Annotated in this window: 50 protein-coding genes and 5 pseudogenes; 16 read left to right on the top strand and 39 right to left on the bottom strand. The window is 42.9% G+C overall.

Translation table 11 applies throughout. The features are described from left to right. Nucleotides 1-208, top strand: a 208-nt coding sequence (locus KNP72_RS14580) for a YolD-like family protein (protein WP_214686808.1), incomplete at its 5' end; no start/stop codon positions are given. 200 nt (nucleotides 209-408) lie between these two features. Here KNP72_RS14580 and KNP72_RS14575 read toward each other — a convergent pair. The 3 genes from KNP72_RS14575 to copZ all read right to left on the bottom strand — a co-directional run bounded on the left by KNP72_RS14575 (nucleotide 409) and on the right by copZ (nucleotide 4196). Next, entirely contained in the window at nucleotides 409-1368 is a 960-nt protein-coding gene (locus KNP72_RS14575; RefSeq protein ID WP_114167461.1) for an IS30 family transposase, read from the bottom strand. Nucleotides 1369-1716: 348 nt separating this feature from the next. Further along, complete coding sequence (locus tag KNP72_RS14570) at nucleotides 1717-3855, bottom strand: heavy metal translocating P-type ATPase (protein ID WP_251129042.1); 2139 nt, start codon at nucleotides 3853-3855, stop codon at nucleotides 1717-1719. Between the two features lie 137 nt (nucleotides 3856-3992). Beyond that, nucleotides 3993-4196 carry a copper chaperone CopZ gene (gene copZ, locus KNP72_RS14565; RefSeq protein WP_029336157.1) on the bottom strand — a complete coding sequence of 68 codons (204 nt, stop codon included), beginning with the start codon at nucleotides 4194-4196 and terminating at the stop codon, nucleotides 3993-3995. Between the two features lie 272 nt (nucleotides 4197-4468). On the opposite strand from copZ, the gene KNP72_RS14560 reads away from it, so the two are divergent. After that, on the top strand, nucleotides 4469-4801 hold the full coding sequence (locus KNP72_RS14560) for a four-helix bundle copper-binding protein (protein ID WP_081828355.1): 333 nt from the start codon (nucleotides 4469-4471) through the stop codon (nucleotides 4799-4801). A 59-nt stretch (nucleotides 4802-4860) separates the two neighbouring features. Here KNP72_RS14560 and KNP72_RS14555 read toward each other — a convergent pair whose 3' ends face one another. The 5 genes and pseudogenes from KNP72_RS14555 to KNP72_RS14535 all read right to left on the bottom strand — a co-directional run bounded on the left by KNP72_RS14555 (nucleotide 4861) and on the right by KNP72_RS14535 (nucleotide 9540). Next, complete coding sequence (locus tag KNP72_RS14555; protein WP_029595517.1) at nucleotides 4861-5538, bottom strand: response regulator transcription factor; 678 nt, start codon at nucleotides 5536-5538, stop codon at nucleotides 4861-4863. Continuing rightward, complete coding sequence (locus KNP72_RS14550; RefSeq protein ID WP_214720038.1) at nucleotides 5516-6919, bottom strand: sensor histidine kinase; 1404 nt, start codon at nucleotides 6917-6919, stop codon at nucleotides 5516-5518. The genes KNP72_RS14555 and KNP72_RS14550 overlap by 23 nt, the downstream gene beginning before the upstream one ends. Before the next feature lie 99 nt (nucleotides 6920-7018). Then, a complete protein-coding gene (locus KNP72_RS14545; protein WP_029595519.1) occupies nucleotides 7019-7927 on the bottom strand; it encodes a F510_1955 family glycosylhydrolase in 909 nt (302 codons plus the stop codon). A 323-nt stretch (nucleotides 7928-8250) separates the two neighbouring features. Next, a pseudogene (resA, locus tag KNP72_RS14540) lies at nucleotides 8251-8795 on the bottom strand (thiol-disulfide oxidoreductase ResA). Between the two features lie 38 nt (nucleotides 8796-8833). Beyond that, a pseudogene (locus tag KNP72_RS14535) lies at nucleotides 8834-9540 on the bottom strand (cytochrome c biogenesis CcdA family protein). A gap of 230 nt (nucleotides 9541-9770) precedes the next feature. Between KNP72_RS14535 and KNP72_RS14530 the strand changes: the two are divergent. The 4 genes and pseudogenes from KNP72_RS14530 to KNP72_RS14515 all read left to right on the top strand — a co-directional run. Continuing rightward, nucleotides 9771-10196 (top strand): annotated as a pseudogene (locus KNP72_RS14530) (YdhK family protein); the annotation flags it as partial. 199 nt (nucleotides 10197-10395) lie between these two features. Further along, complete coding sequence (locus KNP72_RS14525) at nucleotides 10396-11847, top strand: UDP-N-acetylmuramoyl-L-alanyl-D-glutamate--2,6-diaminopimelate ligase (RefSeq protein WP_214686820.1); 1452 nt, start codon at nucleotides 10396-10398, stop codon at nucleotides 11845-11847. A gap of 25 nt (nucleotides 11848-11872) precedes the next feature. Further along, on the top strand, nucleotides 11873-13033 hold the full coding sequence (locus tag KNP72_RS14520) for a D-alanyl-D-alanine carboxypeptidase family protein (RefSeq protein WP_214720040.1): 1161 nt from the start codon (nucleotides 11873-11875) through the stop codon (nucleotides 13031-13033). A 143-nt stretch (nucleotides 13034-13176) separates the two neighbouring features. Beyond that, nucleotides 13177-13656, top strand: a complete 480-nt coding sequence (locus KNP72_RS14515; RefSeq protein ID WP_214686824.1) for a TVP38/TMEM64 family protein — start codon at nucleotides 13177-13179, stop codon at nucleotides 13654-13656. Between the two features lie 54 nt (nucleotides 13657-13710). Here the strand turns inward: KNP72_RS14515 and KNP72_RS14510 are convergent, their stop codons facing one another. After that, a complete protein-coding gene (locus tag KNP72_RS14510; protein ID WP_214720041.1) occupies nucleotides 13711-14466 on the bottom strand; it encodes an ISL3 family transposase in 756 nt (251 codons plus the stop codon). A gap of 5 nt (nucleotides 14467-14471) precedes the next feature. Beyond that, on the bottom strand, nucleotides 14472-14621 hold the full coding sequence (locus tag KNP72_RS14505; RefSeq protein WP_353048091.1) for a helix-turn-helix domain-containing protein: 150 nt from the start codon (nucleotides 14619-14621) through the stop codon (nucleotides 14472-14474). A 27-nt stretch (nucleotides 14622-14648) separates the two neighbouring features. Here KNP72_RS14505 and KNP72_RS14500 point away from each other — a divergent pair, with 27 nt between their 5' ends. The 3 genes from KNP72_RS14500 to KNP72_RS14490 all read left to right on the top strand — a co-directional run bounded on the left by KNP72_RS14500 (nucleotide 14649) and on the right by KNP72_RS14490 (nucleotide 16469). Continuing rightward, nucleotides 14649-14816, top strand: a complete 168-nt coding sequence (locus KNP72_RS14500) for a hypothetical protein (protein ID WP_214720043.1) — start codon at nucleotides 14649-14651, stop codon at nucleotides 14814-14816. 298 nt (nucleotides 14817-15114) lie between these two features. Beyond that, nucleotides 15115-15600, top strand: coding sequence for a hypothetical protein (locus tag KNP72_RS14495; protein WP_214720044.1), 486 nt, complete (start codon nucleotides 15115-15117; stop codon nucleotides 15598-15600). A gap of 50 nt (nucleotides 15601-15650) precedes the next feature. Then, a complete protein-coding gene (locus KNP72_RS14490; protein WP_214720045.1) occupies nucleotides 15651-16469 on the top strand; it encodes a hypothetical protein in 819 nt (272 codons plus the stop codon). Between the two features lie 261 nt (nucleotides 16470-16730). Here KNP72_RS14490 and KNP72_RS14485 read toward each other — a convergent pair whose 3' ends face one another. Genes KNP72_RS14485 through KNP72_RS14475 form a run of 3 tightly spaced genes read right to left on the bottom strand, consistent with a single transcriptional unit; the run spans nucleotide 16731 to nucleotide 17331 of the window. Further along, nucleotides 16731-16895 carry a hypothetical protein gene (locus KNP72_RS14485; RefSeq protein ID WP_235263542.1) on the bottom strand — a complete coding sequence of 55 codons (165 nt, stop codon included), beginning with the start codon at nucleotides 16893-16895 and terminating at the stop codon, nucleotides 16731-16733. Between the two features lie 17 nt (nucleotides 16896-16912). Continuing rightward, nucleotides 16913-17218 (bottom strand): PRD domain-containing protein, encoded by a 306-nt coding sequence (locus KNP72_RS14480; protein ID WP_051638972.1) that lies wholly within the window; start codon nucleotides 17216-17218, stop codon nucleotides 16913-16915. Beyond that, nucleotides 17215-17331, bottom strand: a complete 117-nt coding sequence (locus KNP72_RS14475) for a CAT RNA binding domain-containing protein (protein ID WP_081828354.1) — start codon at nucleotides 17329-17331, stop codon at nucleotides 17215-17217. The genes KNP72_RS14480 and KNP72_RS14475 overlap by 4 nt, the downstream gene beginning before the upstream one ends. A gap of 543 nt (nucleotides 17332-17874) precedes the next feature. Here KNP72_RS14475 and KNP72_RS14470 point away from each other — a divergent pair. Beyond that, the gene (locus tag KNP72_RS14470) at nucleotides 17875-18378 is read left to right on the top strand and encodes a PCYCGC motif-containing (lipo)protein (RefSeq protein ID WP_214684186.1); all 504 of its coding nucleotides are present in this window, start codon (nucleotides 17875-17877) and stop codon (nucleotides 18376-18378) included. 37 nt (nucleotides 18379-18415) lie between these two features. Here KNP72_RS14470 and KNP72_RS14465 read toward each other — a convergent pair whose 3' ends face one another. The 5 genes from KNP72_RS14465 to KNP72_RS14445 form a co-directional block, all read right to left on the bottom strand. Continuing rightward, complete coding sequence (locus tag KNP72_RS14465; protein WP_214720046.1) at nucleotides 18416-19096, bottom strand: response regulator transcription factor; 681 nt, start codon at nucleotides 19094-19096, stop codon at nucleotides 18416-18418. Between the two features lie 319 nt (nucleotides 19097-19415). Further along, nucleotides 19416-19742 carry a four-helix bundle copper-binding protein gene (locus KNP72_RS14460; protein ID WP_214720047.1) on the bottom strand — a complete coding sequence of 109 codons (327 nt, stop codon included), beginning with the start codon at nucleotides 19740-19742 and terminating at the stop codon, nucleotides 19416-19418. Between the two features lie 91 nt (nucleotides 19743-19833). Further along, nucleotides 19834-20406, bottom strand: a complete 573-nt coding sequence (locus tag KNP72_RS15925; protein ID WP_214720048.1) for a multicopper oxidase family protein — start codon at nucleotides 20404-20406, stop codon at nucleotides 19834-19836. A gap of 69 nt (nucleotides 20407-20475) precedes the next feature. After that, nucleotides 20476-21030 carry a multicopper oxidase domain-containing protein gene (locus KNP72_RS14450; protein WP_214720049.1) on the bottom strand — a complete coding sequence of 185 codons (555 nt, stop codon included), beginning with the start codon at nucleotides 21028-21030 and terminating at the stop codon, nucleotides 20476-20478. Next, the gene (locus tag KNP72_RS14445; protein ID WP_214686842.1) at nucleotides 21014-21349 is read right to left on the bottom strand and encodes a hypothetical protein; all 336 of its coding nucleotides are present in this window, start codon (nucleotides 21347-21349) and stop codon (nucleotides 21014-21016) included. The genes KNP72_RS14450 and KNP72_RS14445 overlap by 17 nt, the downstream gene beginning before the upstream one ends. Nucleotides 21350-21536: 187 nt before the next feature. On the opposite strand from KNP72_RS14445, the gene KNP72_RS14440 reads away from it, so the two are divergent. Further along, nucleotides 21537-22109 carry a YdhK family protein gene (locus tag KNP72_RS14440; protein WP_214720050.1) on the top strand — a complete coding sequence of 191 codons (573 nt, stop codon included), beginning with the start codon at nucleotides 21537-21539 and terminating at the stop codon, nucleotides 22107-22109. A 60-nt stretch (nucleotides 22110-22169) separates the two neighbouring features. On the opposite strand, the gene KNP72_RS14435 is transcribed toward KNP72_RS14440, so the two are convergent. The 5 genes from KNP72_RS14435 to KNP72_RS14415 are packed head-to-tail and all read right to left on the bottom strand — an operon-like array spanning nucleotide 22170 to nucleotide 25750. Beyond that, complete coding sequence (locus KNP72_RS14435) at nucleotides 22170-22841, bottom strand: response regulator transcription factor (protein WP_214720051.1); 672 nt, start codon at nucleotides 22839-22841, stop codon at nucleotides 22170-22172. Continuing rightward, entirely contained in the window at nucleotides 22838-24154 is a 1317-nt protein-coding gene (locus tag KNP72_RS14430) for a sensor histidine kinase (RefSeq protein ID WP_214834139.1), read from the bottom strand. Before KNP72_RS14430 ends, KNP72_RS14435 begins: the two co-directional genes overlap by 4 nt. 52 nt (nucleotides 24155-24206) lie before the next feature. Then, a complete protein-coding gene (locus KNP72_RS14425; protein WP_214720053.1) occupies nucleotides 24207-24536 on the bottom strand; it encodes a hypothetical protein in 330 nt (109 codons plus the stop codon). After that, complete coding sequence (locus KNP72_RS14420; RefSeq protein ID WP_214720054.1) at nucleotides 24520-25014, bottom strand: hypothetical protein; 495 nt, start codon at nucleotides 25012-25014, stop codon at nucleotides 24520-24522. Before KNP72_RS14420 ends, KNP72_RS14425 begins: the two co-directional genes overlap by 17 nt. A gap of 37 nt (nucleotides 25015-25051) precedes the next feature. Then, on the bottom strand, nucleotides 25052-25750 hold the full coding sequence (locus tag KNP72_RS14415; RefSeq protein WP_285222577.1) for a cytochrome c biogenesis CcdA family protein: 699 nt from the start codon (nucleotides 25748-25750) through the stop codon (nucleotides 25052-25054). A gap of 226 nt (nucleotides 25751-25976) precedes the next feature. Between KNP72_RS14415 and KNP72_RS14410 the strand changes: the two genes are divergently transcribed. After that, nucleotides 25977-26696 carry a peptidoglycan DD-metalloendopeptidase family protein gene (locus KNP72_RS14410; RefSeq protein WP_214834136.1) on the top strand — a complete coding sequence of 240 codons (720 nt, stop codon included), beginning with the start codon at nucleotides 25977-25979 and terminating at the stop codon, nucleotides 26694-26696. Between the two features lie 62 nt (nucleotides 26697-26758). On the opposite strand, the gene KNP72_RS14405 is transcribed toward KNP72_RS14410, so the two are convergent. The 3 genes from KNP72_RS14405 to KNP72_RS14395 form a co-directional block, all read right to left on the bottom strand. Next, nucleotides 26759-27640, bottom strand: coding sequence for an IS3 family transposase (locus tag KNP72_RS14405; RefSeq protein WP_353048463.1), 882 nt, complete (start codon nucleotides 27638-27640; stop codon nucleotides 26759-26761). Further along, nucleotides 27604-27792: a hypothetical protein gene (locus KNP72_RS14400; RefSeq protein WP_214834133.1), complete on the bottom strand. Its 189-nt coding sequence runs from the start codon at nucleotides 27790-27792 to the stop codon at nucleotides 27604-27606. Before KNP72_RS14400 ends, KNP72_RS14405 begins: the two co-directional genes overlap by 37 nt. Nucleotides 27793-28177: 385 nt before the next feature. Further along, nucleotides 28178-28405, bottom strand: a complete 228-nt coding sequence (locus KNP72_RS14395; protein ID WP_214686849.1) for an Lrp/AsnC ligand binding domain-containing protein — start codon at nucleotides 28403-28405, stop codon at nucleotides 28178-28180. A 60-nt stretch (nucleotides 28406-28465) separates the two neighbouring features. On the opposite strand from KNP72_RS14395, the gene KNP72_RS15920 reads away from it, so the two are divergent. Beyond that, nucleotides 28466-28693 carry a PRD domain-containing protein gene (locus KNP72_RS15920; protein WP_270810937.1) on the top strand — a complete coding sequence of 76 codons (228 nt, stop codon included), beginning with the start codon at nucleotides 28466-28468 and terminating at the stop codon, nucleotides 28691-28693. 228 nt (nucleotides 28694-28921) lie between these two features. Here KNP72_RS15920 and KNP72_RS14385 read toward each other — a convergent pair whose 3' ends face one another. From KNP72_RS14385 to KNP72_RS16055, 8 genes are all read right to left on the bottom strand, one after another. Then, complete coding sequence (locus KNP72_RS14385; protein ID WP_251129041.1) at nucleotides 28922-30295, bottom strand: MATE family efflux transporter; 1374 nt, start codon at nucleotides 30293-30295, stop codon at nucleotides 28922-28924. Nucleotides 30296-30422: 127 nt separating this feature from the next. Further along, entirely contained in the window at nucleotides 30423-31076 is a 654-nt protein-coding gene (locus KNP72_RS14380; protein ID WP_214834126.1) for a hypothetical protein, read from the bottom strand. Between the two features lie 74 nt (nucleotides 31077-31150). Continuing rightward, on the bottom strand, nucleotides 31151-31393 hold the full coding sequence (locus KNP72_RS14375) for a heavy-metal-associated domain-containing protein (RefSeq protein WP_051627724.1): 243 nt from the start codon (nucleotides 31391-31393) through the stop codon (nucleotides 31151-31153). Nucleotides 31394-31535: 142 nt separating this feature from the next. Next, entirely contained in the window at nucleotides 31536-31811 is a 276-nt protein-coding gene (locus KNP72_RS14370; RefSeq protein WP_029336165.1) for a glutaredoxin family protein, read from the bottom strand. 14 nt (nucleotides 31812-31825) lie between these two features. After that, entirely contained in the window at nucleotides 31826-34285 is a 2460-nt protein-coding gene (locus tag KNP72_RS14365) for a heavy metal translocating P-type ATPase (protein WP_214720056.1), read from the bottom strand. Nucleotides 34286-34303: 18 nt separating this feature from the next. Then, the gene (locus tag KNP72_RS14360) at nucleotides 34304-34519 is read right to left on the bottom strand and encodes a heavy-metal-associated domain-containing protein (protein ID WP_029336168.1); all 216 of its coding nucleotides are present in this window, start codon (nucleotides 34517-34519) and stop codon (nucleotides 34304-34306) included. A 45-nt stretch (nucleotides 34520-34564) separates the two neighbouring features. Continuing rightward, complete coding sequence (locus KNP72_RS14355) at nucleotides 34565-35023, bottom strand: CopY/TcrY family copper transport repressor (RefSeq protein WP_034781861.1); 459 nt, start codon at nucleotides 35021-35023, stop codon at nucleotides 34565-34567. Nucleotides 35024-35136: 113 nt separating this feature from the next. Then, nucleotides 35137-35277: a thioredoxin domain-containing protein gene (locus KNP72_RS16055; RefSeq protein ID WP_353048004.1), complete on the bottom strand. Its 141-nt coding sequence runs from the start codon at nucleotides 35275-35277 to the stop codon at nucleotides 35137-35139. A gap of 974 nt (nucleotides 35278-36251) precedes the next feature. Between KNP72_RS16055 and KNP72_RS14345 the strand changes: the two genes are divergently transcribed. Then, nucleotides 36252-36491 carry a hypothetical protein gene (locus KNP72_RS14345; protein WP_058765841.1) on the top strand — a complete coding sequence of 80 codons (240 nt, stop codon included), beginning with the start codon at nucleotides 36252-36254 and terminating at the stop codon, nucleotides 36489-36491. A 188-nt stretch (nucleotides 36492-36679) separates the two neighbouring features. Here KNP72_RS14345 and KNP72_RS14340 read toward each other — a convergent pair whose 3' ends face one another. The 5 genes and pseudogenes from KNP72_RS14340 to KNP72_RS14320 form a co-directional block, all read right to left on the bottom strand. Then, a complete protein-coding gene (locus tag KNP72_RS14340; protein WP_029336171.1) occupies nucleotides 36680-37030 on the bottom strand; it encodes a hypothetical protein in 351 nt (116 codons plus the stop codon). A 32-nt stretch (nucleotides 37031-37062) separates the two neighbouring features. After that, nucleotides 37063-37449 (bottom strand): annotated as a pseudogene (locus tag KNP72_RS14335) (DUF6036 family nucleotidyltransferase); the annotation flags it as partial. Nucleotides 37450-37508: 59 nt separating this feature from the next. Then, nucleotides 37509-39053, bottom strand: a pseudogene (locus KNP72_RS14330) (IS3 family transposase). A gap of 90 nt (nucleotides 39054-39143) precedes the next feature. Then, nucleotides 39144-40292, bottom strand: coding sequence for a YncE family protein (locus tag KNP72_RS14325; protein WP_214720058.1), 1149 nt, complete (start codon nucleotides 40290-40292; stop codon nucleotides 39144-39146). A 357-nt stretch (nucleotides 40293-40649) separates the two neighbouring features. Further along, nucleotides 40650-41039 carry a QcrA and Rieske domain-containing protein gene (locus KNP72_RS14320; protein WP_251129040.1) on the bottom strand — a complete coding sequence of 130 codons (390 nt, stop codon included), beginning with the start codon at nucleotides 41037-41039 and terminating at the stop codon, nucleotides 40650-40652. Between the two features lie 345 nt (nucleotides 41040-41384). Here KNP72_RS14320 and KNP72_RS14315 point away from each other — a divergent pair, with 345 nt between their 5' ends. Continuing rightward, complete coding sequence (locus tag KNP72_RS14315) at nucleotides 41385-43049, top strand: multicopper oxidase family protein (protein WP_214720059.1); 1665 nt, start codon at nucleotides 41385-41387, stop codon at nucleotides 43047-43049. Nucleotides 43050-43120: 71 nt separating this feature from the next. Continuing rightward, the gene (locus tag KNP72_RS16050) at nucleotides 43121-43273 is read left to right on the top strand and encodes an AbrB/MazE/SpoVT family DNA-binding domain-containing protein (protein ID WP_214720060.1); all 153 of its coding nucleotides are present in this window, start codon (nucleotides 43121-43123) and stop codon (nucleotides 43271-43273) included. Nucleotides 43274-43359: the final 86 nt, after the last annotated feature.

Genomic DNA, 43359 nt, shown 5'->3' with positions numbered 1-43359 from the left:
GGTCTATGAGAATGTGCTGAACGACGCGATCTTCAGCGGAGATTTGGTAGAGGTAAAATATGTGGAGAAGCGGGAGATGAAACGATTCAGAGGATTCGTGCACCGGACGAACTACATGGAGCGGACCGTCGAGCTGGCCAATCAAAGGGAAGGGATCATCCATGTGCCGTTCGAGGCAATCATTCACGTCGAACAATCGATAGACTAACGCCCTGGCGGTTGTTCGAAGTCTGCGTCACGAAACGTAGTGTCGTTCCTCGACTTTTTCAGAAATAAAAAGGGCGGATAAATATAGTTTTTTCGCATCTAAACTAGACTGCTATAATAAAAAAGAAGACTTTGACTTTTATAAATACCATCTTTTTATAAATAACGAAAGAATCTAAAACATATTGGAGGTTCCGTTTGTCAATTTAAGCTAGACAGATCGACTCCATTCAGGTGACTCAAAAATGCCTCCAACGGTGTGCGGTAATTCAGTGACTTTCTTGGGATGTTATTCCGCTTGTCGGCCACCGACGAAATGAATGTTTGATCCACCTGGTTGAAGTCCATTTCCTTTGCCAAGCCGTCTTTCCGCAGGAGCCCGTTGGAGTTTTCATTCAAGGCGCGCTGAGAAGGCGTGCCGGGATCCGCAAAGTAAATCGAGACGTCGTGCCGGTTGCACAACGGTTTCCAATTGGAGAATTCCTTGCCGCAATCAAACGTGATGGATTTGAACAGATTTCTCGGGACCCCTTGGAACCACTGGTTCAACGCAGTTTCAATATCGCAAGCCTTGCGTCCTGCAGGCTTCAGGGCGATGATGACTTTCGTCAGCCGTTCGACCAGCGTGATCACCGCACTTTTGTGGCGGGCACCCACAATGGTGTCGCCTTCGATATGCCCGAACTCTTTTTTGAACGACGGGTTGTCGGCTTCCCGTTCGGAAATATGGCGTTTGAACGCCTGTTTTCCCCGGCGTTCCTGGTGTCCATTGGGTTTCCGTTTTCCTTTCATCGGCAGCGTGGCGGCGTCAAAGACCTGATTTTTGAACATGCGATAGATGGTGCGCGCGGAACAATCGATGGCCGTTTCTGCCCGGCCGACAATGACATCCGGCGTCCAGCCCTGCGCCACCTTGTCTTGAACATAGGCCACTTGTTTCTTCGGCAGGACAATCTTCCGCCGGCCGCAGCGTTTCTTATTTTTCTTGTATTGCGTGTAGAAGTCGAGCGCTGTATGTCCTGATTTCAGGAAATTGATGACGTTGTAGATTGGCTGCCTGGAACGGTTCATCAACTTAGCAATGATCGCTACAGGTATATTTTGGCGGTGGTAGGATTCTATCATCACCAGTTCATCCGTGGTAAGATGGGTGTAGGTCATTCGTGATCACTCCTATGTTTTTCTTTGGTCGGAAAATACATTGTGAGTGTACCACGAATGGCTTTTTCAATTGTCTAGCTTAATTTTACAATCGGCTATTAATGAATGAATGATTAATTTTTGAAAACTTTTTTGTGTTAATTGAATTTAAGTAGAAAAGAGAAGAAGCTTTTGGGCTTCCTCTCTTCCGATAATATCTCATATGTTAACTATAAAAATATATTTAATTATCCAAAGTCTTCAAACCTCCGTTTGACTTTAACCTAATACAAAACTGTGCCCCCAAGGTTAAAGAAAATTCAACTTTTGGGAGGCAGCACTTTTCGTGTACGACAATTAAACACGGTGTTAAACAGCTCTATTTCTTAGTTTCAATGTCATCGCATTGATAGCCACGATAACCGTGGACACGGACATCAGAACTGCTCCTGCGGCAGGAGCCAACGTAATCCCAATGGAGGCTAGAACACCCGCCGCTATGGGAATGGCAATAAAGTTATAACCGGCTCCCCACACGAGGTTCTGTTTCATTTTACTGGTTGTTTTATTGGCCAATTCGATAAAGGATTCAATATCGCCTGGATCCGACTGAGTCAAAATCACATCAGCGGAATCGATGGCGACTTGAGTTCCGGCACCGACTGCTATCCCAACGTCTGCTATTGCAAGGGATGGTGCATCGTTGACGCCATCGCCGACCATGATAACCGTTTGTCCATTATTTTTCAGTGATTCCACTAAATCATATTTATCTTGCGGTGATTGATTGGCTCTGTATTCAATGCCCAGTTCCTCTGCTACTCCTTGGGCAGCCGTTTCATTGTCACCTGTAGCCATAATCGGTTTTATATTGTAATGCTTCAATGCCTGTATCAGCGTTCTGCTCGTTTCTTTCAATTCATCGCCTAATGCGACCGTACCGATCGGATTCCCGTCCTCAACTAGTATACTTAATGTTGCCCCTTTGGGAACATCCACCGCTACATCTCTTCCAAGTGCCTTTTGGCTGATCAATTCGTATTTGCGGCCATTGGCGTTTCCTTCTATACCCGCACCCGACACAACATCAATCGAATCAAAGTGGACAGGCTGAATCCCTTGTTTCTCAGCGTATTGGACGATTGACTGGGCGATTGGGTGGCTGGACCCGCCTTCAATCCCTGCCATTAACGCCGCGATTTCGGCTTCGGTATGTTGACCATCCAGTGTTTCCATGTTCAAAACTTTAAATTCGCCAGTAGTCAATGTACCCGTTTTATCCAGTATCATTACATCAGCCTTAGTTGCCAGCTCCAATGCTTCGCGGTCTTTCACCAACAGCCCGCGGCTTGCACCTAAACTGGTGCTTCGTGCAATAACCAGCGGAATGGCAAGGCCGAGAGCGTGTGGACATGCAATGACTAATGTCGTAACCGTAAAAAGAACAGCGGTTTGAATGTCAGCAATGTACAGCCAAACGACAAAAGCGAGGAAAGCTGCCGCAATGGCGATATAAAACAGCCAGCCGGCTACTTTTTGAGCCAGATTTTCAGCTCTTGAAGGTTGATCCTGCGCCTGGCTTATCAGGGTTTGTACTTGGGAAATGAACGATTGGTCGCCGGTTTCCTGTACTTCAAGATATATGATGCCTGCACCGTTCGTGGAACCGCCGATCACTTTGTCTCCGGCTCCTTTTTCAATGGGTTTAGATTCCCCCGTCAGCAAAGCTTCATTGATCCGCGAGGTGCCTCTTTTGATGATGCCATCGGCAGGGACGTTTTCTCCGGCCTGAACCCGTACAAGGTCTCCGACTTTCAGCTCATTTACGGGACGCGTCTCGATCGAATCATCTTCCAATACCACATGTGCATCTTTCGGCACCAATTCGGCGAGCGATTTTTGCGCGTCTCCTGCTTCTCCGATAGCCTTCATTTCGATCCAGTGTCCAAGGAGCATGATCAACAGCAAGGACGCGAATTCAAAGAAGAAATCCATGATGTGATCGCCGGTTACGTAGCGTGCCAGCACGGCGTAAATGCTGTACAAATAGGAAACGGATATCCCTAATGAAATAAGGGCCATCATGCCCGGTGCTTTTTCCTTAAATTCAGCGATTGCACCTTGATAGAAGGGTTTTCCGCCATAAACCAATAAGATAGTTGCTAATACAGCGACCACAATATCCGAGTATGGAAAAGTAAATTGGAAAGGAAGCCGAACGTCCATCATCGGCGACAATAATAGAATGACAATGCCCAAGGGCAGCGACTTCAGGAAAATTTCTTTGAAATTCCCATGATGGTGATGTCCATGGTCACTATGATCGTGGCCACCATGATTGTGATGGGCATGATCATCATGAATTTTGGCAGGATTGCTGTCGTCTTGAATGCCTTCTTTCACTTGGTCTTCATGGTACGAATGCCCAACATGTTTGGAATGATCCATTTTACTGTGATCTACCTGTTCGTCTTGATGGTGGTGATGGTCTTTATCATTTTTAGCCATTCAGTGCGCCTCCTCCAAACTAGTGGTTCTTATCCTATTTAACCCTATTTACATTCTTAACATTCACAAAGTTCTTGCCGAATATACCACGCGGGGGTATATTTCATTTAAAAGTAAAGTGTGCTGTGAAAGCACCCTTATACGACGTCATACCCTTGTTCTTCAATCGCTTTCTGAATTTCGTTTAATGATGTCTTGGCAGTATCATAGTCTACTGCCACTTCGCCTTTTTTAAGATCAACTGTCACAGATGAAATCCCTTCGAGTTCACCGACGCCCGTTTCAACCGAGTTTGCACAGTGGCCGCAGGACATACCTTGTACTTTTAATGTTTCAATCATTATTATTCCTCCTAAAGTAATATTTCCTTAAACTTAACATACCCCGATAGGGTATATCAAGTGTTTAGTATCATTTTACTTTATCGCTGTTTCCATGACTCTAATTTAGAAGTTCACAATGACCCCCCAAAAAAACCGCACCATTGATTTTAATATCTGATTACTTGTCTATAAAATGTGCAGTTTCTATGGAGTTTCGGTATTTCTGTTTAGTTTGGAAAGGAGAGGGAAATCAAGTAAATGAAGCAAAAATAAGAAATGGAGGTTTTAACTTGGCTCATGAACAACATCAGGAATTGATTCGGGCATTACATGATTGTGCAGCGGAATGTAACCATTGTTTTGACGCTTGTCTGCAGGAAGACGATGTGAAGATGCTAGCACAGTGCATTCGATTAGACCGGGAATGCGCGGACATTTGTGCATTTTTGGAACATGCCATTACTCACAATTCACCGTTCGTTTCCGAACTGGCAGCCGTTTGCGCAACCATTTGCGAAGCTTGCGCAGAGGAATGTGAGAAGCACGCCGATCATCATGAACATTGCAGACGCTGTGCGGAAGCTTGCCGTAGATGTGCAGAAGCTTGCCGTAACGCCGCATAACCTTACTCAAAAAGGCCCGTCGGAAATATTTTCCGACGGACCTTTTCTTTTATCAAGCATCATTCTGCTTCATGGATCCATTTGTAGCCGATTCCCCAAACCGTGAGAAAATGATCATCGACCGGAAAACCGGACTGGCGGATTTTTTCCCGAACATTTCGCACATGCGAATCGATGGTCCGCCCTTCCGTCTCTGAGTCGAATCCCCAAATTAACTGGATCAGCTGCTCCCTCGTAAACACTTTGTCGGCATTCTTCATCAGATGGCCCACCATCAGAAATTCTTTTGGCGTCAATTTGATAATATGTTTGCCGTACGTAAGTTCAAACCGGTCTTCGTCCCACACCAAACCGTCCACTTCAATGGTATTTTTCGGAGTTCTCCTGCGAAGCAGCGCCCCCATCCGGGCCAGCAACTCATCTTCATTAAACGGCTTTGTGATGTAATCATCCGCCCCGATATTCAATCCCTTAACAATATCCTCCTGTTGTTCCCGCGCCGTCAGCATAATGATTGGCACATCCGAAAATTTCCGGATTTCGCGGCACAGTTCCCAGCCATCCATTTCCGGCATCATGATATCCAGTAAGACGAGATCGAAAGGTTCCGATTCCAAATAGTCGAGGGCTTCATGAGCTCCCAGTGCTTTTTTACAGAGGTACTGATGCGGCTTCAAATATAAAGCCACTAAATCCAGCATTCGTTGTTCATCATCAACCAACAGCACTTTCTGCAAGCGAATCCCCCCTTTTCAATTCTATCAGGACGGTTGTCCCTTGTCCGTACTCACTTTGAAGCGTCATGAGACCACCGTGCGATTCGACGATTTCTTTCGCAATCGCCAGGCCAAGACCGCTTCCTCCGTACTGTCTGGATCTGGATTTATCGACCCGATACAATCGTTCAAAGACAAAAGGAAGATCTTTTTCCGGTATGCCCTCTCCTTCATCACGGATGCTTATGGTGATGGTACCTTTATCTTGGACTCCCTGTAATACCACTTGTGTTCCTTCAGGAGAATGCTTGCGGGCGTTGTCCAAGACATTCAGCAATACCTGCTGAAAACGTTCGGGATCAATGAAGGCGACAATCTCATGTTCACAATGGACAGCCAATGAAATCTGTTTCTCGTCAAAAGCTGGCCGAACCAAGGCAACGACGGATGCAAAAAGCATCTCCAGTGAAAATTCCTCTTTTTGAATGGCGAACTGGTTATGATCCATCTGAGCCAGCTCAAACAGCTGCCGGATCAATTCCGTCAAATGGGCCGTCTCTTCCCGGATGATGCCAATGTATTCCTTTTTCTCTTCCTCGGATGCATCCGGCCGGCTCGCGATATCGGCATATCCTTTGATATAGGTCAACGGCGTCCGCAACTCGTGCGAAATACTCGCCAAAAATTCATTCCGCTCATTTTTTAAATGTTCCAAGTCACTGGATAGAGCAGTGATGGCGTTCGCCAGCTCTCCCAACTCATCGTTTCGGCCAATATTCAGGCTGACCTCGTGGTGCCCTTCGCTTAACTGTTCCGTCGCTTCTTTCATCCGAATCAACGGCAACGTAATCAATCGGGATAGCAGAAAAATTGTGATGACGGTCAACCCGACAGCAATCAGGCCAACAATCAGGAATTGGTTTCGCAAATGACTGACCATCCCTTTGATATGATTGGTTTCCGCAAACATGAACACGTGGCCTCTATGTTCTCCTTCAATGGTGATTGGGCTGTCCGTCGCAATAAACTCTTTTTTGTCCCATCGCTCTTCCACGACCTTCCCTCCCTGCAGAACCTCATCAAAATCGGTGTGTTCCAACACTTCCCTCATTTCAGGTTCAATCAGATCGGAATGGGTCAATTCGTTGCCATCTGCATCCGTGATGATGACGATGAAATCGGAGGCCGATTCCATCAACGCCACATGGTTCAATGTCGCCGGTTCAAAACTGTCTTCCAATACTTCGCTGTGGGTGTTCCCTCTTGCAAGCAGGTTGGTCATGACTTCATCCACCCGTTCATTGACAAAAGTAACGTACAGGGTTAGAAACAAAACCAATTCAATGATGATAATAAACACAAAAAACAGCAAACCTATTTTCAATGCAAGCCTGTTTAACATGGCATCCCTCTTTAAGTCGATTGGTTAGCAGCAATCAAGACAAAGACTGCTGCCGAAAGCTGTTGGATTCGGTTCGTCTTTCAAACGGCTAGCTGGTTTCTACTTGGTTTTTCCCTCTTCCAGCAGCGTTTTCCAGGTCTGTAATCCGTCTTCCGACAAGTAGGCATTGCCTTCAAATGTGTAGATCGCCAGTTCCATTCCATCCATCGGGTTTTGTGCAATAAAAGCGACGGCATCTTGTGAAAGGTCCGGTGTATCCACCGGCTCGAGTTCTTCATTTTCCATAGTATACTTCACCAGAGCCGCCGCTGTCCCGTAGCTTCCGAAGTACAAATGGTCTTCGGTGAAATGCACCGCTGTGCCTGTTTCACTTCCGTCTGTAATGGCTTTAAAATTTTCTCCGCCATCCCGTGAGAAATAAATCCCTGCAGCCGTAGCTGCAGCGACGAAGTTTGAGTCAGCCGGGTGAAGAGCGAGCGAAGTCACTTCGCCTTCCAGCCCTTCAGCCTTCACAGTTTTCCATGATTCGCCTTCATCACCGCTTTTATATACGCCGGCTTCCAATAGGGAATTCTTGGCCGGATTGATTAGGAAAATGTCGTTACTGTTATATCCCACCGCCATGGCATGAAAATCCGTTTCTCCTTGAAATGCAATCTCTTCAATCGATTTACCGCTGTCGATGCTTCGCTGTATCCCTAGGGGATTGGGTAATTCTGAGTCTGCACTTGGGTGGCCCGACGTAATAAATCCTTCATTTGTTGCATTAAAGCCCATATAATCATGAAAATTATCCGCCGTTTCGAACCAGCCCTCTTCCCGGTAAATTTTCAGCCCGGTATGCGAGGCAAAATACAGTCCGTTCTCATTTCCTGCATAACCCATCCCATGAACATGGTTCAGTTCCCCTTCAAACGGCACTTCAAATGAATCCGTTGTATCATTGCTGCAGCCTGCCAGCAAAAGAAAAGCCGACAGCACTGCCGTTCCTATTCTCTTTTTTTTCATGTAGATGCCCTCCGAATATGTCATTTTTTATTTTTTATAAGTATAACATTCTTAAAGTTTAACGAAAAAGTTTCGACTTTTTGTGCAGATATCTTGATTTCAAAACAGCTAATCCATTCCCTCTACAATTGACCCAAAAGGAATAATCCTTCCAATCGGTCCGGTGGAGGATCTTTGCCTGATTTTTATTTATAAATTTTCTACACCTGACATTTCTTTTCTTTCGGTTAGTCCACTTTAAAGAAATGTTTTTTTCTCGTTTTTTCTTTGCAGCATTTTTCAAAATAACGTGGCCCGCATTATGCTTGGGAAATTCAGAGGTATCAGCACGGTTTGATCTGTTCCATATAACTCGCGATATCCTCTTCGGACATTTCACCCGTAATAATTTTCTCGATTTTGCCCTCTTGATTGACTAACAGAGTAGTCGGCAATGGACGGATATTATAAGCTTCCATAACACTTTTGTCCTTATCGATAACAATCGGGAACGTTAAATTTCGCTGTTCAGCAAATTGTCTCACTTCATAATCGGATTGCGCAATATTGACAGCGAGTATCTCCACACCTTGATCCTTGTATACCTGGTACTGCTTTTCCATCAGCGGGAACTCTTTTTCGCACGGTTTGCACCAAGTACCCCAAAAGTTCACGAACACCCCCTGCCCTTTGTACTCAGACAGCTGATGCCGTTCCCCGTTCAAATCCGTCAACGCAAAATCGGGTGCCGAATCTCCAACTTGCAGCAATTCGTTTTTCTCTTTTGTTAATCCGTTGTAGATGGTAAATGCAATAGCGACAACCAGAATGAACAAATACTTGTCCTCATAATCAAGCGATTTCTCTTTTTATCCTTTTTAGCAGCCATACACTGTCACGTCCTTCCTAGATGCTGGGTTGAGTCCATTAAAACCCTGTAAATCCACCCGTAAATTGCGATAAAAAAGCGATGATTTCTGTCAGCATGTCAAAGTAAAGTAAAACGCCCATCAGAATCATTAATGCTCCTCCTATTGACATGAAAAGAGCGCTCTTCTTCTTCAAGAAAGTCATTTTCTCAATAAAAAACGACATCAAGAGAAAAGGAATGGAAAATCCCAGAACGTAAAACAGCATATAGAGTAAGCCACTGTCCGGATCCGCTACTCCGAGTGCAATAACTCCTGCAAGTATGGGACCGGTACACGGGGTCCATCCAGCTGCAAAGCCAATGCCGATCAGAACAGAACCCGCGTATCCGGAGGGCCTTTTCTGGAACTGTAATTTCTTATCCGACAGCAGGAAGTCGAATTTCAGAATACCGGTTAGGACCAAGCCAAAAAACACCATCAAAATAGCGCCCAATTGACGTAGAAGAACTTGATATTCCAAGAAGAAGTTTCCGATAAGCGAAGTCGACAAGCCCAACGCTAAAAAATGATGGAGAAACCTATCAAAAATAGAACCGTATGAATCAAAGCCGTGCTCCTCATCATTCCCTTGCCCGTCTTTAACTCATTGACTGAAACTCCAGTAAGGTAGGATAAAAAAGCCAGATACAAAGGAAGGGAGCATGGAGAGATAAATGATAAAAGCCCTGCGCCAAACGCAAGATACAAACTAATTTCCGCCACTTGTACACCTCCTATTACAGTAAGTTGAATCCTCTTCTTTATCATTTTTGTATCCCTTAAGGAATCAAATGAAATTTTCTATATAAGACTCGGGGAATTTCAAGGTATGTAAAATTAAATACAGCCCCTCTCTTAACTTCTACTTCCCCGTGCTTGCTTAACCGTTCCAGAAGACGTCAACCAATCCAGTTTACCGATTAATTCTTGATTTTCTGTGCAGTTTCTTCTATTCCGGTTCAGGTGAAGTCCCGGATGATTTGCAGGAAGCCGAAAATCCAACCTTTGAAGTTGGAAGCCAGGCGATTATTGAAACCGATCATATGGAAGGCATGAAAGGTGCTGAAGCCACAATTGTCGGGGCTTATGATACAACCGCCTATGCAGTGACCTATACGCCGACGGACGGAGGCGAGCCGGTTGATAATCACAAATGGGTGATTCACGCAGAATTGGAAAATCCAGGTGATGAACCATTGGAAACGGGCGATAAAGCGACCATTGCCGCTGACCATATGGAGGGAATGGACGGCGCAACGGCTACGGTTGATTCTACCGAAGAAACGACCGTCTATATGGTTGATTTCGTCCCGACCACCGGAGGCGAGGAAGTCACCAATCATAAATGGGTGACTGAAAGCGAACTGTCACCCGAATAAAAGCGCCAAAACCCGGGATCTTGTCAACAAGATCCCGGGTTTTTATCTGTAATGGTTCATAAAGGATTCGATTTCGTTTGTATTACAAAAACATTAAGTTTTAGTAGTTAGGCTTCCCGTATAAATTCTGCACATTTTTTCAACATTTTTATAATAGAATAAATCAAATTTAAATAGTTTTAGAGAGGTCACCAAATCTATGAAAACAAATCAGCTTTTGAACGAATCCGGTCTAATCTCCCGATTAGATTCCAGAATATTAGAATTAGACATCAAGGGGATTGCCGATAACTCAAGCGATGTGGAAAAAGGTTTTGTGTTTGTTGCTATTAAAGGATTTGAAATTGATGGTCACGGGTTTATTGACCAGGCAATTGAAAAAGGGGCAGCCCTTGTCATCGGAGAACAAGAAATTACCCGGTTAGGTGTCCCTTATTTACAGGTGGAAAATAGCCGGAAAGCGCTTGGCATCCTGGCCAGGAATTTTTATGGCCGTCCATCTGACCAGAAAATAATGATTGGAATTACGGGCACCAACGGAAAAACGACGACGAGCTATATGCTCCAGCACTTTCTGGAAAGCAACGGTATGAGTTGTTCTGTCATCGGTACCAACCAAAATATTATCAATGGCGAAAAAATGAAAAGCTCGAACACCACACCAAATTCACTCGCTCTCCATAAACTGTTGACCCTCAGTCAGGATGAGGTCGTCATTATGGAAGTTTCTTCTCATGGACTGGCCCAGTATCGGTTAGAAGGCATTGAATTTGATTACGGCTTGTTCCTCAATCTTCACCATGAACACCTGGATTATCACAGTTCCATGGAAGAATATTTTCAGGCGAAGCTTACAATGTTCAATCAGATGAAAGAACATGGGATTGCTGTAGTGAATACAGATAATGAGTGGGGACGAAAGCTCTGTGGAATCCTGCAAACAAAGGGAAAACCGATTTATGCAATTGGCACATCCACTGAATGCAACCTGCGTGTTGCAAAATTTCATTCACTGTCCTCCACTATGCGGGTGATTGAAAGTAACGAAACGTATCAAATGGTCGCTGCCATGACCGGAATGCACAATATGTATAACACCTTAATGGCCTACGGAACATCATTGTTGCTGGGTATCCCCAAAGAAAAGCTCTTAAACTCCATTCACCATTTCAAGGGAGTCGATGGACGCTTTGAGATCACGAAACTGGCCAAGGGCTCGATCGTTATTGTGGATTATGCCCATACTCCGGATGCCATCTCTTACTGCCTGGAAACTGCAAAATCACAAGGGGCCCAACGAATAACCCATATTTTCGGCTTTCGTGGAAATCGAGATGCCAGCAAGAGAAAGCACATGCTATCCATATCTGCTGAAATGAGTGACCGCTACATTTTAACGTTGGACGACCTGAACAATGTTTCTCCAGGAGATATGCTGGAAGTTTTAAACCAACTAAATGAAACATACGGCAACTCAAAAGGCAGCATCGTTCCAGACCGTACACTCGCCATTCAGCAAGCAATCCATGAAAGCAAGGAAGGCGACTGGATTGTGATTACCGGTAAAGGACACGAGAAATACCAGCAAACCTTTCATTTACCGACTGATTCGGACCGGGAAACCGTCAATTATATAATAAAGCAGAACTAAAATAATCACTCAGGAGGGAGTAGTTATGAAAAAACTAAGTGTTGTTTCAACCATTTTAATCATGATCAACACTTTAATCGTTTCGTCCGTTTTCAGTAAAACTGATGACCCGTCCCTGCCAAACGTATCCAGTGAAGCAGCTATTGTCATGGAAGCAACGACTGGAGAAATCCTCTATGAAAAAAATGCACAGTCGCAGATGTATCCTGCCAGCCTAACAAAAATTGCCACAGCCATTTATGCAATTGAAAACAGAAAATTAAATGATGTTGTAACCATCAGTAAAAAAGCACGCAATACGGAAGGCACCCGTGTTTATTTGGAAGAGGGAGAACAAGTGACTTTAGAAAAACTGTTGCTGGGCCTCTTAGTCAACTCTGGAAATGATGCCGGCGTCGCCATTGCTGAACACATCAGCGGCAGCGTTGAGTTATTTTCTGCTGATATGAATTTATATTTAGAAGATGTAATTGGCCTGCGGAATACGAACTTCGAAAATCCCCACGGTCTTTTTGATCCCGAGCATGTTACGACAGCCGAAGATTTAGCGAAGTTAACCCGATATGCGATGAAGAACGATGAATTCATGAAAATATTTGGAACAAAAGAACTGCCCTGGAACGGTGAATCCTGGGATACCACGCTTTATACCCACCACAAACTATTAAGGGAAAAACCTTATGAAGGCGTTACGGGTGGTAAAACCGGGTTTGTGCCAGAAGCAGGCGTCACGCTGGCCACGACAGCCAAAAGAGAAAACCTGAATTTAATTGTCGTCACCTTAAAAAGCGACACAGAGGCAGAAGCTTATGCTGACACTATTCAACTTTTGGATTTTGGATTTGAAAATTTTAAAACAGTGAGCATTCCGAAAGAAAGCAGCTTTTTTGCCGGTGATGTGGAATACATTACGCCAGGCGATTTCTTTTATACACACCAAACAGATGAGCAAGTGACAATCGCTGTAAAAGAAGATGGACTATTAAGGATTACTGATCAGGATGGCACTCTTTTGTCTTCTTATCAGTTTCCCGTTGTCAGTGCTTCTGAGACAAACCTTCCTTCTAATTCTGAAGACGTTCGCACATTTTTCCCACCTGGGATTTTAAGTTCAATCTATTTGTTCCTCCTCGTCGTTGGCTTTTCAGGATTAGTGTATTACCGAATTCGAAAAAAACGGATATAGAACGCTCTTCTCTATCTTAAAATTTCATTCAACTGAACTTTTATATACCATCAATTTTTTAAACAGCGCAGGAGGCGGATTATACCATAAACACTCAGTTCCCCGTTTTAGAATTTCTGCTGCTTCTCATTTTCAACATAAGTATGGGTGCAGTTGGCTTTTTCCCAAGCTTTTTGCTCACGTCTCTCAATATCAGTTCTTTAGGGTTAACCATTGGCGTCATCCTTTCTTTGTCGGGGGAGATTTTTGGCGCTATCGTCGGATTTTACCTATATCGATATGGGTTTTCAAAAGTTAATCCAAAGTGGTTAAAGCGGCCGTTCTGGAGGTACATCCAGAGTTCTTCAATAAGCCGCGTCTTCTGGGCAATCATCTTGCTGCGCTTAATTCCTTTTGTCCCATCAGGTCTGGTAACAGCAGGGGCGGCCTTGACGCCCATTCCAGGTGGCTTATTCATTATTGCCAGCACCATCGGTAAAATTCCGGCCGTTTCTCTTGAAGTGGCTGTTGTTTATGGCCTTGTAGAATCCATACCTCCCGGTTATCAGTACGGCTTATTTATTTTGATCTTTCTATCGTTTCTAGTGATCTGGGCAAAGAACAAAAGAAAAAATTCTTTGTAATTTTACCCCCTGTTTGAGAAAACTTCGATAAATTCATCCTCTTTTTCTGGCTCATCACCATAACTCGTGGTTGCTATTTTGACGACCGATCTCGAGGCGCAATCTTAAAAAGAATCGTTCGAGGTTTCGATAGCCATAACCACGGCGTTTGATGAGCTTGATCTTGTTGTTCGTCCCTTCCATCTTCCCGTTCGACAGCCTTGACACGATGGTCTGGCGCATCGCTTGCTCCCGGACCCGGATTGCTTTCGCGATCTTCGCCAGGGGCCCGCACGGATGGAACTGATAACGGTCCAACCAGTCCGACAGCCGCCGTTGCGCCTGTATCTCGCACGTCGCCTTCAGCACATACCGAATATGCTGGAGCCCTTGATAGAGGTTCCGAATGAATGGATCTTCCTGAATACAGGAACGGACGACCTCCCGGTCTTCCCCAGTCAGTGTTTCCGGGCGACGCGCGAGCGAACGATCGATCACGCGAACGTGGTGATGGCGTCTTGCCTCGTTCAAAAAACGACGCCGTCGGCGAAGGGCGTCCGTGACGAACTGGACGAGGTGGAACCGGTCCAGCACATGTTCTGCCTCCGGGAAGACATGGTTGATGGCCTTCGCCATCGCCGGTGCAAAATCACTGACGACAGAACGGATATCCCCGGATATGCCTTGAAGTGCTGCCGTGATGGCTGCCACGTCCCGGCCCGGGACAATGGACAGAAGCTGGCCACTCTTGGCATCGAGGACAATCGTCGCATAGTGGTGCCCCTTTCTCGTGGCGAACTCGTCGACCAAGACATGCGTTGCACGCTCCACCGAAGCTACTGATAGAACCAGCGCTCCACCGTCGTATAAGGGAGACCGTACTCGCGTGCGACATCTGAGATTGTCCGTCCGTGGCAACGTTTTGCGATGCCTTTCCGGAAAACCTCGGTGGAAGTGCGGACGAGCCCGAGACCGTAGTCATACACGAACGTCAAATCACAAGAGGTGCATCTTTGACGTGGGACATCCAGTTCGATCCAGAGTATACCGACGTACCACGCATGACCGTGTCGAAAGCGACGCCGCTTTTTCGAATGCAGGATGGTCTTTCTCTGGCACAGCGGACAAGGGATGTCATGTCGACCCGGGATGACCGGAAAAACGTTTGGTTCTTCGTCTGACGACATTTGGATCTGAAAAAGGGCTGGAAGTGGAAGAAGTAATTTGATAAACTGTTGGGACAAAGCGAAAACTCCAATCGTGGTTTGTCTAAGCAACAATTACGATACCGGGGTTTTCGCTTTTTTTCTATGTTCAATTCAAAATCCGATGGATTTTATGTGTCAACCACACCTTATGGTGATGAGCCCATGAAAAGTCATTTCGGATAATTACTTCCTTTATTCTACACAGTTATGTAATTCTCCATTACAAATGACTTTCGTACAACATCAAACTTATGTAACGGGAGGAATTAGGATGCACAAAAAAGATGATTCTCTCGACAAGAAGGAATTTCAGGAGTCAGAGTTAAAGAACAAACGTCGTCAGTCTTCAGCTTTAGAGCCAACCATTCCGCTTAGTGAATTAACACTAACAGACCCTATCATGAAAGTGACGCTATGGATCGGGAGTTTTGGCGTTTATAACGAGTCCATTTTGACTTTTCATTCGAACGGTTTCGTTAAACGAGAACTCTTGATTCTTCAAACGTTTGGCGAGGAACAACGGATAGAATCCGGTTGGTACAACCAGGATGACTCTGCAAAAGTCTTAAAGAAATTCAATTCTTTTAAGACGCATCTCTGGCCGGAGTTGTTCGTAGAAACAGAAACAATCACTCACGATGGGACCCAGTGGAAGTTGGAGGTCTGTAAGAAGGGGGGGGAGACTAGTTCCTATAGCGGCAGCAATGCTTACCCGCCGAAGTGGAGGTCCCTCAAAAAATTGTTCGGCCACTATTGACGTCCAATCGTTTGTTGACCAGCCCTTACAGGAAGGTGTGAGGATGCTACATGGGAAAGAAACGAAAACCAATCCGCAAAGTCGTCAAATATGCCCCTAAACTTGTTTTAGAGTCTGCTGTGTCACTCGGTCATTACGGAGCCCTTGCTTGTGAAATAGCAACTAACCCAATCAAACTTCTCTCGGTCAGTCTTTCCGATGAGCTCGAAAAGTCTCCTTATGTGAGATACCGACACCGCTTCATGGACTATCTCGCATGGAAACTGTATTCGGAGGGCGATATGACCCTCGAGAACATGTCTTGGCTCATGGAAGAGTTCAAGACATGCGACGATGTCGTCAAACTGTTCATCGCCCGTGCTAAAGAGATTTCGGAGATCAATCACTCTTATCAGGCGACCATTCTATTGGCCATCTACTCTGCGAAAGTGTTCGCCCGGCCAGAACTCGCTGCGAATAGTGAGTCCGCTTTCTTCTTACATCTTCTGTCACAAGTGAATGACAACGACCTTCGCCATTTTGAACTCATCTATGACCACGCGGCTGCTCTCGAACTTAAATTTACACTAGTTTACGCTTGTGACGCCTATTATCAATCGATCGGTGATCCAGTCTTTCAACAACTTCCCCCTCAAGAACGTGAGGCTGCCCTCCTGGCGAGGCTAAGCGACGACCCGGAATTCGTATCGTTTTACACGAGTACAGACAAGCTGACATTCCTGGGTGTATTGATGCAGCGTTCGTTCAGTTTTGGAAGCATCGGACATACTCAAATCTCATTGAACCCGTATAGCAATACGTTAAAAGAACTATTAGAAGAGTCTCGGTTGTTGGAAGAGTCCTTGATGCGTTCATCGAGCCCTTCTTAACCTTACGCTCGTACCGCCTAATCTCGATAATTACCTCTCCTGATCAATCTAGATTTTTGTATACAAAAAAATGATATATGGTCATATATAATCAAAAGCGACGACAATACTTTGAGATGTGTATATTTCTAAAGGGACAGAGTGCTTTCCAGACAATCGATTCGACTCCACTTTGATGGATATATAAAAGAGTGTATACATTTCGACGTCGAAACGTGTACACTCTCTTTTGTTGTCGAGTCATGGCATGTCGTGACTCAATCATGTATATTTTTGTATGTACATCGCATCATCTGCGACCAAAATCAGTGTCTCTAGTGAGTCCCCGTCTGTCGGATAAGCAGCTTCTCCAATTGAAGCATCGAGCGTCACCGGCACATCTCCGATTGAGAGCTCGTATTTAAATGTCGCTTTCTTGAAGTCCAAAGGATAAGGCGAAAGGATCACGAACTCATCTCCGCCGATGCGACCGAGTACTCTTTCGCATACAACTGCTTAATTTCCCACTCTAACGCAGAACGGAAGTTCATCCCTTTTCGCGCACGTTCGACCGCAAAATTAATGTGATCACCTAGTCCAAGGAGAGCCATGTTGTTGACCGTATTCCCTACTTCAGTTTCATAAAGTTGGAGAATATCGCCGGCCAATTCGATGTCCTTCACATCGATTCGTTGTAGAAGTGCTTCCAGCTCATGCACAGATGCCTGTTGTTCTAGTACAAACTTTTGTGTGATTTTGACATCTCTCAAGGTGTCTCCCTCTCGAATACCGAACCAATGCCACTTCCAGTCACTATTTCTTCAACATTATTATCATTTTCAATCAAAACGACATTATTGTTAAAAACTTTCACAACTTTCATATTAGGTCCCTCTCTTTTAGGTGCTTGTCCACACAAAAAGGCATAACCTAAAAAAAGCGGTACACTCAGAATTCATTATAGCGATTCGTGCGCACACGAAAAACCCCGAGTGAGGCACTTTTTTCAAGTGTCCATCATTCGGGGTTCAGTTCATATATACGTGTATGGTGTCTATATAGAGTGACATATCGTTTTTTCTTTAAATTATATTTATATATAAAATGTATTTTGACACACTAAAAATTAAAAACTATCATACAAGTAGGGTATATCTTTTAAAATGAGACCCTTTGTTTAAAGAAGACTATTTAGAGTGAAAAACACAAGTACTGGAACTTTAAAAGGAATTGAAGGACAAGTTCGAGGTATACATCAAACGATTGATGACGATTCATGAATTAACTGAATCAATGAAAACTATGTCAAATGAATGAATAGGTATTATCTTGAACAGAAAAAAGAGCTACTAGAAAATACGAAAAATGCTAATTCACACGCTTTGTTTTGCGCGCCTACAAAATTATCTCGAGGGAGAATCGAATCGTGAAACTTAACATACTCTTAAAAAGAGTAAGCCTTATTAGCCTGTCCTTGATCGCGGTCGGCTGTGCTCAAGACACGACGAAGTCTTCTACTCCCAATCATTCAAAGGAAGCCGATCATGCGAAACATTTGAGCGGTGACAAGATTGAAGAAACATCATCATCGGTGATACTTCCTACATTTTTAAAAACTCAACCTGAAGATGTACGAAATGTTTATCAAGCTGTATCAAAAAATCGTAAACTACTAGAGAAAATGCCTTGTTATTGTGGCTGTGGTGAAACAGTCAATCACAAAAATAATTATGATTGCTTCATAGAAGAAAATACGACGGATGGGTCGGTGAAATGGACAAGCCACGGAACAACATGCAGCACATGTCTTGAGATTGCTGTAAAGTCTATTTTGAAGCAACGGGATGGAGAATCGATTAAAGATATTCGTTCTGAAATCGATTCTTCGTATAAAGATGGCTACTCGAAACCGACACCCACTCCTTTATGATTTTTATAATGACACTTTTACTTGTATAGCAAAGGTGTCATTTTGTTTCATCCTCACTCCAACGATATCCTCTCCCCCAAATTGTTTTCAGGTGGCTATCAATTGGATAATCTAACTCTCTTAACTTCTCTCTGATCATTTTAATATGAGAGTCCACTGTCCTTGGATCCGATTCTGATGTATAAGACCAAACGAATTCATAAAGCTCCAATCTGTTGAATAGCCTTCCAGGATGTTGAAGAAATAATCTCAGTAACGCATGTGCTTTGGGTGTGAAATCAATCGACTTACCATCTAACACAATTAAATCGTTGCTCTCATCGAACGTAAGTCCGTGGTATATAACGGGTTCTTTTGCTTTTCTTCTCATGACAGATCGAACTCTTGCTAAAAGTACGTCCCCATTAAACGGCTTTGTGACATAATCTGTAGCTCCAGCATCTAGTCCTTTGACGATGGATTCAGCATCATTTAGAGCCGTTATCATGATGATTGGGACTTCCGGGTGAGAATCCGTTATTTTCTTACATACTTCGACTCCATTGTACATTGGCATCATGACGTCCAATAAAATCAAATCAAAAGTTTCTTTTTTCATTTTCTCCAAAGCTTCGATCCCATTATTCGCCATACTACATTCATATCCTATTGGTTCTAGATAAAGTCTTAATAATTGCCTCATTCTTATTTCATCATCAACAATTAATATTTTATCCATCCTAGCCACCACCTCTTACATTAGAATTTTTTAATAATAAATGATTGTCAATCTATTTCCTCATTATTTTCACGAACTTTCTATATAATCAACTCAAACTATAGGATGGAGTTGATTATATAGAAAGCATTTATGAAGAGTTTAATCGTTACTCTCTATGTATCCTTCTTTTTTCTCACCATACTACTGGTCTATAAAGGTTATGAAATTTTTCATAACTAAGTACCGTAGTTTTTATAGATAAAGGAGCATCAGCTTTTTAGCTCATACCTTTTTCGGCATGGCGACATAGATGCTCCTTCATTTTTAACACTTCGCTTTAAGCAATTAATTTACGACAGATTTTTGCACATTCATTACAGGCCTCAGCGCACTTTTTACAATGATCATGATCATGTTTCGAACATTCGTCGGCACATCTTTCACAAATTTCAACACAGCTTCTTGCAAGAACATCAATATTGCTGCTGTTTCGAGAAATAGCTTGTACTAAAAGACTACAAATTTCAGAACAATCTCTGTCTAGACGTATACACTCTGCCATCGAAGAAACATGATGTTCACTCAAACACGCATCAAAGCATTCATTACAAGTCACTATACAGTTGTGTAGGGCACCTAAGATTTCTTGTTGTCCAGTATTCATTCTAAAATACCTCCATTTTCCGTCTTTTTTGACTTACACAAAGCCTATTCCCTTAGTTTGTGAAGAAAAGATGAAAACATTCACCTATTTTTTAGTCCACTTTCAACTGACCCATCATTCCGTTCTCTTCATGTTCAAGGATATGGCAATGGTACATAAATACCCCTTTTTCCTTGAAAGTCATCTGAATCTTAACTCGTTCGTCTGGTTTTATAGCGATAGTGTCTTTTAGACCTGTTTCTTGATTATCCAGTTTCTGTCCGTTTCGCTCTAATACTTTGAATTGGACTCCATGAATGTGAAAGGGATGAGTCATTCCACCCATCATGTCTTTTTTATTATAGACCTCCCAAATTTCCGATTCTCCTTGTTTCGCCTTAATATCAATTCTCGTCTTATCAAACTTTTTCCCATTGATTTCAACATTTTTGCCCATTCCGAAAAGAGTTAATTTTTGATTCACTGTAGACAAGGTCTTTAGCGGCTTTTCATATCCATTTTTCAGCGCCAATGCACTTAGGTTCGCCCCTTGTTTATCCTTCAGTTTGAAGTTAACGACCCTTACTCCATTCGTCTCAAATGAAACAGTCTCACCAATTTTTCTTTTTGAAAAATCTACCAATACCTCTATACGTTCGCCTGGACTTAATTCAAATTTTTTCACGTTTTTCGCTTTTGAGATGTAACCACCATCATCAGCAATTTTTTTTAAAGGATGAGCCGTCAGATAACTTCACTGCATAGTTCCGTGCATTGGACCATTTATCAACCTGACCCTAAGTTGCGAATATTTCACGTTAAAATACGGATTAATCGTTCCGTTTACGAGGAGGGTATCGCCTAAAGCCCCATCTATTTTTTCTACATCAGCATATTCAAGGACATTCCTATTTTTAACTTTTCGATCTTGAAGAATTAATGGAATATCATTTTCACCATATTTATGAGGTAGCATCGTCTCTTTAGTTTTTTCATCTTTTACGTATAACAATCCTGCCAACCCCTTGTATACTTGTTCAGCAGTCTTACCCATTGGATGTGGATGAAACCACAATGTCGATTCATTTTGCTTCACTTTAAACTTTACTACCTTCGTCTCACCAGCTTTCACGACCTGATGTGGTCCACCATCTACGGATGATGGTACAACAAGACCGTGCCAATGGGATGTAGTGGCTTCTGATAAGCGATTCACCGTACGGATTGTTACTGTTTTCCCTTTTTTTAACTCCACTACAGGACCTAAATAATTTCCGTTATATCCTAGAGTTTTAGTTTTTTTTAGCATCTCGAAAGAACTTTGTTTCCCCTTGTTTAGCGACAATCGTGTATTGAATGGAATTCTTGGTTTCACGATCGGCTTTTAGTATCTTAGGGATGTTTAATCGTCGCTCTTTTTCTTCAGTTGATTTTAAATCGACACTCGCACCATGTCCCATACCTTCCATCATATTCTGATTTGTAGTAGTGTTTCCTCCATTCATCATAGATCCCATGTGCTGTTTGTTGTTTGACATAGTACCTCGGGTAAGAAGTAAATACGAACCGCCCACTATAATCATGAGAGTGAAGATACCGATAGTTGCGATTAACCATGTTATCTTCATATGGATCATTCCTTCCAATCAATTATTATCTTTAACTTAAAGAATGATTGTGAAAGAACTGTGTCTTTCTACCCATGAATTTTATAGTTTTTTTCAATGTGTTACTTTTCTGCTCTCTGCAATGTTTCTGCAAATTTATGTGATAGAGTCTATGGAAAGCATAAAAAAGCAATTGGAGGTAATTTTTATGAAATTAAAGAAAAAGATTTTTATGACAACTATGGCTACTTCGCTTTCTTTAGCACTCGCTGCGTGCGGAAGCAATAGTGATGATTCTAAATCAACAGGAAGCATGGATAAAAATATGGATGGTATGGATCATTCGACGATGGACATGTCTGGATCGAAAGAGGTTCCGAAAGGGCTCCAAGAGGCTAAAAACCCTAAATTTAAAGTTGGCGACATGGCGATGATCAAAGAAGCACATATGGAAGGCATGAAAGGGGCCGAGGCTAAAATTGTAGGTGCTTATGATACTACTGCTTATAGCATTTCTTATGACCCTACAAATGGTGGGAAACGTGTCATGGATCATAAGTGGATTATTCAAGAAGAGATTGTAGATCCTAAATCATCTCCTTATGAAGTAGGCGATGAAGTAAAAGTAGACGCGGATCATATGAAAGGAATGAAGGATGCTACGGCCACTATCGATTCAGCTAAGCAAACAACAGTGTATATGATTGATTTTGAATCGACTACAGGTGAAGAAGTGAAAAATCATAAATGGGTGACTGAAGACGAACTATCTGTAGAATAAACGATAAACAAGAGAGGAACGGTTTTTTAACCGTTCCTCTCTTGTCTTCTTTCTCCTTATTTAAGGAACCCACTTGTAACCAATTCCCCATACTGTGCGAAAGTGTTCTTCAATAGGAAACTCGAGTTTCCTAAGCTTTTCTCTTAAGTTTCTTACATGAGAATCGACCGTTCGTTCATCTGTCCACTCATTTGCTAACCATAAACTTGAGAGCAGTTCCTCTCTTGAATAGACACGTTCTGGATTTTTTAATAATTTAGCAAGTAATGAAAATTCTTTTGGTGTGACTTTGACTAAATGATTATCGTAATACAGCTCATGGGCGTCTTCATTTAAGATTAGACCCGACGATTCGATTTTTGATCCTGAAGAAACTGTAGTTCGTCTGAAAATCGATTGAATTCTTGCCTTCAATTCCGCCTCGTCGAACGGTTTCACAATATAATCATCTGCTCCCAGTTGTAATCCTTTTACGATTTCTTCTTTTCCGTCGAGTGCTGTCAATAAAATGACTGGTACATTCGAAACTTCCCTTATCCTTTGACAAGTCTCAAAACCATCCATTAAAGGCATCATCACATCCAATATGATTAAGTCAGGCTCATCTACATCAATCAAGTTCAATATCTCTCTTCCGTTGTTCAGCTTAATACAGGTATAACTGTCTTGCAGATAGAGTTCAATCAGTTCTAACATTCGATTCTCATCATCTACTAAAGCAATGGTTCTCATCCTGGAATCCCCCTCAAGTCAATGACAACCTTCAACCCGTTTTCTACATTAATAGCTACGATGGTCCCTTTGTGCGCTTCAACTATTTCTTTCGTGATAGCCAGACCGAGCCCAGTACCTCCTGTTTCACGATTTCGTGAAGAATCTACTCGATAAAAACGATCAAAAAGATACGGGAGTGAATGTTCATCCACACCACCACCTTCATCCGTAACTTCAATAAAGTTTTCATCAAGTTTTAAAAATACGCGTTTGTTCGCATGTGTATATTTTAGCGCGTTATCCAGTAAATTTAAGAGAACCTGATCGAATCTAGCTTGGTCTATCTCTTTGTAGATGGGAGTTTTATTAATTTGAAGAATTAATTTCACTTGTTTCTCCTCAAATTTAACAATTATTCTTTCACTGATCTGTTTTAAGAAATCATTCATCTCTGTAATCTGAGGATCTATTTGAAAATGTGGCTCTTCCAATCTAGCAAGTTCAAACAAATCCTCAATCAGTTCTTGAAGTCTTTCGGATTCCTCATAGATAATATCTCCAAATCTCGATTCGTCTTTTTTGAGGAGTCCTGCATATCCCTTGATGTAGGTAATCGGCGTACGCAATTCATGTGTGATTGAAGTCAGAAATTGCTTTCTTGTATTTTGAATGTGACGTAAATCAACAGATAACTTAGTGATCGCTCGTGCTAAATCTCCTACTTCGTCGCTTCTCTCAGCTTCTCTGATTTTCAGCACCTCGCCTTTACTTAACTTTACCGTTGCCTCTTTCATTGATAAAAGTGGCTTTATAATGATATAACTCAAAAAATAAACACTTACTAATAGAAAAAGTACTAACAAGAATATAGAGAACACTACTTGTTGTTTCAATTCCCCCATCAAATGCTGTATATACTTCGTCGGCTCTAACATGATTATTTGACCGCCATCTTCAATATTACTCACCGTCACTAAAAATTTGCCTTCTCTCCAATTACCTTCTACGATTCCATCCTTTTTTTGAATCCAATCCAGGTTCAAAAATTGTTCAGCGTCGTTAGATGAATCGACGACTTGATTATTTTTGTCTAAGATAATCACATCAGTCATCGCCTTTTCCTCCATTAAAACAACGTGTTCAACTGTTTGCTTGTCGAAGTTAGTGGAAAGAACATCTCGATGACTATTGCCTCTCTCTTGAAGGCTCTCCAGTTCACTTTCTACTTGTTGATGCTCAAGAATGTTGTATACAATAGCAGATGAGAGAATGAAAATCATGAGAATCCCGAAAAAATAAAATAACGTTATTTTAAATGAAAGTTTATTCATAAAGTACCTTTCTCATTTAAGATGATTACATATAAAAACAAACTGTTGAGATTTAGAAAAGAAAGTATTCTTCATTTAGGCGATACACAAAAGAGCTTTTATCATTTGATTCTTTTAAAAGGACAATTCCTTGAATATTGCTCCACAAATAATTAGCGAAATCATAATCACTAAAAATAGCCTCACGAGTAGAATGCGTCATGAAACATTCTATTTTTGTAATCGTATACATTCCCTCCGAATCACGTTGATAATCGAAAGAAAAAGAACCCTTTATATTAAGCCTTTGAGCAATTATTGCTACGCACTCCTCTAAAATCGAGTTGGCAAACACCTCGTATGAAAGAACAGTATCTTGGTACCGTTCATACTCTTCTCTCATAAAAACAGCAAATCACTTCATCAGATCGATAATCGATATATGTATCAATTTTCCCCAGCTTTACACCTTCAGGCGCATTCTTTATTAGGTCAAAAGAGTAAGTAAAGGTATTACCTTGAACCGAAAATGAATCATGAAGTATTGTTTTATCCAAATCAAAGGATGTTATAAACATTACGTTATTTTCTCTCATTTTTAACTTGTGTTTCGATAGCGTAGTTGCTTCTTGTTCGCTTAAAGGAATAATCCAGCCTATTTTTTGAGAAGTACAATATTCAATGAGATTACTAATATACCCTTCTTCTGATTCTTTTTTTGAAAATGAATCAAAATATTTAAAATCAGGAAGTAGCTTTCGAACCCATCCTTCTTTTGAAGAAATATGAATATCTATACCTGAGGGTTTAAGTTGTTTTATGTTCTCCATCACTTTCCAGTTTTCCTCTACTCCCATTATCAGGACATTTTTACGAAACATTTACGATGCATCTCCTCTTGAAATAGAAAATAGAGCGTCAGAACCCTCTAAACCCTGTAAAATCAATCAATATTGTAGTTAGTTTCGTTAGACCATCGAAATACAATATGATACCTAATAAAATCATAAACCCTCCACCTATTTTTGTAACCTTTGAAGAATACTTCATTAAATATCTTGATTTCCCGACCAAAAACGACATTAAGAAAAATGGAATGGAGAAACCTAGAACATAAAAGAGCATATATAAAAATCCATTACCAGGATTTGTGGCAATCAAAGCAATAACTCCAGCGAGAATTGGTCCTGTACAAGGAGTCCATCCAGCAGCTGATCCGACTCCGACCAAAAACGTTCCGATATAGCCACGCTTTCTTGTTCCTAAGTTCAATCTTCGCTCTTTAAGTAAAAATGTTGGAGTCCATAGACCAGTTAGAATAACACCAAATATGAATAAAATAAGTGCACCGCTCATCCGTAAAACATCTTTATACACTATAAAAAAATCAGCCAAGTATGACGTTGAAAAACCCATCACTAAAAATACGCTCGAAAATCCAAGTAGGAAAACTAATGTATGGGGAACTCCATTCCAGTTCCACTTTTCATTTTCTTTTAACTCTCTAACTGAAACCCCTGTAATGTAAGATAAAAAAACGGGATATAAAGCCAGACAACATGGCGAAATGAAAGATAAAAACCCTGCCCCAAAAGCTAACAAAAAAGATAATTCCATCAAATTCCTCCTACACACAAAAAATAAATCTATTTTTTGGAATATTTATAAAAAAGAAATGCGTTTAACTTTTATCATAAAATCCGTTTGTGAAAAAACTATGCATTTTTTGATTAAATCTCTTGTCAATTTTTGAAATGAATTTGATATACTTTTTTGTAATATAGTGATGCTATACTCCTTTTAACAAATCGTTCGTCACTGTATCTTTAAAGGAGTACAACTAATGAAAAACAAGGTAATACTTATCGCTTCTAGTGTCTTACTCACAACAACTTTTTCGATGCATAGTCCAAAAGTCGAAGCAAGTAGTGCATATAACATAAAAGTGAAGACAGACGATCTTCGTGTTCGGACTGGTCCTTCTCTCAATCACAAAATTGTCGGCATCACTAACACTGGGCAGACCTTTTCTTATTTAGGAAAAAAAGGAGCTTGGACAAAAGTACTTTACAAAGGAAACACACGGTATATCTATAGTTCTTACCTAAAAAAATATAAGAGCCACGTTGCCAAAAAAACATCATATAATAACTCTCTTTTTGCTTCTCCTACAGAAGGTCGGCTGACCCAAGGATACGGAAACTCTAATGGTGCTTACGGTTATACATTCCATAATGGCGTTGATCTAGCTGCAGCAAAAGGCACACCCGTCTACGCCTCTGCCAGTGGAAAAGTCATTACATCTAAAAACAGCGGTGCATACGGTAAACACGTTATGATTTCACATAGTCTACAGAATCAAAAATACGTAACCGTTTATGCTCATATGAACAGCCTTTCGGTAAAAAGTGGTCAGACAGTCTCTAAAGGTATGAAGATTGGAACAGTTGGGAATACAGGAAACTCGTTCGGAAATCATTTGCACTTTGAGATTCATAAAAACAGTTATAAATACAGCAGTTATTCTGCAGCGAATAGTGTCAACCCAATGAACTATTTGTAACCTAAAAAAAAGAAAAGATTAGACTGACCTAGCTATATGAGACACTAATAAAAATACCTTGATTAGGCTACCGCCACACCATATTTTATCGGTGTGAGGTAGCCTAATTTTTCTTGGATACGTTCTTCGTTGTAGTAAGTTAAGTAATTATTCACCCGCTCACGCACTTCATAGTCGCTTAACGAGTTGAACTTGACGTACTGGAACACCTCAGACTTCAAGTTCGAATGAAACGATTCGATCACCGCATTATCCCAACAGTTGCCTCTTCGAGACATGCTGCTCGTCAGATACTTCCTCTTTACGAAATCTTGAAAGGCATATGATGTATAGACACTTCCTTGATCTGAATGGATGATAACCCCTTCGGGATTGTTCCGACTCTCCAACGCCATCCTTAACGTATCGATGACGAGGGGCGTCTGTTGATGATCGTATAGCTTATAGGCAACAATCTCATTGTTGAATAGGTCGATGATCGTGGAGAGGTACTTCGTCGTGCCCCCGTATTGGATGTAGGTGATGTCCATCACCCACTTCTTATTCGGTCTACTGGCAGTGAAGTCTCGCTTGAGAAGGTCAGGGGCGATGACGATACTCTCACCCTGAGACTTCCATTTTCGTTTGGGTTTGATCCGACACTGGAGATGGTGCTTCTTCATGATTCTCTGTACGGTGTTCCGGTTTGCTGCCAATTCATAGGTTTGTTCTAACAGGGCCTTTATCTTTCGATGTCCATATCGATACTTTGTAAGCTTACATACTGCGACGATTGTTTGCTCTAGCACCGAAGGGTGCTTCACCGGTTCTCTGGCCCAACGGTAATAGGTTGCCCGCGGAACGTCTATCACACGTAGGATTGTCGTGACTGTATATTTGCTCCTCAGGAGCTCTACAACCTTTAGGACTACTTCTTTCTCAACTCTCTTTCGATCTCCATGAATTTTTTTAAGATTTCGTTCTCCGTCTTCAGGTGGGATAGTTGACGCTCTTTCTTGTCATCCTCGCTGGCGGAATCAGGACCGAGTCCGTAGGTGTACTGCTTCCCGATCGGTTGGCCGAATCGATAAATTTCATTGGACCGATACCATCTCATCCATGTGTGAATCTGGAATTCATTTTTGATTCCGTGTTTCTCCATAATCTCTCTAGTCGTCAACTCACAACTTAGTTTGTCTCTCACCACTGCCCACTTCACTTCACTTCACTTCACTTCACTTCACTTCACTTCACTTCACTTCACTTGAATATACGTTTTTGCCCACGCAAAAACACCTCCGATGCCAGCACTTTTTTAAAGTGGACCACTGCGAAGGTGTTTTTATATTGTCTCAAAAATTTAGGTTAGCCCAAAGTTAGATTTTTTTATGTCCAATTTTTATGGGGCAGTTCACAAGAATTTGAGCTTTTTCATAGAATTAAATGATTTTTCTAAGGTGTTTAACTGTCTCTATCAACTTTTGTACAGCTAGCGATATATTTTATACGTCTTTTATTGGCGAGAGACGCCGCTTGATTTCGTTGATAGACAAGTAAAGCGTATAATTCCCGTATTCAAGAATCGAATTTAGAAAGAGATTCAGTTCTTCCTGAGATGTCACTTTTATTTTTAGGTGGTAACATCCTTCTCCTGATACACGATGGGCTTCCACTACTTCTTGGCGCTCGTTTAGAAATTGAATAAACTTCTCATGATTGGACGTTTTCATAATGCTTACAATATTGAAACCGATGAAGAAGATATTCGTTATTCATGATTCATCACACATGTGAAATATTTCGCTGAACGCTTTTATGCTGGAAAAATATTGAATGAAGAATCCGATCAACTATTTGAACAGATTGCGAACATTTACCCAAAGGCCATGAATGGTTCATTCAAAGTACGGGACTACCTTAAACAGTTGCACGGTGTGACAATTCCTAATGAGGAACTAGCTTATCTAGCCGTTCATATTCATCGACTGACAACTAATATGGATTTGAATAAACAATAACTTTCTTAATTACCTGGTTCTTTTTGACGAAGACCAGGTTTTTTCTATACTGAACAAAAAAATATCCATTTTTTATAATCGAGCAGCTATAGGCCGCATGACATATGTGTGTTTTTCACCACTGATTCGATTTCTTTAGGTCGGCGTGACGGGCTCCTTTAATAACTTTTTCAGAAAAGATAAAAGGAAAGAACAACTTTGCTCTTTCCTACAATTTCTAGCCCAGTGTTAGTAATTATTTATACATCGCACGTCTTCATGCTTGGTTTGGGGATGACAGGGTTTCTGTGGTTCGGATTCCGCTACAATCCAACGCCCTCGGCTGAATTGAATCCAAAGGACGATCGCCTTAAAGATGATGTCTAGACCGATGGCGATCCACACTCCTGCAATGCCCATCTGCATCTGAATCGCCAATACATATACTGCCCCAGTCCGGATCACCCACATACCGATCGTGGTCAGATACATTGGAAACTTCGTATTGTTCGCTCCTTGGAATCCACCGGTCAATACAAGGACGACTGCTAGGAAAGGCTGGAAGACCGCTGCTATTTTTAACGCGACATCGATGTCTTTGATGACTTGGGGATCGTCGGTGAAAAGTGAACCTGCCCATCCTCCGAAGAAGAATAAGACGACCCCGAATAAGGACATGAAGCCCATCGCCATGAACGTGCTCAATCTGGCATATTCTTTGGCGGTCTCGTGGTCTCCCGCTCCGATGTTGCGACCGACGAGAATGGTTGCTGCTGTCGCGAAACCATATGCCAACATATAAGAGAACACCTCTAGATTCCCTGCAATTTGATGCGCGGCGAAGGTGTTCGTCCCGAGTACCACGATGAATCCGAAATACACGATCTGTCCGGCTCTCATGACCAATCGCTCGATAGCCGCCGGGCTTCCAAGGTTCACGAGCTCCAACTGGTGTTCGAGATCCGGTCTCCAGAAATCTTTCCTGAAGGCGATCACTTCCGTCTTACGAATATAGTTCATCAATAAGAGCGTCCCGACGAGCCGGGCGATGACGGTCGCGAGTGCCGCTCCGACGAGACCAAGTTCGGGGATGATCCAAAAACCGAAAATCAACATATAGTCGAGCACAATATTGACGACATTGATGACGATGCTCACCTTCATCGGTGATTTTGTATCTCCCGCACCTCGTAAGATACTACTGAGCACAAACATCAATGCCATCACGATCGATGGGATCCCGACAATTTTGAAGTAGGTGCTACCAGCTTCTAAAACGTCATTCTCCACCCCCATCAACCGCAGGAGAGGCTCAGCGAAAAATAGCGTCACGACCCCAAAGGTCACCCCGACCACGACAGATAGGACGATGGCCTGCTGCGCGATATGTCTCGCGCGCTCGATTCGTTCTGAGCCTAAGTTATTGGCGACATAAACGTTTACTGCCACACCGATTGCCATAAAGACAGCAAAGTAGATGGCGAGGATGGCATTCGTCACTCCTACCGCTGACACTTCTGCTAGGCCGATTCTTGAGACGAACAGCGTATCGACAAATCCGAGCAACGTTTGGAAAAAATTCTCGGCAACCGCTGGTAACGCGAGTAGAAGGATGAATTTCATCTTGGTTTTTCGATCACCATGAGTGTCCAGCCGCTCACTTTCTATCATCTGAGTCCTCTCCTTCGAAAATTATGCTTACAACGATTACAGGAAAGCGACCCAACGAGGAACCATGGGTCGCTCATGGTCAATCTGAGACACGAATGACGAAAGGATAGGTGTGCACAGTCCAATGGAACTGGAATTCGGCCCAGACCTTGTATAGGCCAGGTTTATGGAAGACCGTCTCAAATTCCGTCGTATCATGAGAAGAAGGATGCACATGGATAAACTGTTCTCCGGCTTCATCCAAGATGACGACATGACCAAGTGCTCCAAGGTATGGCTCCGGGTTACTTTCTTTGGTGTCATAGCTGAAGACAGTCGGGACATGCGCTTTTAAAGAGTCAATCGACAGCTCGACGGTATGACCTTCGATCGTCTTCGTCAGACGCTCATCCACTTTAAGTGACGATTCGATAGAGGAAGAGGACTGATGATCAATCTGTAAGTGAACCGGCTTCACTTGATATGCCAGTCCCTTAGGCTGAATATCCACGAAGAGTTTATACGCCCCTGCCTCAAGTTGGACGGGTTGCTCGAATCGACCCTCACCCTTTTTAAACGGATGGAGGTGTCGGTACTCAGTTAGGTCTTCGTTCACGAGAATCAAATGGAATTCCTTTTCATGGCTGACTTCGAGTTCCGGGGCTTGCTGATGTTGATCCTTTAACTCGATACTGATTTTCCCGAATTCATATTTAGCTTCTACAGACACTTCATTTCCCGTCAAGTTCTTCATATGATGATGTCCATGGTCTTTCACGTTTAACACTCCTTTGTGTAGTCCTTGATCGCACCGTCACTCGACCTCCATTACTTGCAGCAAGAACAACCGATTTTAACGGTCGCCTCCGTTACCTCGTAGCCAGTCTCTTGAATTGCGGTTTCAATCTCAGAAAGTGTGAGTTGGCTTTCATCGAACGTCACGTCCACCTCTCCCGCCGAAAGATTGACCTTCACTGATTCAATACCCGCTAACTTTCCAACGTGTCCTTCAATCTTATTGATACAAGATCCACAAGACATACCCGCTACCTGAAATGTTGATTTTTTCATTATATGTTCCTCCTGATTATTTAATTACCATACATGGGTAGGGTGTAAAAGTATCGATTTTTTTACACCCTCGCCACCTTATGTTCGTGTCCCTCATTGCGCGACACGCTTTCAACAGGTTCTGAGAGTGAGCTATCGTTGCTTATCGTAGCAATGTTAGAATCTCTTCTTTGTTGTTCTCGAAGCCAACAAAGTACTTCACTACTCTTCTTTTTCTGAGCATCCCTTTTTTGTAGAAGACAAACAGTGGTACGATTCGATTCCCTGATATCGCTACCATTTCTTGTTCAAGGTCAAGGTTCACACCCACATCTTTGTTCACATAAGAGACTGAGATTGTTTTTAAGTATTTTTTGGCATCCTGACAATCTGAACACGTCGGACGCGTGTAAAGTTCGAGCTGTAGATCTCTATCCATCCCAATTCCTCCTTTTATTTGATCATCGAAGGCTGGAATCGTTTCAAACGGAGTGCGTTCACCAGGACCGAGACTGAGCTTAAACTCATGGCCGCTCCAGCAAGAATCGGGTTCAATAAGGGCCCACCAAGTAGATAAACAATCCCCATCGCAAACGGGATACCCATGACATTATAGGCAAATGCCCAAAACAGGTTCTGTTTAATATTGCGGATGGTTGACTTGCTCAATTCGACAGCTGTAGGTACATCCATCAAATCGCTTCGCATCAAGACGATGTCTGCGGATTCGATCGCAACGTCAGTACCCGAACCGATCGCGATTCCGATGTCTGCTTGGGCCAAGGCTGGTGCGTCATTGATTCCATCACCGACCATTGCGACCTTCTTCCCTTCGGCCTGTAACTTCTTCACTTCGTTCGCTTTGTCTTCAGGTAACACTTCACTCAGTACCCGATCGATCCCGACCTGTCTCGCAATCGCCATGGCCGTACCTTTGTTGTCTCCGGTGATCATGGCTACTTCGATACCCATTCGTTGAAGTTTCTGAATGGCTTTACGACTGTTTTCTTTGACGGTGTCTGCGACAGCGATGATCCCTGCGATTTGTTGGTCAATCGCGATATACATCGGCGTCTTGCCTTGGTGTGCGAGTTTGTCTGAAGCGCCTTCAAGGACATCCAGTGAGATGCCGCGGTCTTTCATCAATTTTCTGTTTCCGGCAAGCAAGACTTTTCCGTCGATCAGGACTTCGATCCCGTGCCCTGGGATGGCTTCAAAACGATCGATATCCATGACACGCATCATTCTGTCCTCTGCCGCTCTTACGATTGCTTCGCCCAATGGATGTTCAGACCCTTTTTCAGCGGAAGCGGTCAAGCGTAACAACTCATCTTCTTGATGTCCATTCACTGTCACGATATCTGTCACTTTCGGTTTTCCTTCAGTGATCGTCCCTGTCTTGTCGAACACGATCGTCTGGACTTTATGGGTCGTCTCCAAGGCGCCGCCACTCTTGATCAACACACCATTCTCAGCACCTTTGCCCGTACCCACCATGATTGCTGTTGGTGTGGCCAAACCTAGTGCACAAGGGCAGGCGATGACCAGTACTGAAATCGTGATCGTCAAGGCGAAGAGGCCGGTCTGACCGCCTAAATACCATGCAATTCCTGAAAGGATCGCGACGACGATGACAATCGGTACAAAGTATCCGGAGATGATATCGGCCAGTTTTGCGATAGGAGCTCGAGAGCCCTGTGCATCCTCGACCAATTTGATGATTTGAGATAGCGCTGTATCCTTACCGACTTTCGTGGCTCGGTATTGGATGATCCCGTTCTTGTTGATGCTGGCACCGATGACTTGAGCACCCACATTTTTTTCAACAGGGATACTTTCACCGGTCAGCATGGATTCGTCTACAGACGTATTACCTGATAGAACCACGCCATCCACCGGAATCTTCTCACCAGGCTTTACGATAACCGTGTCGCCGACGATGACTTCGTCGATTGATACTTCTAACTCTTGTCCGTTGCGGACGACCTTTGCCGTCTTAGGTGCCAGTCCCATCAATTTTTCAATCGCTTCGGATGTTTTACCCATCGACCGGACTTCAAGATATTTACCTAATGTGATCAGCGTGAGAATGACTGCGGCTGTCTCATAGTAGAGGCTATTCACGTATCCCTCATAACCTGAGAGGATAGCCATGGTGGCACCGACGCTATAGAAGAAGGCTGCGCTCGTCCCTAGGGCGACAAGTGAATCCATATTCGGATGCCCTCGGAACAATGTCTTAAATCCGACGGAGAAGAATTTCCATCCGAATAACATCACTGGGATGGTCATCATGAGCTGCAAGACAGCGAACAATTCTGGGTTCATCGTTGGATGCAATGCCATCGGTAGGGGTAGGCCGATCATATGCCCCATCGCCACATAGAGTAATGGAATCGTGAAAATCGCCGACCCTACAAATCGGTTCCACATCGATTGAATTTTTTTCAGTTTCTTTTCTTTCTCGGTATCTTGACTATCCGCTGATTCTTGATCTTCTCTTGCCTCATATCCGGCGTTTGCCACCACTCGGATGACATCTGATACAGTCACCAGCTGAGGATCATATCGAATAACTAATTTTTCTGTCGCCAAGTTCACATTCGACTCAGTCACACCCACCATTTTCCTCGTGGCCTTCTCAATCGTCTGCACACACGAGGCACAAGTCATCCCTGTGATGACAAATGATCTTTGCTCGGTCTCGGTTGAGGCCTTGTAGCCAGCCTTCTCGACGGTCGTCTGAATATCCAGCGGCGAGATTTTCGTCTCATCGTAATGAATGCTCAATTTCCCAGTCGCTAGGTTGACGTTGGAGGTCACTACGCCAGGCAATTTTTTTGTTGCTTTTTCAACTGTCTGAACGCAGGACGCACAGGTCATCCCTTCCACGGCAAATGTCTTACTCTCCATATCGTCTTACCTCCATTATTATTGGGCTGATTCGACTTCGTAACCGACCTCGCCCACAACTTCTTTAAATTCATTCACATCTAGTCGTGTTTCATCGTACTTCACTTTTGCGATGCCTTTCTTTAAGTTGACTTTCGCACTTTCAACCCCATTCAGACCTTCAAGTGCTGACTCGACTTTGTTGACACAATGAGCGCATGACATACCTTTAATCGTTAAAATCGTTTTTTTCATCTTGAGTCTCCTCCTATTCACTACATTCATGACATCATTTCAAACTCAATGTCTGGATCCACAAGAATGGTCCTGACATCTGCATTGACCCGGGGTACAGGTGCATGGAATGTCCTCCACCGCTTCACTTTCCTTCATCTCAAGGATTTTTTTGAGATTCTCGATATCCTGTACACTCAGTGTCGCCTGTGTGATCATCGTTCCGATTGTGTTCCCGACATCCCTGTCACAGATATGATCGAGTAGATCGTGTAACGTCTCTCTGATGACGTCACCTTCAACGACGTTCGCGGAGTAGATGAATTTCTTCCCCTCGGCCTCGGTTGAGAGCATCCCTTTTTTCACGAGCCTTCCAATGAATGTCTTCGTCGTCGCAGGCTTCCAGCTCATCTTCTTTTCCAATACCTCGATGATTTCTTTACTGGTCACGTGATTTTGGGCCCAAACGATACGCATGACTTCCCATTCTGAATCCGTGATTTGTTTTTCGACATGTTCAGCCATTTGTCTAACCTCCAAATTTTAAGTTTACAATCGTAAACGTTTTGTTTGATTTAAGTTTACAATCGTAAACGTCGTCTGTCAACCATTATGTTTTTGGGTTCGCTATTCAGTCTTCATTGGCTATATTCTTGTCTAGAAAACGCATCTGGATATCCTTCAGCAACGCTTTCAAATAGTAGTGCGAGCTGACGGCATCCCGGGCACCAATAGGTGGTGAACTTTAAGACTACAGGCTGCGTAGAGTGATTAACCATTTGCAAATCAGATAATTGAAATTTCGAAAGCATTTTTTCTCCTCTCTTTTCGTTTACGTTTGTAATCGATTTAAATTTACAACTGTAAACTTTATTTGTCAATCTATATATTCGTGTCCATTTTGTATGTTTCTTTAAGCTTATTGTTTCTCTCAAAACACTAATTCGATTCGTACTTAGTTGGGTCGTATTTATTTTGAACTCATACAGCTTTAAATTGTTAACTACTGTCATCTCTTATATGATGTAATAAAACAAAGTAGGAATTGTCTTAAGCGTTTTGTTGCTTAGTCGCTAGGATTAAATAGATGATTCGACTACTAGCTTACTATTGAGACATTCTCATAAGTAAAAAGTGTAGGAAGGTATACATTTCGACGTCGAAATGTATACCTTCCTACACCACAAAGTGCCAGTTTATGAGTGATTTTTTTTATAACAACTTGTATTTAAATGATTTAAATATAGGAACTACATATGCTGTATACAAAATAATAACCAAATGAGGGATTAGAATTGGAATCAAACGAGACCAAGGTGACGTCATTCCGCGTGTCACAAGAAGTGAAAGAACATATTCAGCGTTTAATGGAGCAACGTCAAATATCAACCAACCAATTATTCGAGCAATTAATATCATTGGCCGATAAACAGTCACCGGACCCCTTAGTCGTCAAGGAGAACGAATCACTCGACTAGAAACGCAACAAAAAGAACATGAGCGAATCAACGCGCGATATAAAAATACCATTCATGACCTTGAACAAAGCGTAATTGCAGAAGCTGAACGACTCCAAGAAGAGTATGAGCGAAAGGTGTCGTCACATGAAATTGCACTCACTCAATTACAAGATCAAATCAACCAACTAATCGCTGAAAAGAGAATCGTTGAAGACGCATTGGAAACAGAACGTGTGTCTAACAAAGAAGAACTAAAAGAGCAGAAAAAAACAGTTTTTCATCTAGAAGGAGACATGAAAAAGCTAGAAGATGAACGTAGCCAGCTCTATCGGCAAAATCAAAGTCTTATGGACGCTGTCGACGACTTAAAAGCTCGTACACGCCGTCTTGACCAGCTTGAAGAAGAGAACCAGAAACTGCACTTAGAAGTCCAGCTCCTCCGTCGAGAGAAAGAGACATTCGAGAACCGGTTACAGGAACAGGTCGAGCTCGCGGTCCTGCGTGAGCGGAGCACCCAACAAAATAAACAATGATACGAAAAGGGTACTAGGTTGAGTCAACCAGTGACTGAATCTAGTACCCTTATATTTATTACAAAGTAAGGATTTAACGGTTTGAAGAAATCGTCTGATACATGTTCAATGACTTGACCAAAGATGCTTCATTCACACGTAGAATCATAACCTCATGAGAGTATAAAAAATGACTCCGCTTGGTCCAATTAAGATTTCACCTGCAATCCACGCACCTTGAATCGATTACGCTTTTCTTCTAATTTCACTTTCATATCTACCGAGAACGTATTTTCAGGAGTGTTGTAGGCACGCCGTGCTGCCATACTAAGCATTTTTGCCACATCCTCTGCCCGGTCGTCCTGTAAATCATGCAGTGAAGATCGAACATACTGGCGAGCCATTTCTCGGTCACGTAGCGATTCAGGGACCGATACATGACGACTTAATGCCAGGGCCAATTGAGCCGTCTCTAAGCGATAGCTTGTCCCGCCTGCCTGCATACGATTCAGTTCATCCGCTAGCTCGCTTTGCAGAAGTACATGATTACTGTCTGACATCGGTCACCCTCCTCTACTCTTCTTTTGATTTATTATATACCCTTTTCCTGAAAAATTCGACTCAAGTCATGCACGTTACAAAATGGATCGTCCCACGTCATGTTTGCTTTGTATTCCTCTACAAGGTCGAGAAGTTTATCTTTATCGCAAAGTGCCAATAGATTCGTTTTTTCGAGATCCTCTAGATCCTTTTGGCGAGAGGAGAAAATCTTGGTACATGCTAAAAGTTCAATGTCGGGGATATACACATCAATCGCCTCGAACAGCCCTTCAATCTTATGCCGGAATTCATTTTCCCTAAAGTCTTCACGGGGTGGGAACTGAATCACCCCTTCGACAATTTCAATTTCATATTCATGAAGCGCCTCTTTCAATTCAGGTGTCACGACGCCCTCCGTCACGCGAATATCAATATCTCGCGTCGGACGATACTGAACTGCCCCCCGTCAAGTAGACAGGGCAAATAATGAAAACCGAACTAGGCGGCTTGAGACCTGTATTCGACAGGGCTCAAGCCGTTTAGCCGTTTCTGGAAACGGTCATGGTTGTAGAACGATATGTAGGTCTCGATGGCCGATGTGAGTTCGCTATAGGCCTGAAACTCACGCAGGTAGTACATCTCGACTTTCAGGGTACCCCAAAAGCTCTCGATCGGGGCGTTGTCGATGCAACGTCCGACCCGGGACATGCTGTGGGTCAGTCCCGCGTCTTCCACCATGCGTTTGAACCCTCTCGAGGTATATTGGCGCTATGAATCATCGGACGCGCTCCTGTGCGGAGCCCCGTGATGGCTGGCATCATCGTCTGGAAGACGAGAACGTTGTTGTTGGACTTTCCGATGCGATAGGCGACGATCGAGCCGTCGTACAGGTCGATGATTGCGCTCAGGTATGCCTTTTTCCCGGCACCATATTTAAACTCGGTGACGTCGGTGCACCATTTCTCGTCCGGTCGGGACGCGCTGAACTCTCGGCCACGTGCTGCGGCGTTGACTTCTTATGCTTCTTCCGCTTCCGCCGGATGACCGATTGGATCCCATGGATATGCATCAAGCGATAGACTCGCTTTTCATTGAACAGGGACAGTCCTTGTTGTCGGCGCAACCGGTTGATCGTCATCGTGATCCGACGGTACCCGTATGTGCCGTTCGCCTGGTCATAGAGTAGACGGATGTCCTCCAGAAGCTTCTCGTTCTCTTCTTGACGCACCGGTATGGTGCGATTCAACCATTTGTAATAGGCCGCCCGTGAGATGCCGGCGACTCGACAGAGGAGCACGATCGAAAGGGCCTCCTCTTCGTTCAATTCTTTGATGGCGATATATCGTTGCTGTAGCCGTACCTGGCTGATTATGACCTCCTCTCGATCTCCTCTAACTTTTTTAGAAACAAGATGTCCGCACGAAGAAGTTCATTCTCAAGCTCCATTTGCTGGATACGGCGCTTAAGCTTCTCTTCTTCGCTTAGTTCGTCCTCTGGCTTCGTACGCCCACGGCGGTCCACGAGCGCCTCTGCCCCGCCCGTGTCATACTTTTTGATCCAGCCATAGACCTGGGCATAGGACACCTGAAATTGTTCCGCGGTCTGCTGGTAGTTGCGTCCATTCTCCAAACAATATTTCACGATCTCAAGGCGCTCTTCGAATGTAGTTTTTCTTCCTTTTGTCATAGCTCGATCCATCCCTTTTCTCGAATCTGTTAACTCGCTATGACTAGTATACTTCTTAATCCATTTACGAAGAACAGACCAATCACTGATCTGATACTTGGAGAGTACCTCCATTCTAGTGAACCCATCGAGATAGTCGCGGACGGCCGCGATTTTCAGTTCCTTGGTGTAAGATTTCCATGCCTTCGATTCCTTCAACGCATCGATCCCACCGGTATCGAATTTCACTTTCCACACCTGGAGGGTGTGCCTAGAGACGCCATGAGCCTCCATGATTTCTTTCCAAGTATATGTTTCTTCTTCCATCATGCGCAGCGCACTCAATTTTTGTTCGATCGTATGCCGACTTCTCGCCATAAAAAACACTCCCCAATAGAATAAACAGATTTGTTATTTCATCTGTCTACCTATTGGGGAGCATATCAATGTGGGCAGCGGGGCTTGGCGTTATTCTGTTATGCTGATACCATTTGGAACACCTTTCACTTCGATCGTTTCGATTACCTTGTTTTGCCCTTTGTCGATGATTGACACTGTATCTTCAAACATATTGGTTACATATACTTTCTTATTGTCCGGACTGGTTACGACTCCGTGCGCCCCTTTTCCGGTTATAATTTCAGCAGTTGCTTTCCTTAAGGCAAGTTCAATCACTGTGACGGAGTTAGATGGAGCGTCTTTTGTACCCTGGTTTGCCACATAGGCAAATTCATCATTTACATCAACATAAACCTGTGCCGGACCCACGCCAACTTCGATTTTTTCAACCTTTTCAGTCTCAAGGTCCACTACAGCCAACGCATTTTCAGCATTTAAAGTGGCCACAAGGGTTTTTCCATCCGATGTGACACCTGCAGTAACGGGAACTGCACCGACTTTGATCCGTTTTTCTTCCTTCATCGTTTCTAGGTTCACCACACTGACTGTGTCTTCTCCCATGTTCGCAATATAAGCCTTCTGGCTATCGGCTGAAATCCTGAATCCATGAGGGCCTATTCCTGTCTCTACCGTATTGACAACCTCGTAGCTTGCCATATCTATGACAGAAATATTGTTATCCTCATTATTCGTCACGACCGCAAAGTTCCCGTTCTCAGTAAATACGATGTGGGCAGGGTGATTTCCTACTTCAACTTCCTTGATTAGTTCATCACTTTCCACATCAAAGAAAAGCGCTTTTCCACTATTCCCCTCTCCGTGGCCGCCCTCTTCTTCATGGCTTTCATCCTCTTCGTCATGGCCGCCTGTTTCCGGTACAAGGGTTGCACCAATGATTTTTCCATCTGGAGATACTTGGACATTATGAACAGAACCTTCCAGCTCAATCGTATTTATAATTGTGTTGGTTGCGGCGTCAATTTTGGAAATGCTTCCACCTTCATTTGCAGTATAATAATATTGGGCAGCTGTATTCCCAGCCATTTCTTCAGTATTCTCCCCTTCTTGCTTCTCATTTTCTCCCACTGCTGCAACAAGCTCCTTTTTGTTGGGGCCTTCATCAACTGCATTGTTGCCTGAACTACACCCTGCTAGTACAACTCCCAGAACTCCCAGCATTAATAGAAAAATAAATATACTCATTTTCACTTTATTCATGTAAAGCTCCTCCTTTATCAATGTAAGGCAATCATAACAGCTAATTTTTGTACCAACTGTGATATATTTCACTTGGCAAATAAAAGGTTTTTAAAATCGTACAATTTGTTGAAATCCATTAAAACTGCATATTCTGCCTATAAGATAGAAGGTTTTCAAGTCATAAAAAAAGAACATGGCCTGCATTAAGGGCCTGTTCTCTAGGGGATATTTGTAGTTGCTCATTTAAAGTAAAGACCAGCCAGTCCGGCGGCCGCAACTACTAGTGACCAGAAAATAAGGAAAGCGAACGGCGAGAGTTTTTTTCTTCCTTGCTTTTCCTTTTGATTCGAACAGCATGCCATAGAGCACCTCCATTCACTTTTTCCGCTTTTCCCTCACCATAGGACTGAGAATGGCAATACAAACATTTTTATCCTCGATAAAGGATTCAAAAACATCCAACGACCTTGGTGGAGGCCCTCCTACATTGATTCCCTGCTCATCATACTTGCCTCCATGACATGGACAATAAAACTCGACTCCTTCATTTTCCTTCATGGACACTTCTGCGTTTCCTGCTGCACAGCCCAGATGTGTGCAGATAGGTGACATAATTAACAGGGAATTATCCTCCTTGTTTTTATTGATATACAAAAACCCTTCCATTTCCTGTTCAACCCACGCATCCTGAACCGTTGTTTTATAAAACACTTTTTTGGGAAAGTCACCTTTCTCCAGTTCACTGAGCGGGCCCAGGCTGGCCATTGCACTAGTATCCACTTTCTCTCTATTGCTGCACGCAGATAAACTGAGGGAAGAACTGATATAGCAAATAGACCCGCTGCTCCTTTAAGGAACTGGAAATGAATGTTCCCCTATTCACCTTTTCCATTTTAACCACCCTCCTATTTAACTTTTAATGTTAACCCTTAAGTTTGCAGAAATTTCATGCTTTCTAAAATATAGGCTTGGTTAAATTATGGAGACTCTGTTAACTTTCATATTTTAACTGCGAAAATGTAGTGAATGAGCTATTTTAATCATTTTTATCCATACTTTCTGCAACATTTTTTACTATTATTAGGATGAAAAACAACAGGAGGTATGGTTATGAAAAGAAAATTGCTTGCTTTGTTTGCATTTGCTGTCCTTTTCCTTGCTGTCCTTTTCCTTGCTGCCTGTTCCAGCCAGCAGAGCGGCGATATGGAAGGCATGGATCATGGAAATACGAAAAAGGAAGAAGGAACTAAAAATAAGGTTAATCCTGAAAAGGTTGATGGTGCTCAAACTGTAAGTTCCGAGACACTTACAGGGAACGAATTTACCATTGTTGCCAAAGAAGGAACACATCAGTTGAATGATCGTGTCAGTGTTAATGCCCTTGCTTTTAACCGCTCCGTTCCCGGCTCCCAGATAAGGGTAAAACAAGGGGAAAAAGTCAAAGTGAATTTGAAAAACGAACTTTCTGAACCGGTTTCCATCCACTGGCATGGAATTACTGTTCCAAATGAAATGGATGGAATTCCGGGGGTAACCCAAAATGCGGTTCAGCCTGGTGAGTCCTTCACTTATGAATTTACGCCTGAGGATCCGGGAACCTATATGTACCATACGCACCAAAACGCTGTAGAACAAATGGATAAAGGCCTCTATGGGGCCATTATTGTCGAGCCTGAAGAAAAAACTTATGATCGCGACTATACCTTGATGCTTGATGAATGGATGAGCAATCCCGAAGAGGAAAGCGCCGAAATGGAAGGTATGGAGCATAATAATATGAATAACAATGAAGAAGCAGAAGGCGAAAGCAACATGGACCACAGCAATATGAGTTCCGAAGCAGGCAATGAAGAAGAAAGCAAAATGGAGGGCATGGATCAAGGCGGCATGGGCGGCATGGGCCATGACATGAGTGCTTATGATATCTTTACGATAAACGGTAAAAGTGGGGATAGCATTGAGCCGCTGATGGTGAAAGAGGGAGAAAAAGTCCGCCTCCGTCTGGTCAATGTGGGTTTTATGTCCCACAAAATCCATTTGCATGGACATAAATTTAAAGTGGCTGCCATTGATGGGCAAGAGTTGAATGAACCACAGGAAATTAAGGATCAAGTAATCTCTATAGCACCAGGCGAGCGTTACGATATAGAATTTACGGCTGATAACCCTGGTGAATGGTTCATTGAATGTCATGGTGACATGGAAGGCACAGCAGGCATGAAGACTCTAATCAAATATGAAGATACAGAAGGGTCCACTGACACTTCTAACCAGGAAATGCAGCTCCCAGAATTTAACTATATGAATTACGGTGTGTTTGAAGATGCTGAGTTCACACTCGAACAGGATTATGATGTTGAGTATACAATGGATCTTAATACAAAAATGGATGGAGAGGGGCAAGTATTTACCATCAATGGAAAGACCTTTCCTGAGACAGACAATATTAATGTTAAAGAAGGAGATCTTGTAAAAGTTACTTTAACCAACAGTTCGATGATGGACGACCACCCAATGCATTTGCACGGACACTTCTTTCAAGTCCTGAGCAAAAACGGCAAGCCGGTTGAAGGCTCTTCAATCATTAGGGATACCATAAATTTAAAACCGGGAGAAGAAGTTGTCGTAGCATTTAAGGCAGACAATCCTGGTAACTGGCTATTCCATTGCCATGATTTGCATCATGCTACAGCCGGTATGGTAAATATGGTGAAGTATGACGGCTTTACACCAAGTTTTACACCAGATCCGGATGCAGGCAATAAGCCTGAATAACAGGGAGATACTGCCTAAGCCCTCCTTGGGCAGCTATCCTTTCATAATAAATCGAATGAAAGGGCTGAAGTATGGCCATTTTAAAGAAAATCACAAAAAGCGGACAGGTTACCATTCCCAGTCACATTACCAAATCAATAAGAATCGAAAATGGAGCATATGTGTTTATTTACGAAAAGAACCGCCGAATCATTATTAAAAAGACCCATCACGATAAGACTTGAACTGAGCCCCGTAAAATGGACAGTTTAATAAAAAGCCCACGTTTTCTATGCGGCGATCAGATGGCCCCGATATTGTTCCGGGGTCA

This window comes from Exiguobacterium sp. s152 (assembly GCF_018618335.1).
Taxonomy (GTDB): Bacteria; Bacillota; Bacilli; order Exiguobacteriales; family Exiguobacteriaceae; genus Exiguobacterium; species Exiguobacterium chiriqhucha.
The sequence above is the reverse complement of the archived record's forward strand: the minus strand, read 5'-3'. Positions and strand labels throughout refer to the sequence as shown.

What these genes read in the sequence shown, in the direction of transcription:
- KNP72_RS14415 (WP_285222577.1), bottom strand. Translation starts at nt 25,750, where the DNA reads ATGGAATTATCTTTTTTGTTAGCTTTTGGGGCAGGGTTTTTATCTTTC.
- KNP72_RS14450 (WP_214720049.1), bottom strand. Translation starts at nt 21,030, where the DNA reads ATGCTAAAAAAAACTAAAACTCTAGGATATAACGGAAATTATTTAGGT.
- KNP72_RS14340 (WP_029336171.1), bottom strand. Translation starts at nt 37,030, where the DNA reads ATGTCAGACAGTAATCATGTACTTCTGCAAAGCGAGCTAGCGGATGAA.
- KNP72_RS14365 (WP_214720056.1), bottom strand. Translation starts at nt 34,285, where the DNA reads ATGGAGAGTAAGACATTTGCCGTGGAAGGGATGACCTGTGCGTCCTGC.
- KNP72_RS14440 (WP_214720050.1), top strand. Translation starts at nt 21,537, where the DNA reads ATGAAATTAAAGAAAAAGATTTTTATGACAACTATGGCTACTTCGCTT.
- KNP72_RS14430 (WP_214834139.1), bottom strand. Translation starts at nt 24,154, where the DNA reads ATGAATAAACTTTCATTTAAAATAACGTTATTTTATTTTTTCGGGATT.
- KNP72_RS14400 (WP_214834133.1), bottom strand. Translation starts at nt 27,792, where the DNA reads ATGAGATGGTATCGGTCCAATGAAATTTATCGATTCGGCCAACCGATC.
- KNP72_RS14495 (WP_214720044.1), top strand. Translation starts at nt 15,115, where the DNA reads ATGCACAAAAAAGATGATTCTCTCGACAAGAAGGAATTTCAGGAGTCA.
- KNP72_RS14410 (WP_214834136.1), top strand. Translation starts at nt 25,977, where the DNA reads ATGAAAAACAAGGTAATACTTATCGCTTCTAGTGTCTTACTCACAACA.
- KNP72_RS14320 (WP_251129040.1), bottom strand. Translation starts at nt 41,039, where the DNA reads ATGGCCAGCCTGGGCCCGCTCAGTGAACTGGAGAAAGGTGACTTTCCC.
- KNP72_RS14520 (WP_214720040.1), top strand. Translation starts at nt 11,873, where the DNA reads ATGAAAAAACTAAGTGTTGTTTCAACCATTTTAATCATGATCAACACT.
- KNP72_RS14490 (WP_214720045.1), top strand. Translation starts at nt 15,651, where the DNA reads ATGGGAAAGAAACGAAAACCAATCCGCAAAGTCGTCAAATATGCCCCT.
- copZ (WP_029336157.1), bottom strand. Translation starts at nt 4,196, where the DNA reads ATGATTGAAACATTAAAAGTACAAGGTATGTCCTGCGGCCACTGTGCA.
- KNP72_RS14550 (WP_214720038.1), bottom strand. Translation starts at nt 6,919, where the DNA reads ATGTTAAACAGGCTTGCATTGAAAATAGGTTTGCTGTTTTTTGTGTTT.
- KNP72_RS14325 (WP_214720058.1), bottom strand. Translation starts at nt 40,292, where the DNA reads ATGAATAAAGTGAAAATGAGTATATTTATTTTTCTATTAATGCTGGGA.
- KNP72_RS14460 (WP_214720047.1), bottom strand. Translation starts at nt 19,742, where the DNA reads ATGAATACTGGACAACAAGAAATCTTAGGTGCCCTACACAACTGTATA.
- KNP72_RS14575 (WP_114167461.1), bottom strand. Translation starts at nt 1,368, where the DNA reads ATGACCTACACCCATCTTACCACGGATGAACTGGTGATGATAGAATCC.
- KNP72_RS14315 (WP_214720059.1), top strand. Translation starts at nt 41,385, where the DNA reads ATGAAAAGAAAATTGCTTGCTTTGTTTGCATTTGCTGTCCTTTTCCTT.
- KNP72_RS14355 (WP_034781861.1), bottom strand. Translation starts at nt 35,023, where the DNA reads ATGGCTGAACATGTCGAAAAACAAATCACGGATTCAGAATGGGAAGTC.
- KNP72_RS14445 (WP_214686842.1), bottom strand. Translation starts at nt 21,349, where the DNA reads ATGAAGATAACATGGTTAATCGCAACTATCGGTATCTTCACTCTCATG.
- KNP72_RS14475 (WP_081828354.1), bottom strand. Translation starts at nt 17,331, where the DNA reads ATGAAAGTTGTGAAAGTTTTTAACAATAATGTCGTTTTGATTGAAAAT.
- KNP72_RS14360 (WP_029336168.1), bottom strand. Translation starts at nt 34,519, where the DNA reads ATGAAAAAAACGATTTTAACGATTAAAGGTATGTCATGCGCTCATTGT.
- KNP72_RS14370 (WP_029336165.1), bottom strand. Translation starts at nt 31,811, where the DNA reads ATGGATAGAGATCTACAGCTCGAACTTTACACGCGTCCGACGTGTTCA.
- KNP72_RS14345 (WP_058765841.1), top strand. Translation starts at nt 36,252, where the DNA reads ATGAAAAAGCTAGAAGATGAACGTAGCCAGCTCTATCGGCAAAATCAA.
- KNP72_RS14570 (WP_251129042.1), bottom strand. Translation starts at nt 3,855, where the DNA reads ATGGCTAAAAATGATAAAGACCATCACCACCATCAAGACGAACAGGTA.
- KNP72_RS14545 (WP_029595519.1), bottom strand. Translation starts at nt 7,927, where the DNA reads ATGAAAAAAAAGAGAATAGGAACGGCAGTGCTGTCGGCTTTTCTTTTG.
- KNP72_RS14525 (WP_214686820.1), top strand. Translation starts at nt 10,396, where the DNA reads ATGAAAACAAATCAGCTTTTGAACGAATCCGGTCTAATCTCCCGATTA.
- KNP72_RS14395 (WP_214686849.1), bottom strand. Translation starts at nt 28,405, where the DNA reads ATGAAAACGTCCAATCATGAGAAGTTTATTCAATTTCTAAACGAGCGC.
- KNP72_RS16050 (WP_214720060.1), top strand. Translation starts at nt 43,121, where the DNA reads ATGGCCATTTTAAAGAAAATCACAAAAAGCGGACAGGTTACCATTCCC.
- KNP72_RS14425 (WP_214720053.1), bottom strand. Translation starts at nt 24,536, where the DNA reads ATGAGAGAAGAGTATGAACGGTACCAAGATACTGTTCTTTCATACGAG.
- KNP72_RS14465 (WP_214720046.1), bottom strand. Translation starts at nt 19,096, where the DNA reads ATGGATAAAATATTAATTGTTGATGATGAAATAAGAATGAGGCAATTA.
- KNP72_RS14380 (WP_214834126.1), bottom strand. Translation starts at nt 31,076, where the DNA reads ATGAAGAACTTGACGGGAAATGAAGTGTCTGTAGAAGCTAAATATGAA.
- KNP72_RS14515 (WP_214686824.1), top strand. Translation starts at nt 13,177, where the DNA reads ATGGGTGCAGTTGGCTTTTTCCCAAGCTTTTTGCTCACGTCTCTCAAT.
- KNP72_RS14385 (WP_251129041.1), bottom strand. Translation starts at nt 30,295, where the DNA reads ATGAAATTCATCCTTCTACTCGCGTTACCAGCGGTTGCCGAGAATTTT.
- KNP72_RS14435 (WP_214720051.1), bottom strand. Translation starts at nt 22,841, where the DNA reads ATGAGAACCATTGCTTTAGTAGATGATGAGAATCGAATGTTAGAACTG.
- KNP72_RS16055 (WP_353048004.1), bottom strand. Translation starts at nt 35,277, where the DNA reads ATGGTTAATCACTCTACGCAGCCTGTAGTCTTAAAGTTCACCACCTAT.
- KNP72_RS14420 (WP_214720054.1), bottom strand. Translation starts at nt 25,014, where the DNA reads ATGTTTCGTAAAAATGTCCTGATAATGGGAGTAGAGGAAAACTGGAAA.
- KNP72_RS14375 (WP_051627724.1), bottom strand. Translation starts at nt 31,393, where the DNA reads ATGAAAAAATCAACATTTCAGGTAGCGGGTATGTCTTGTGGATCTTGT.